The organism is Aphanothece hegewaldii CCALA 016 (genome assembly GCF_003007785.1).
Classification (GTDB): Bacteria; Cyanobacteriota; Cyanobacteriia; order Cyanobacteriales; family Microcystaceae; genus Chroococcus; species Chroococcus hegewaldii.
In genome coordinates this window covers 1-43,960 of sequence record NZ_PXOH01000037.1, presented here as the reverse complement: position 1 = coordinate 43,960, position 43,960 = coordinate 1, and the positions used below count along the sequence as shown (strand labels likewise).

Below are 43,960 nucleotides of genomic sequence, written 5' to 3'. Positions count from 1 at the left end.
ACGTAATCTTTGTCCGCAATTCATCCCATCGCTAACTAACGTATAGCGTGGGACTTCTTGCGGCGAACAAGTTAAATTGACTGATTCTTCGGCTAAAAAAAGTCAACCTAATCTAACTCAAACCCAAGAAATCGCTTTTATTGCGCCCAATATAACGGATTATTTACAATTAGCGCAAGGTGTACGCCAAGATGTTGAAGCGATCGTTTTAGATAGTCAGAGTGATGCAGTTGAACAGATTACAGAAATTCTTTCACAACGTCAAGGAATCAAAGTTATTCACCTAATTTCGCATGGGACATCGGGAAAAATTGCTTTAGGGAATAGTATTTTAAGCAAAGAAACAATATCTAGTTATGCGCCTCAACTGATGCAATGGGCAAAAACTTTAACCCCAGATGCCACCTTATTAATTTATGGTTGTGAAGTGGCACAAGGAAAAGAAGGACGCACACTAATTCATCTGTTGAGTGAGTTGACAGGATTACACATTGCTGCATCGACCACGAAAATCGGTGCAAGTGTATTAGGCGGAAATTGGCAACTAGATACGACGACTTCACCACTAACAGTACAATTAGCGTTATTGCCAGTGGTAATGGAGAATTATCAAGGTGTTTTCGTCTCTGGTGATGAATTTCTGGTCAATACTTACACCACCTCCGATCAACTATACTCATCAGTGACCGCCTTAAATGATGGAGGATTTGTCGTCACTTGGTCTTCATTGGGGCAGGACGGCGGTGGTTATGGCGTTTATGGGCAACGCTACAATGCTCTTGGAGTGGCAGTTGGTTCGGAATTTCGGGTCAATACTTTCACTAACTCCGATCAAAAATACTCATCAGTCACCACCTTAAGTGATGGAGGATTTGTCGTCACTTGGTCTTCATCGTTGCAGGAAGGCAGAAATTATGGCATTTATGGGCAACGCTACAATGCTCTTGGAGTGGCAGTTGGCAATGAATTTCGGGTCAATACTTACACGATGTCCGAGCAACTATACTCATCAGTCACCACCTTAAGTGATGGAGGATTTGTCGTCACCTGGTCATCATCCGGTCAGGACGGCAGTTTTTATGGCATTTATGGGCAACGCTACAATGCGCTTGGTGCGACAGTTGGCAATGAATTTAAGGTCAATACTTACACCATCTCCGATCAACAAAACTCATCAGTCACCGCCTTAAATGATGGAGGATTTGTCGTCACTTGGTCTTCATCTGGTCAGGACGGCAGTGGTTCTGGCATTTATGGGCAACGCTATAATGCTCTTGGATATGCAGTTGGCGATGAATTTCGGGTCAATACTTACACCACCTCCAATCAACTATACTCATCAGTGACCGCCTTGGGTGATGGAGGATTTGTCGTCACCTGGTCATCATTGGATCAGGACGGCAATGATTTTGGCATTTATGGGCAACGCTACGATGCTTCGGGTGCGACAGTTGGCTCGGAATTTCAAATCAATACTTACACCACCTCCAGTCAAATTTACTCATCAGTGACCGCCTTGGGTGATGGAGGATTTGTCGTCACTTGGTCTTCATTGGGTCAGGACGGCAATAGTTATGGCATTTATGGGCAACGTTTTAGTGCGGATGGTGCATTAAGGGGATCAGAATTCCGAATTAATCAAACAACTGCTGGATCTCAATTGTCTGATACACGGAATAACGGAACCTATACAATCGATACCCTCGCCAATGGCCAAGTAATTGCGACTTGGGAGGGAAATGGTTCGGGTGATACTTCAGGAGTCTATGCCCGTATCCTTGATTTTGATTACGATCCGACTAATATTACCCTAAGCAACAATAACATTGCTGAAAATCAAGTCAATGCTTTAATCGGCTCTCTCAGTACAAGCGATCTAAACCAAGACGATACCCACACCTATAGCATTGTTAGCGGATTTGGTAACGATACAGCTTTTAGCATCAGTGGCGATCAACTTTACACGAATGGCAGTTTCGATTACGAAACCCAGAACACATATACTGTTAGAATTCGTACCACTGATCCCACTGGCGCATCCTACGAAAAAGACTTGACAATTAATGTCACAGATGTTAATGAAAACTCAGCCCCAGTTGTCACGAATCCTGTTACAGCAACTGCCACCGAAGATGATGCCGCGTTTACTGTTAATCTTCTAACAGATGCTAGTGATCCCGATGCTGGAACGACTTTAAATGTTTCTAATCTAACTCTCACAGGTGGTAACGCCGCAGGAATTACCATTAGTGGCAATACGCTTGATGTTAATCCCAATGCCTACAATAGCTTAAATGTAGGTCAATCATCCATAATTACCTACAGCTATGATGTAACAGATGGCTCATTTTCTGTTCCTCAAACCGCAACAATTACCATTAATGGTGTAAATGATGCAGCAACGATTACAGGAACATTATCTACATCTGTTACAGAAGATGATAGTGATCCTAATTTAACAGCAACGGGAAACCTAACCATCAGTGATCCTGATACTGGAGAAGACCAATTTAGTACAAATGTAACAGGATCAGGTAACTTAGGCAGCCTCAGCATCACCAGCGACGGTGCATATACTTACACCGTTGTCAATAGTGCCGTACAATACTTGGGTGCAGGTGGAACGAAAACCGAAACCTTTACCGTATCAAGTGTCGATGGAACTACTCAAGACATCACCATTACGATTAACGGTCTTGATGATAATTTATCACCTGTTGCGCTCGATAATACAGCAACGGCGGTTGTTAATTTTCCAATAAACATTTCAGTATCTACATTACTAAGCAATGACACTGATGCCGATGGAGATGTCTTAAGCATTACCAGTATCTCTAACATCACTGGTGGTACAGCAACCCTCAACGATAACGGAACACTTCTGGATAAAACCGATGACTTTATTACCTACACGCCTTCAAGTGTGGGTAATTTCAGCTTAGACTACACCGTAGACGACGGCAATGGTGGAAATGATATCGGTACAGTTCAGATAACTGTATTAAGAGAACTCTTGGGAACTTCCAGCCGAGATACCCTGAGTGGCAGTAATAGTGATGATATCATCAAAGCCCTAGCCGGTAGAGATCTTGTCTATGGTAATAGCGGAAATGATCGCATCGAGGGCGGTCTTGGAAATGATACCATTTATGGCGGTGACGGTGATGATTTCATCCAAGCTGGTGATGGAGATGACCTGCTATATGGGAACGCGGGCAATGATACCATTTATGGCGGCAATGGTCAAGATACTTCCTATGGCGGTGACGGTAATGATCTTCTTTTTGGGCAGTTAGGTAATAATATACTGGTAGGCGGTGGTGGAAGTGATACCCTTTATGGCGGTTCACAAGTTAACCAAATAGTTTATCAGCAAATAAGCGATCGCGGCACAGCAATAACGGGTGATCAAATTAAACAGTTTGATACGAGCCAAGATAAGCTTATTCTAACGGAATTATTCGACAATATCGGCTATAGTGGCAGTAATCCCGTAGCTGACGGATATTTACGCTTGCGCCTGTCAGGAAGTAGTACCTTATTAGAGATTGACGCTGATGGTGGGGCTAATAGTTTCGTCAGAATGGCGACTCTGTACAATGTTACTGCATCTAATCTCGACATTGATACAAATGTAATTATTTAGTCTCCGTAGGGGTTTGATACAGTAATCAGTAATCAATCAAAAAAACTTTTATACTGATTACTGGTAACTGATGAATGATGACTGTAGAGACGTAATATATCACGTCTATCTTCCTACTTGTAGGATTAAGCTCGTATAATGGAATCAACGACAAGCCTAGCCGCAAGCTCAAACAATGTCTAAAACACCTAAATTATTACTGGTTGATGATGAACCTGGAGTACGAGAGTCAGTTCAAGCCTATTTAGAAGATAGCGAAGAATTCGACGTTGAGGTCGCCAGTAATGCAAATGAAGCTTGGGAATTTCTCCAAAAAAATACCCCAGAGTTAGTCATTTCTGATATCATGATGCCTCAAGTCGATGGATATCAATTCTTACAAAAACTCCGCAATGATGCGCGTTTTCAGGCGATACCCGTCGTTTTTTTAACCGCTAGAGGCATGACGAGCGATCGTATTGAGGGTTATAATGCGGGTTGTGATGCGTATTTGTCTAAACCCTTTGATCCTGATGAACTTGAAGCTATTGTCAAAAATTTATTAGAACGTCGTCGCGTCAGTGTTAATGCAAATAGTGAAAGCGCTAAACTCGAAGAAATTGCCCAAGAAATCAAAGAAATTAAACAACAACTTGGACAACAACAAACTTTTACAACGACTCCTTCTCCCATTAAAATAGATTTGACTCCCAGAGAACAAAGTGTTTTAGACTTAGTGGCTGAAGGTTTGATGAATAAAGAAATTGCGAGTCGTTTAGATACCAGTGTGAGAAATGTAGAAAAATATGTTAGCCGTCTTTTTAGTAAAACTGGAACAAATAGCCGAACTGAATTAGTTCGTTTTGCCCTAAAACATGGTTTAACCAAATAAATGTCTTATAGTGATTTCACCCTTGCCAAAATCTATCAATACTGCCAGAGAATAAATTCTCTGTCTGATAGTTCAAGTCGGTTAAAACCGACTCCCCTTAATCAGTTTTTTAGTTTGCGCACTGCCAGAGAATAAATTCTCTGTCTGATAGTTCAAGTCGGTTAAAACCGACTCCCCTTAATCAGTTTTTTAGTCCGTTTTAACGGACTTTAGCTAGTAGACAGTGAATTCATTCACTGACTTAATTCCGTCGTTTTCGTTTAACAATATAACTACCGGGGCGACGTTCCTTTGTACTAGATTTTCCCGTTCCCCCTAATTCTTGACTCACTTGCATAAAAACATCCCGACGCAAATAAGGATATTCTCCCACCCAGAGATTTTGTTGTGGTAGATAAACATCTGTTATCTTAGAAATGGTTTCTAAATCAGGTTGTTTGGATAAGACCAATAATTCGGCAACGACACCAGGACGAATTCCTTTATAGATGCGACGTAAAGGGGCTTGTACTGTAACCTTAAACCCAGATTGATCCCCTACTAATAGATTAATCCGTTTTTCCATATTTTCAATAATAACCAGATCACCGCGTTGATTAACGGTTTCCTCTTCTGAGACTAACTCGTCAGTAATAAACGCATCCAAAACCCTACCACGCCAAAAACCAGAATAAGGAATACGACGATAAATATTATTTTTGATACTGGCTAAATAAACAGGACACCATAACCAATATAAGCCCGCAATAATATCTAAAATTATTTTAATCGTAAAGCCGCCAGGCCCGAATAAATTTCCCACTAACCAAGTGATAGTTAAAGCAACCACCGAAATAAGTAAGCGTCTCAACAAATCTGACCATTTACCCCAATAATAACCGTACTGCGGTCCAGTAGCAATAATGGGGATAATTTGTTCCAAGGTTTCACGGGTGAGAGGAAACAGCATATTAGGTTTTAAGTGTTGGATATAGTAGAGACGAGTCATGGCGCGTCTTTACAAATGTTAAAGGATTTTTTCTAAACCATAAACCAGAGTTTTGAGTTGAGTCACTTTACGAATGGAGAGTAACACACCAGGCATATAACAGGACCGATCGCTGGTATCATGTCTTAGTGTGTAAATTTCCCCAGGTGCGCCAAAAATCACCTCTTGATGGGCTATTAAACCAGGTAAGCGTATACTGTGAATGTTAATATTCTCGCCAACAATACCGCCTCTAGCCCCTTGAATTGTTTCTTTTTCCTTGACTTTTTGCGGATTATATGCTTTACCGATTTCGGATAAAAGTTCAGCCGTTTTGATAGCGGTTCCACTAGGTGCGTCGGCTTTTTGGTTGTGGTGTAGTTCGATGATTTCTACGTGTTCAAAATATTGGGATGCTTGCAAGGCGGCTTGTTGTAAGAGTACCATGCCGATACTGAAATTGGGAATAATTAGACAACCTGTACTGGCTTTTTCGGCGAAGTCGGCAAGATCTTTAATTTGTTCGGGAGTTAGTCCAGTTGTACCAACTACGGGACGCACCCCATAGGCGATCGAACTCCGCACATTATCGTAAACCCCGTCAGGATGGGTAAAATCGACCATTACGCCTTGTACTTTTTCTTGGGTGGCCAGCACCAAAATACTTTGTAAATCGTCTAAAACAGGCACTTCTAACGCCCCACAGCCCGCAATTTCACCGATGTCCTCGCCGCGATATTCGGGGTTGCGATCGACTGCACCGACTAACATCAGATCATCTGCATTAGCGATCGCTTTAATTACTTCTCGTCCCATTTTACCAGCCGCGCCGTTGACTACTACAGGTATCGGTGCATTCATCGTCATTGTTGTAGATTGATTCTTCCTAGGTTCCTTTAGCAATTGTAGACGAATTAACTACCCTTTTGAGGCTTGAGGACTCCAACCTCGAATGATATTAGGATGAATAGCAGAAGTAGGAAATAAATCTTTAAAAAGAGTACGACGTTTTTCCGCAGGTTCGTCAGCCATGTTCCATAAACTTTCATAGAAGAAAAACGAAACACCAGCAAAACCATTTTCACGAGCGATTGTAACTTGTTCAGTAATATTTTTTCGATTAACAGGACGACCTTTTAAACCTGCCAGAATACCGATTCCTACAGGAATACGAGCTTTAGCAATTTGTAATTCTTTCGATTGTAATTCTCTGAGATAGTCCTCTTTTTTAGAGCGATACACTTGAATCACTAATTCATCAATTAAACCCTTTTTTTCCCATTTATGCCAATCTGCAAGATAGGATTCTAAAGAAAAAGCTTGAGGATTAGGAGAAACTGAAATAATTACCTTAGAAGTCCGAAGTCTTATCGTTTGAACTAATTGCTCCATATATTCTGTTATTTTATCTGCTCTCCATTGAATCCAATCTTTATCTAAATGATTAGTAGGTGGTAATTTTCCTTGATGTTCTTGTTGATAAAGTTGTACAGTGAGTGGATCGTAACCAAAATCAGACGGATAACCAAAATGATCATCAAATTGAATCCCATCAACATCATAATTATCGATTAATTCAAGGACTAAATCTGTAATAAATTTCTGAACATTTGAATCAAGAGGATTTAACCAAACACGCTGATGCACCTTTCCTTCTAACCAAATGGTACTTTTATCTTTACGTTGGGTTAACCATTCGGGATGACGTTTTGCTAATTCCGAGTCTGCGGGTGCCATAAACCCAAATTCAAACCAAGGAATAACCGTCATTCTTTTGCGATGTCCTTGATCTAAAATTTCTTGCAGGATATCTCTTTTTTGCAATGATTCAGTGGGATCTATTTCTATTCCAATCGCTTGTTTAGCGACTTTACTGGGATATAAAGTGTAACCCCAATTCCACACTGTCGGATAAAGGGTATTAAAATTCAGTTCTTTAAGAGTAACAATTGAGTCGGATAATTTTTGTTCGCTAAATAAAATATCACTATCAATATTCGTTAACCAAACTCCTCGCAGTTCCGATGATTGAGATACAGGGAACGATAATAGTTTTGGCGACTCCAAGCTCATTAATAAAACTAGGCTGAGGAAAAAAAGAAAAATATATCGAAATCGATGAAACATATAGATATTGAGAAAAAGATACTGATCTAGTGATTGTTAACTGAGGGTTTCTGTTCCTCCGGCTTCAGTAATTAGACTATAATACTATATGAATAAATTCTGTTAAAGAAAGATATCCTATGTTATCCACTGCAATTGATGAAGTAATCAAAATAATGGAAGTACTGCCAGTTGAGCTTCAAAATCAACTTGTAGAACATCTTAGAGAATATGTTACTGATTTACAAGATGATCAAAAATGGGATGAATCTTTTGAGAGAACACAAGATAAATTAATTATGGCTGCTAAACGCGCTAAACAAGAAATTGCCGAAGGTAAAGCAGTAGAACTAGACTATAATTTACTATGAAATCTGCTGTACTTCCTTCTTTTTGGATAGAGTATCGTCAATTAAACGAGCCAATTAGACAAAGTGCTAGAAAAGCATATCGTTTATGGTCAGAAAACCCTTTTCACCCGTCATTACATTTCAAATGTATTAACACTAAGGAGGGAATTTGGTCGGTACGAATTACTAGAGATTATCGGGCAATTGGTATATTAGAGGGTGATCTAGTTACTTGGTTTTGGCTCGGTAATCATGATGATTATGAGCAATTTTTTTCATAAATATAATTACTGATTTGATAAACTTCTGGGATCTAAGGCATCGCGTAAACCATCTCCTAATAAATTAAACGCCAAAACTGTCAGAATAATTAATATAGCTGGTGGCCAAATTAACCAAGGTTGCAAAACAATAATTGATGCTTTTGTAGCGACAGATAATAAATTTCCCCAACTCGGATCGGGTTGTTGAATTCCTAAACCAATTAGACTTAAAACAGATTCTGAGGCAATAAATCCAGGTACGGCTAAGGTTGCCGAAATAATAATATAACTGGCTGTTTGGGGCAGAATATGGCGTATAATAATATACAGTGGATTTGCTCCTATTGCTTTTGCCGCTTGAATAAATTCTTGTTCTTTGAGTGATAAAACTTGTCCGCGAATTACTCTTGCTAGTCCAGACCAACCGATAAAAGATGTGATTAAAACGATTAATAAAAATCGTTGTGCGCTACTTAATCCCTGTGGCAAAACTGCGGCTAAAGCTACTAAAAGATAAATTCCTGGAATGGTCATTAAGACTTCGACTAAGCGCATTAAAATAGCATCTAACCAGCCACCAAAATAACCAGAAATTCCGCCGATTAGCATTCCTAAAGGAAAAGATATCGCTACACCAATTAAACCGATAAATAAACTAATTCTACCCCCAAATAATAAACGACTAAATAAATCTCTACCCTGTTCATCTGTTCCCAGTACATTAATATATCCTTTTCCGATTGTTCCAAATAAATGACGGTCGAATTTAATCCCTTGAAAGAGTGTTACTTCTTCAAAACTTGGCGGTAAAGGAAGGCGAATTTGTAAGAGTTGATAGGGTGTTCCTTTAGTAAATAATCTAATGGGTGAGGGTTGCGTAAAATCTTCTAGTATTTTGCGATCGCCTGTTTTTAAATCCGTTGGACTTTGGGTAGTAGGATAAACATGAGGCCCGATCCATTGTCCCTTTTTTTCCCCTCCTTGTACCTGAAAATAGAGCCTCGTTGGCGGTAATAAAGAGCCATCAAGTTGTGATGAATAACCATCATAAGGAGCAATAAAATCAGCAGCAATTACCATTATATAGAATACTAATAATAGAATTGCACCAAAGCGAGCCAAAGGATTATTTTTAAGTTTACGCCACCAGTCCATAATAATTCATTTCTCTATAGACATTAATCGATTTTTCGGTACGGGAATAGAACGACCATTTGCTTGAGCAGTTTCAATCCATTCTTGTATAATTATTTCAGCATTTTTGACAGCTTCTTGATAAGTTTGCCCATCAGCCATACATCCCGCTAATTCTGGAACTTCAACAATAAAAGCGTTGTCTTCTTCACTCCAATAAATTACTAATTCATATTTAATCATCTTGATTTACCAACTGATACTTAATGATTAAGCTTCTAACTTGTTTAACTTGATAAGATTTAGCTTTTGCTCCTTTGGGTTGTAAGTTAATTATTTCCTCTACATTTTTTTGACTAAATATATAATGATCTCCTTTAATTCTCTCCTCAAAACCAAAGCGTAACAAAAGTTGACGCAATTCAGAAAAATCTATATTTGCATCTGATGTACCACTTAAAATCTTTTGACGTAGCTTTTCATATTTTCCCATTGATGATTAACTAATTGCGATATTAACTTTTTTTCTCAGGTTTAAAAGACTATCATACGTCATAACCAAACAAATTAGGGTTAACTTCTTTATTCAAGTCTAAATCATCGAGTCCGTATTCTTGCCAACGTCGAGACACCATTGCAGCAATACCAGAATCTGATTCTAACGGTTCTCCCCATTCGTGTTCGGTTTCGGGATACATTTTCGTCGTTGCATCTATACCCATTCTCCCACCTAAACCGAGTTTTTGACTGGCAAAATCAAGGGTATCAAAAGGAGTATCCGGAAGAATAAAAACATCTCTAGAGGGGTCAACCTTGGAACTAATAGCCCAAACCACCTGACGCGGGTCACGGATATTGATATCTTTGTCTACAACAATAACAAATTTAGTATAAGTGAACTGGGGTAAGGCACTCCAAAAGGCTAAGGCTGCGCGTCTGGCTTGTCCAGGGTATGCTTTATCTATAGAAATAATGGCTGCTTTGTAACTTAACGCTTCCATCGGTAGGAAAAAATCGGTAATTTCTGAAACCTGTTGTCTTAGTATTGGTGTATAGATGCGGTTGAGTGCGATCGCCATCATTGCTTCTTCTTTCGGGGGACGACCGCTAAAAGTAGTAAGATAAATGGGATCTTTGCGATGAGTCATGCAGTGAAAGCGAACTAAGGGCGAATCTTCCACACCGCCATAATATCCCATATGATCCCCAAATGGCCCATCGGGTAGGACTTCACCAGGGGTAATGGTTCCTTCTAAGACTATTTCTGAGTCTGCGGGAACTTCTAGATCTACGGTTTTGCATTTGGCTAATTGTACCCCAGAACCGCCATATAATCCCGCAAATAACCATTCTGAGAGATCGACGGGAATAGGTGTCGCTGCGGCCATAATAATCAGAGGATCTACACCCAATGCGATCGCTATTTCTAATTTTTTCCCTTGTTCTGCAGCTTTCCTGAGATGTCTTGCACCTCCGCGCACGGATAACCAATGAACGGTCATAGTATTGTTAGACTGGAGTTGTAAGCGATATACCCCCACATTCGGTGTACCTGTTTCGCAATCTTTGGTAATGACTAAACCCAGAGTAATAATTTTCCCTGCATCATTGGGATAGGGTCGAATCATAGGAATTGTATTTAGATCAAGATCATCCCCTTCTATAACCACTTGCTGACAGGGAGGAAAAAAACTTTTACTCGGTTTAGCTTTCAGGACATCGAACAACACTTTACCAAAATTGATCGCTTCTTTTAGTTTTTTCGGGGGTTTGGGTTGTTGCAAAAGAGCTAGTTTTCTGCCTAAATCTTCTAATTCTTCGGCTTTTTCCAGATTCATCGCCCAGCAGATGCGTTCTACTGTACCCATCAGGTTTACAGCGACGGGAAACGATGCACCTTTAACATTTTCAAATAATAACGCAGGGCCACCGACTTGTAACATTCGGTTTGAGATTTCAGCGATTTCTAAGTCTGAGTCTACCAAAGTCTTGATGCGTCTCAGTTGTCCTTTTTCTTCGAGTAGTTTGATAAATCCCCGTAAGTCTCTGGCCATTTTGATTAAGTTTTGTTTCAGGTGGTCTGTTCTTTATTTTATCTTGATTTTCTAACAGATTTTTGGTATACTCAATGTATAAACACGTTTTTTTGACTATGATTACTCAAAAAGTAAGTATGTGGGGAAACTCACTAGGTGTTAGGCTTCCACAGGCTATTATTCAACAAGTAGGCTGGAAAGAAGGAGCTTTAGTTACTATTTCTGTTGAAAACGATCAAATTATTCTATCTCCAGCGAAACCTAAATATACTCTTGAAGAATTACTTAAAAACGTAACACCCCAAATGCAGCACGACGAGGTAGATTTTGGAGATCCTGTAGGAGAAGAAATTTGGTAAAAATTGAGGGACGTATTCCTGAGAGAGGGGATATTATTCGACTGCAACTAGATCCTCGCACGGGTAGCGAACAAGCTGGTTATCGTCCTGCAATAGTGATTTCTCCATTCGCATACAATCAAGTTTCAAAACTTATCTTAATCTGTCCAATTACGAGTCGTCAGAAAAGTTGGTCTTTTGAAGTAGAGTTACCTGATCTTATGCAAACTTATGGAGTTATATTAGTCGATCAGATTAGAACCGTTGACTGTGATGCTCGAAAAGCAACTTTTATTGAAAAAGCACCTTTAGAGTTAATTAATGAAGTTTTAGGCAAATTAGGAACTCTTGTGAGTTGAATGGTATAGATTAGGATTAGTAAAAGGTGGAAATCTATGAAAGCTTCTGAATTTGATAAAAAATTTGATGATGGTGAAGATATTATCGAATATTTAGATTTATCTCAAGCGAAACGACCACAATTCAATCAAATTAACCTTGATTTACCGAATTGGATGGTAGAGAAAATCGAGCAAGAGGCAACTAGACAAGGGTTAACTCAGCAAGCTATTCTCCAAAATTGGATTGCAGAAAAATTAGAACAACTACAAGCTTAAACTCTCATCCAAACCCTTTCTTACTCTTTTTCGGTTTTTCGGAAATGATTTGTTTTTGATGGGTGGGAACTTCGGCTAAGGCTTGATCTGGCAATACATATGAACTAGCAATTAATTGTTCATCCCAATCGATTATTTCAGGAAAGCGAATACCTTGTAATATTTGTACTGCGAAGATTTCTTGTACTGCATCCTCAAACTTCAAAAACGCTAATGTTTCTCCAGTTTCGATATTTATTACCCAAACCCCGCAAGTTCTTTCGGTGAGTCTTTCAGTCAAAGGAATACCACTAAATACTACTGTTTCTCGCACTTGAGATAAACCAATAAACGCTAATTTTCCACAAAAATCGATACCCCGTGTAAATCCTGGTAAAGTTGCGATCGTTTCTAATTTCCCTGTATTGCGATCGACTTTCGCTAAACTGCCATTACCCGATTCTAATACCCACAGATGACCATTATACCATCTAGGAGAATGTGGCATTGATAAACCTTGGGTAATTAATTCTTGGGTTTCTACGTCGATTAAAACCCCTCCGTTTGCCTTCTTTTCTCGCCATCCATTTAAGATATCTGTAGTGCCTAAAGCGGTGACATATTTCGGTTGATTGTCTACCATTCCTAAACCATTCAAGTGACATCGATCTTCAGGAGAATAAGCGGTAACAAATTTTGGTCGCCAACGGGGTACAAAACTATATTCAGGATCTAGTGTACACAAACAAGAAAAACGAGTATTAACAAACCATAGTTCATCATTTGCCCAAGCCATTTCATGTATATCAATATCCCCCGTCACTTGACAACTGCGGAGTAAATAACAAGCGTCATGTTTTCCCTGTGGTTCAATTTTTGCCGCCACAGCAGGGACATTTTTAAGTTGCAAAATCTGAGAATTTGTTCCAATGGCTAAACGATTTTGATCACCCGCTAAACCCATCGGTTTATTAAAGACACGAAAGTGTGTATTAATTACATTTCCATCAGCACGCAAAGCAATCAGTTTACCCGCTTGATAAGTAGAAACTACTAAAGAAATCCCAAAATGATTCAAAATTTGAGGAAAATTAGAAGTATGAATACTCCGTAATGGTGCATTTTCGGGGTTAGACTGTGGAGATTGGGTCATTGATTTAGAAGAAAAAGTGCTTTTTTTTAGAATAGCTGACAAGAATGTTTTTTAGAAAAATTTCATTATTTAATCAAGGTCTGTAAATTTTTTTATAAAAACACTTGACAATATATATATATATATATATTATGGCTCTCAAAATCTCCCTAACCAAAACAGAATTTATTAAACTAATTATCCCCTTAAAAACATGGCACTTTTTAACGTTACCAATCTTTTTGATTCTGGTATCGGAAGCTTGCGTCAAGCAATTTTGGACGCGAATTCCACCGCAGGAGACGACGAAATTCAGTTTAGTTCGATTAGTGGTACGATTACTTTAACCAGCGGAGAATTAAATATTACTGATTCTCTAACGATTAATGGCATCGGTGCAGATTTACTAACTATCAGTGGCAATAATGCTAGTGAGGTTTTTGATATTGACGATGGAACATCTAATGTTATTAATGTTTATCTGAATGGGTTAACGATTTCCAATGGTTATGATTATGGGATTGTAAACCAAGACAGTTTAACGATTACTAACAGCCAAATATCAAATAATGATATTAACATTTCCAACTCTGGTGTTGTAACGCTCACCAACAGCCAAATATCAGATAGTTATAGAAGTGGCATTTCCAACTCTGGTATGATGACCATTACCAACAGCCAAATATCAGATAGTTATAGAAGTGGCATTTCCAACTCTGGTGTGATGACTATTACCAACAGCACGATTTCTGAAAATGGAAGCACATATACTAATGGTGGGGGCATTTATAATAGTGGTAAACTTACTATTACCAATACCAAGATTTCCCAAAATGTAGCTAGCTTTGGTGGTTCAGCCTTATCTCGTCGTGGCGGTGGCATTTTGAACGAAGGTGACACCACGATTATCAATAGTACGATTTCGGGTAATAGAGCAAATTATGGTGGCGGTATTGAGAGTTTAAATGGTACAGTTATCATAATTGACAGTACAATCTCAGGTAATGTGTCACGCTATGGCGGTGGCATAAATAACGGAAGTTCAAGTACTGCTATCATTAGCAATAGCACGGTTTCGGGTAATAGTGCAGATTATTATGGTGGTGGACTAAGAAGCACTGGTAAATTGATCATTACTAACAGCACGATTTCGGGTAATAAGGCATATTATTCCGATGGTGGCCTTCTCAACTTTAATAAATTGATCATTACTAACAGCATTATCGCTAATAACTCAGGGGGAGATTGTTTTAATAATGGGACAATTACTACCAACATCAACAACCTCATCGAAGATGGTAGCTGTAACCCTGCACTGTCAGGAGATCCTAACCTTGGCCCCTTACAGGATAATGGCGGCCCAACTTTTACTCAAGCTTTGCTATTGGGTAGTATTGCCATCGATGCGGGAGATAATGCAGCGATACCCCCAGATATCCTAACTGACCAACGTGGGGCAGGTTTCCCCCGTATTATTAATGGTACTGTCGATATCGGTGCCTATGAAGCGAGTCAGAATGTGCCTCCTTCTGTTCCTGAACCCTCATCTTTGTTTGGTATCATCACCCTTGGGTTAGCTGCAATTGGTTCATTGCGACGACGAAGAAAATAAGGTTTTTTGTGTGGGTAGAAAGACCAAACCCCTACAGGTTAAATTTAATAATGGTAGGGGTAAGGTGTAGAAATCCTTTTTTGACCAAATAATGATTTTAAAAGAATTTATACTTTTTATTATCTTTTTTTTTCTCAGTCTTATTTTTATTATAAAATGGCTTCGGCTTCCTTCTTCGACAGGAGGTAAATTGGATGAATATCTTAAAAGATGGGAAATATACGCACCAAAATCTTATGCTCAGATCCGAGAAACGGATGATATTGATCAAATTGCCCAGAATACTAAACTACCTATCCGAAAAATTCGCAAAATTAAAGAACATCTTTTTATTAATCAACATCAATTGGATGATGGAGTAAGATTATTTGATCCTGATCCTGTATTGCTGATGCTTGGTTTAGATTACAACGCGGAGATTTTGCTACTGAAGATATACAATTATTGGAGCATGAGTATTTTGAGGCTCGTTTTGAAGGAATTTTTCAAACAGATTATCGTACTGCACATAATGCAACGATTCGCTCCGGAAGGCTTTGGAATCCTCTTTAATTTGTTATAGTAGTTTTATTTAAGGCAAGAGAGAGTTAGATAGAATGGCATTTTATATAACTTTAACTAAAGAAAGTGAAGATGAGCAAGGTGTTATTTATCAATATGAAAGTGCGCCTGAGTATTTGGGTAAGATTTATTTTGATAAAAGTCATGGAACAATAAAAAAAATTCAATCGATTCCTGAGCATTTATTAGTTAGAGCCGAGATTAAACTCCGTCAGCATTGGCAAAAGGGGCATTTTCCCGATAAAACTTGTTGGGCTTCTTGATATACTGTTTAGCGATTAATATTAACAAGCTTACCGAAAAATTGGGTATAAAGCCCCTAGGTTTACCTAGGCTTTAAAATAATATATTGCTATACACAATTCAATCTGGTATAATTGATTTATTCTAAAAGCGTCAGCGTAAATGTTTGTTTTAGAATTTAAAGTCAAAGCTAAACAACAACAGTATCAAGCGATAAATGATGCCATTCGTACATCTCAATTTATCCGTAATAAATGCTTAAGGTATTGGATGGATAATCAAGGTGTAAATAAGTATGATTTATCGGCATACTGTAAAGTTTTAGCTCATGAGTTTAAATTTGCAAACGAGTTAAATTCTCAAGCTAGACAAGCAAGTGCTGAAAGAGCATGGTCTTCTATCTCTCGTTTTTTTGAGAATTGTAAAAAGAAGGTATCGGGCAAAAAAGCGGAAAATGCGGTCTTGGGGTCTCCCCAAGTAAAGCAATTTTCCAAGACGGGATACCCTAAATTTAAAAAGTTCTCTCGTTCAGTAGAATATAAAACGACTGGATGGAAGGTTTTAAGCCCTAAGACCATTAACTTTAGTGACAAAAAAGGGATTGGAACCCTTAAGTTAAAAGGTAGTTGGGATTTGGGATACTTTAATGAGTCTGACATCAAAAGAGTTAGACTTCTAAGAAAAGCTGATGGGTACTATTGTCAATTTGTTCTATCGGTTGAGGTCAAAGAAGAAGTTAAGCCGTCAGGTAAGTGTATAGGGTTAGATGTTGGATTATCCTCTTTCTATACTGATAATGAGGGAAATAAAATTGATAACCCTAAATTCTTAAGAAAGTCAGAAAAGTCCCTAAAAAAACTGGCACGGCGATTATCTAAAAAGAAAAAAGGGTCAAATAATCGCAAGAAAGCACGGGCTAGATTAGCCAAAGTTCACCTTAAAGTAAGTCGGCAGCGTAAAGACTTTGCTGTAAAATTAGCAAGGTGCGTAGTTCACTTCTCAGATGTGATAGCCTACGAGGATTTAAGAGTTAAGAACTTGGTAAAAAATCATTGTTTGGCTAAAAGTATTAACGACGCGGCATGGTATCAGTTTAGAGAATGGGTAGAGTACTTTGGGGTTAAATTTGGCAAAATAACAATTGCCGTGCCTCCACAATATACCTCTCAAAATTGTTCAAGTTGTGGGAATATCGTAAAGAAAACTCTATCTACTCGCACTCATATTTGTAAATGTAGTTGTGTATTGGATAGGGATGAAAATGCCGCTATTAATATTTTGAAAAATGGATTAAGTACCGTAGGGCATACGGGATCTAAAGCTTGGGGAGAGAATGCCTCTACTTTGATGGAAGAAATTTTGTCAAAGCAAGTAATCTTCGTGAACCAAGAATCTCCGCCGCAGATCGGCGTGAGAGTGTCAAAGATAGCTTGGCCGTGACGATCCCAAAAAATAGTACAGATACGCTTGTAATCTCCTCCTCGATCTTCACCAAAACTGTCATTTTAAGATTACACTTGTATTACTGATAGATCTAAAGGAGATTCATTCCATGCGTACATTAACACGTGCTACCACAACTGATATGGAAGTCACTAGCATTCGTCTAGAAAAAGCACTCAAAGATAAGTTAAAAGAATTATCGGGCAATCAGGGCTATCAAGCAATGATACGTGATATTCTCTGGAACTTTGTTCATCAACGATCGGGTGATTATCGACCACAATTTTGTAAAGCTGATATTCGTGCTACCATTGACGCTACAGCGAAAAAGGATGAAAGTTGCGCTTTGACGGGCAAATTAATTTTAGAAGATGAACCGATGCTGTTAGGACTGACGATACATGGTGATTTTGTCCCTTTGAGTGTGGATAGCGTAGAAAATTAACCTCACCCTAGCCCTCTCCTATGAGGAGAGGGAACTATGAGGTATAATTCAATCCACCAAAGAATATTGATCTTTTTCTCTCCCAATGGCATAACGAAGCGAAGATATTAACCCTTTATTAGAATAACCCAAAAAGATGACAAGAGCGATCGCCGCAAAACTTCCCGCAATCATAAATAATTCTTCGTATTCTATCGCAAATGCCCCCAGAATTGGTGCAGCAAGCGCACCCCCTACATCAAACCCACTGGTACAAATCGCAAAAACTCGACCTCTTTCCATAGCATAAGATCGATCAGAAATCAAGGCCAAAATCATCGGAATAATAATCCCGCCACCTGCTCCTTCTAGAATAGCCGATAACATCAGCATGGTCGGATTTTTGGCTATTGAGAGTAACAGCATTGATAACCCATAACAAATGATGCTAAATGTAATAAAAATACCCCGACCAAAACGATCTCCGGCTCTGCCTGATAAAATACGAGAGGTAAAACTTGCGATCGCTGCTGTGGTATAAAATAAACCTGCACTAAAATCGATCTGACTTTGACGCAGATACAAAGGTAGAAATGTGACTAAAACCCCAAATAATAGCCCAATTAAGAATAAAATCAGGGTAGGAACTAAAATAGCACGATCAAATAATATTGCTTTTAGACTCCGATTAATTCCTTCAAACTGACTTTTTTCTTGCTCACTGATGACAGGTGGTCGGCCTGCTGTTATACAATTGGCCAATATAAAAGATAATAATCCTGCTGTTGCTGAAAATAAAAACAACGCTTGATAGCCCAGATCTTCCTCTATAAAACTTCCTAATGCAGGGCCAATAGCCATCCCGACTGGAACGACTAAACTCATATAACCAATGATCTCGCCGCGTTGTTTAATGGGAGATAGATCGACAACTAAAGCACTATATCCTGTGGTAAATGCTGCGATCGCCACACCATGAAAAGCGCGTACACTGATTAAAGGATAGACCGATTTAATCAATAAATAACCAAAAGGTGCAATACCAGCGACAATAGTACCGATTAAAATAACTAATTTACGGCTACGTCTATCGGCTAATTTTCCTAACCAAACACGAGAAGCGAGTAACCCAATAGCAAAGCTTCCCATTACTAAACCAATTTCTTGTTTACTTCCGCCGAGATCTTCTATATAAGCGGGTAAGGTGGGCAATAAATTAGTAATACTAATCCAAAATAATAAGCCTGTAGCAAAAAGAATTAAGAGATTTTGTAAACTTTTAGAATCGATCGTTTTAAATATTTTAAGAGCTTTCATTCAAAAAAAGGTGAAAGGCATGAGGAAAAAAATCACCCTTTTCTTAGGATAGTGTTTTTCTACTTGTCTTGGGGTGATCTGCGCTTAGGTTCACACCTCTGTCTTAAACAATAAGTCTACCGTGAAATGAATTTCTTACAGCTAAAGTCCGTTAAAACGGACTAAAATCATTTAGTTAGTCGGTTTCAACCGACTTTCGCTGTAAGACAGGGAATTTATTCCTTGGCGTATTTTAAATCAGGATTTAAGGTTTTTAACCTGCAAAATCTTCTTTTTTGGTGAGATGCGCTTCTAAAAACCATAGACGCATATCGATGTTACGGGAAATCTCAGTATAAAGATCCGCCGTATCTGCATCGCCTAATTCATCAGTACTATTGATCGCTTCACGAAGATGAGCCGCATACATTGCATAGCGATCGGTGAGGGCGATCAAATGTTCCATCCCATCAACTGCATCTAAAGGATATTCAGGTAAAATAGATTTCTCAGCAGCGACGCGGGCGGTTCCTAATGCGGTTGCACCCAGTGAGGTAATACGTTCCGCTACTAAGTCGATATGTCCTTCTAATTCGGTTGCTAGTAGGTCAAAAAGTTCGTGTAATTGAAAGAAATTTAGTCCTTTAACGTTCCAGTGAGCTTGTTTTGCTTGTGTTTTGAGGTCTAAAGTCGCAGCTAAGGTTTGAGAGAGAATATCAACAACTGATTTACGGACATCTTCGCTCAAATCAAGGCGTGTTTTGCGAAATTGTACAGATGATTTAGCTTTAGCTTTCAGTGTAGTAGCCATATGTGTTTCTCCTGTGTCTATTTAAAGGTTTAACAAATTCTTAAGTTAATTAACACTAAATTTTTAGGATGACAAACCATACCATAACGCTTAGAGTACTGTATTAGCCAAGCCTCTTAAGACTGATTAGGATAAGCTTTAAGCATTGAGATAAGCTTCTAATTCTTCGGAACCACCAATATGCTTACCATCTATAAAAACTTGGGGTGTTGTAGTGCGTCCACTGACAGCGCGTAACGAGACGGTTGAGGCATCCTGACCTAAAATAATCTCTTCGTATTTTAATCCTTTTTCGGTCAACATTTTCTTGGCGCGGGTACAGTAAGGACATCCGACTTTAGAAAACATGGAAACTAAAGGGCGTGCTTTCGCTGAGGCATTAATGTACCTTAGCATGGTTTCAGCATCGGAAACTTTAAAAGGATCTCCTGGTTCTTCGGGTTCAATGAACATCTTTTCAACTACCCCATCTTTAACCAGCATAGAGTAACGCCAAGACCGTTTACCAAATCCTAAATCAGCTTTATCGACTAGCATTCCCATTCCTTCGGAAAATTCACCGTTACCATCGGGAATTAGGGTTACATTATCACATTCTTGATCTTTTGCCCATTCATTCATCACAAAAGTATCATTGACTGAAATACATACGATTTCATCAACACCATTTTCTTTGAATACGGGGGCGAGTTCGTTATACCCTGGTAAGTGAGTCGTCGAACAAGTTGGGGTGAATGCACCAGGTAGCGCAAAAACAACAACGGTTTTACCCGAAAATAATTCATCACTGGTTATTTTAATCCATTCGTTGTTCTTGCGGATGGGAAAGGTAACGCTAGGTACTTTTTGTCCTTCATGATTCGGTAACATTAGCTTAACTCCTCTTTGATTAAGTCGTACTCATTCCGAGTTTATTATTTATAGTGTAGTCATAACGAGTATGACTTGTCAAGTGACTACGAGACTTTGCTAGAAGTTTAATATATTCTGGCGATGATAGAATCGAATGAAAAAGGTAAAAAGGCAATTATGGCAGAATTAACGATACAAGTCTATGATGAAGTATTAGATTTCCTGCTTAAGAGTCCCACTCCACAAGAAATCATTACTTTTAAAGTCTCACCTCAAGCTCAAAAACGTCTACAAACTTTACTCTTAAAAAATCGAGAAGCGACACTAACAGACAATGAAAACGCTGAATTAGATGTTTATGAAAAACTTGAGCATCTTATGATTTTACTTAAAGCTCGTGCTATCAGTTTAGATTTTTAATTTGTCCGTTTGCTTAAGTCATGGGAGTAAGAATAATATTACTTTCCTTCATACTCAGGATTAAATTCTTTAATTGATTCTAATGAGTATTCGGGTTCATTTTCGTCATAAGCATTATTTAATCCCGATAAAGTAATATCATTCCATACCGTAGGGGTTTGCTTTCCAAACCCTATAGAATTTAATTTGAGAAATGCTATAACTAAATCGACTAATTCAATCTTGCTATTTTTGATAACTGCCCAAAAAGTCTGTAACATAAAAATAAATTATCATTTTTAATTATTATATACTATTTAGGTTTGGAGACCAAACCCCTACCAATTATCTGTACTTATTTCAAAAAATTGTTGACAAGTTGTTTGTTGTGGACAAATATCGCATAGATTAGATTTTATTGCTGGTGGTGGTGGTGATGATGTATTTTGTTTCCATGTTATCCAATTTTGCATCTGTTGAAGTTTATGAGGAATCAGTTGATAAACCGTATTTTCTAATTCTTCCCAAGGGTAATAATATTCTTGGAAAGTTGGTAATACTTGATGTACTGATGAATTAACAGGAGTAGAAAGATTTTTAGTTTCTTTAAGCATATAACTATAAAGCGCAACTTGGGCTAATTGTGCAGCTAAATCACTGGGTTGATAGGTTTTATATTCAACAACACAATAACGACGCTTTGGGAAATCATAAATTACACTATCGAGTCTACCAATTAGTTGAATTTTATTTCCTTTAGGTAGTGTAAATAAATGAATAAGTCTAATTTCTTCAGCAGTAAAGGTTTTTTTTAATAAAACATCAGGTTTACAGAAAGAGCGATTTTTAATTAATAGAGTAACCCAATGACGAATCAGTGGAATAATACCTTGCCAAATTTGGTAATATTTATGTATTAATTTCGAGTGGTTTTGTTGAATTTCTTTTTGAAGTATGGGAAAAAAAACAAATTGATAAAATAGCTGCTGAAATTGTGCGGTAATGTCTTCTACATCTAATTTATCGGATTCAGGTACAAAAAGTATAGCAAATTGAGAATTATGTTTTGCAGTATCGATTAATTTTTCTGCTAATTGATGAAATAAAGAACCAATTCCTTTAATATGAGCAGAAGGAACAAATAAAGTTTGTCCTCGAAAATGGTAGTTTAAATAAAACAAACGAGGACATTCAAAAGCGACTCTAACTTGTGTGACACTAAAAGTTATCATCTTTTATTTTTGGAGTAATGTTTAAACAAATCAACTGTTTTTCTATTGGTTCATCAGGGTTAGTTATTATGGCTAAGTCTTGTTGACAAATTTCTTTTGTTAATTGCTGTACTTGATCAAAATTTAGTAAAAAGTTATGAGAAAAATGCTCTAAAGCTTTTTCGATTAAAGCTGGAAGACTAATAAAGTTTTGAGTTTGAATTATCTTTAGTAAATAATTTTTAATTTTCTCATTTTCTTCTTGATTACTTTCTGTTTTTATTAAATTTTCTTCTACGGTTTTTTTAATTAAACCCAAATCTAATAAAAGCTGACAATTTTCAAAAATACGAGATTGTCGCATTAAATCTTCTAATGTTGGTAAATCTATTATTTCACCTCCAATAACTAATTCTTTCGATTTTGCATCCATCATTAATTGATGATAAGTTGTCAGATAATGAATAGATGTAAGAGTTGGTTGTATATGCTTATGAGGAGATTTAAAAATACTTTTATAAATTTGATAACCTTTATTACTTGGATTTCCTAATGTCGAGTATCGTAATAAATATAAGTGATGATAAGTTTTTGCTTCAATTTCTTTTTTACAATATTTCATTACATTACAAAAATAGTTCATGTTTTGATCTTCAGTCCATATTATACAATTTTTTTCAAAAGCTTTTAAAAAACTTAGATAACCACTATTGACATTATTTGATGAAAACTTTAATGATGCTTTTGTACATTTTAAAACTTGTAAAACTTCATCTAATATTTTTAGTAATTCTAATGCCGTTAGTTGATTAACACTAATAATTTTATTTCTAGACTTTTGAAATTCATCAGGCCAAGATAATTTAAAAAGAGATAATAAATCAGGATGCGGTGTAATAATAGATAAACCATCTTTATAAGATTGATATAACTTTCGCCCAACAATTAAAACATTTCTCGGTAAAGTTTTTCCACTCGAAAAATTAATATCTATTTGCTGTTGATTTAAGGGATAAATTGAAGAATTAGGTTTAGGTTTAGCTTGTGAGTGAAGCCCAGATACTTTTAAAGTCCAAATAGCTTCTATTTGTTTTTTATTAATTGTTTTTAAGGTAATTTTTTGATGTAATCTTCCTTCTGCTAAATCAGCAGGTTGTATTCTTTTTTCGTTATCATTCCATGTGCTTGTCGGCATTGAAATAATTATTAAAAAATTCTTAACGATTTGCGTATGTATATTAGTATTGAAATTAAAAAGAGATTGCAAATCAATAAAACCAGAGGACGATAAAGGAATATTATCTAATTGATCGAAACAAAAAATAAACGGTAAATTTTCTACAGATATTCGCCCCAGATTTTCTAAAATACCTCTGGCGTAGTCTTCATTATTAATAGATGAACTTATTCTTAAATCTTTTAAATCATCTTCCGATAAATGATCACCTTTGAGCCAATCACTAGCCAGATCTGATAAACTAGGATTTAACAAATCATACAAAATACCGAAAAACTCTCTCGCATTATTTATTCCATTAGGATAAGAGTTTTTTAACTGCACTATAAATCTTTTTCTTTCCTCATTATTAAAGGATTTTTGAAACTTACTATTTTTAACAACTGGTAAATTTTTTAGCCATAATATTAACTGAGACTCACTTTGATTTGGTGGAATATAAAGAAGACTACTAATCGTTTTTCTCAGAATATGTCGCCAAAGAAACCGACTATCTACCCAAGGATCAATATAAACAAAAAAAGCTTTATTATTTAATTCTCTCTTGAGTCTTCCTAATAAATAACTTTTGCCTGAACCTGAGTCACCTAAAAGCAAAAGAGTACGACTAGAATGATCAAAAGAAACTACATCTAAATAAGATTCGATCTTTTTTATTTCCTCTAAATGGATAGACTCAATGGTTTGTTTAGTGTCTTGTTGTTCAATCCAAAAATTACCCGCTTTTAAATCTCTTTCATCAAAAGGATTGATTGATTGACAGATTAAAGAATCAATATTTACCATATAAATACCTTAGTTAACAATAATAAAAAATAGTGGCCCACCGACAGGTTGAGGAATACCTGTATCAATTTCTTCTATACTGTATGCTTTGACTTCTGCGAGAGTACTGACTTCAATTTTATCTTTCCCCTGCAAACGATAAATTGCTTGATCTAATTCTGAGCGTGATAAAGGAGGTTGTAACGCTTTCCTCAGATGAAAAATCGGTAAATAATTATTCGTACCTAACTCTTGATCTAATTGAATAATCATTTGTAAAATAGCTTCATCAGTGGGTTTTTCTTTCGGTTTCTTAGGAACCTTAGTAAAACTATTTTCCCAATTTAAAAAATAATCATTGACTTGCTGAATACACTCTAAACCTTTTTGGGTTAACCAAACCTCACAATGATTTCTTTTCTTTTTAGTCGTTGTAGAAATTAAACCCTTTTCACAAAAACTATTAATGATAGATTGACAGTCTGCTGCTTTTAAAGACTTACCCAAAAGCTTACTCGGTGTAATCTCTGAAAACTTGGCAATTTTTTTTAAGACTTTATACTCTATTTCCGAAATCAATAAATTTACGGTATTTAACTCAAGTAACCCTTGTCCTGCGGGAGTAATCTTAACTGTAGCAATCTCTCGTGTAAAATCAACTAACCCTCGTTCTCCCAATTGTTCACAAATCTGATTTTTTCCCTTAAATTTAGACCATTTTGCCAGATAAACGCGATGATGATTCGATTCATACAGTCTCAGCAGGAAATTTAAACAATCGATATTCATAAACTAAGCGATCGTAATTCATTTTCTACACTACTGGATAACTCAGCAGTTGTACTATGGTAATTTTACGGATTTTGCGCTTCATAAAATCAATGTCAAGAAAGTTCCATCTCTTGCTATGATCACATAGACTGTTCAATTCTCATTGACTACATTTGCTTAACAATTCCGTATTACTAAGACAAGTCAGAGTCTTAAATCCTCTCAATTGCGAGGATTACATTACTGATATACTGATCCGTGAGGGTCAAATTACAGCAATCACCTCCTCACTCTCAACACCAAAAGACACCGAAATCATCGAAGCACAAGGGTTAATCCTCGCACCAGGTTTAGTAGACTTATATAGTAGAAGTGGTGAACCTGGACACGAAGAACGAGAAACCCTAAAAACACTGATTGACTCAGCAACCGCAGGAGGGTTTACCCGTGTTTCCATCCTCCCGAATACCCTTCCTCCTCTCGACACCCCAGAAGTTGTTCAATCTCTCTATCAGAAAAGTCAAGCAATAACCGATAATACATCCTCTCGTCTTTCTTTTTGGGGAAATCTTACCCTCGGAGGAAAAGGGGAACAGATGACAGAGTTGGATGATTTAGCTAATGCTGATATTGTAGGATTTACGGATGGAAAACCGCTCGAAAATTTTGCCTTACTCAGAAGACTATTAGAATATCTCCAACCAATAAATAAACCTATTGCATTATTTCCCGTCAACACACTCCTCAAAGGAAATGGTGTCATTAGAGAGGGAACAGAATCTATTTTATATGGTTTACCCGGTAATCCCACTATTTCCGAAACCACTGCGATCGCTGCTATCCTAGAAATGATCGATTCAATTAGAACACCTGTACATTTAATGGGGGTTTCGACACGTCGCGGAGTCGAACTTATTAGGGACGCGAAAGCAAAAGGAATACCTGTAACTGCGAGTACCTCGTGGATGCACTTAGTGTTTAATACGGAGGACATTAAAACCTATGATCCGAACTTACACTTAGATCCTCCTCTCGGAAATGAAAGCGATCTTCTTGCATTAGTAGAAGGAGTGAAAACTGGAATAATTGATGCAATTGCGATCAATCATAGTCCATATACCTACGAAGAAAAAACCGTCCCTTTTGCAGAAGCACCCCCAGGCGCGATCGGATTAGAATTAGCATTACCGATACTCTGGGAAAAATTCGTCAAAACCGAACAATGGACAGCATTAGAACTTATACAAGCACTTAGTATCAACCCGCTTCGGTGTCTTGGAAAACAACCCACATCTATAGAACCACAAAAAAACGCGGAAGTTATTTTATTTGATCAAGAGAAACTTTGGACAGTTGATCGCCATCATCTTAAATCACGGAGTTACAATACCCCTTGGTGGGGAAAAGAAATCAGAGGACAAGTGATCAGAATTTGGAATCATCAAAATTAATTATTATGAGAACTGCTTTTTTATTTACTAAAAAAATCGGTTGGATGTTAGCACTCCTACTAATTCTTGAAGGAACCATTAACAAAACCATCGCCCAAAGTTATCCAGCTTCACCCATCGATCAACCCGTCACTCATCCAGTTTTACCTAAAATAAACCGTCCTTTATCACCTTTAGAACGTCGTCTTTTAAGAGAATCATTAGATCAAATGAATGCTGAAGCACAAGCACAATTAAACGCGGGAAATGAACCCGAAGCATTTAACATTTGGTATAAAGAATTAGCATTAAGAAGATATCTAGGGATAGAAGAAGAAATCCCCGCATTAGGACGAGTTGGGGCGATTGCTTGGAATAGAGATCGAACCGATGATGTTCGTAGTTTTACTCAACGAATTAATACACTTCAAGTAGATACAGAAACCAAAGGACAATTAACCCCCGAAACCCTACCGATTTATGCTCAAGCGTATCAAGAATTACATAGTCTTGATGATTCTTTAGATATTTATCAAAAGATGTTAGCTAATGCTCGTCAAAGCGGTGATAAAGTAGCAGAAGAAGAATTATTAAATAAAATTGGTGAATTACATTTATCGCGTTTTGAATATCCAAAAGCTGCGCCCATTTATGAAGAATTATTAGATATTGTACAAGCGCGATCGGATTCTCTAAAAGAAGGAATTTATCTGCAAAAATTAGCCGAAATTTATCGAGAAATTCTACAGCCTGCTAATTCTGTTAAATATAAAGAAGAATTAGTAACTAATTATTTAAAAAATCAACAATTACAAGAATTACCTAACCTAAAAATCTCGATTGGGGAAGATTATGAGGCGTTAAATCAACCCGAAAAAGCCAGCCAAAGCTATCAAGAAGCTTATTCTTTGGCTTGGTCACTTTTACAATTTGGTACAGCAGGGCAAGCTTTAACTAAACTCGGAAAATTATATGAGAATAGTCAACAATATGATTTAGCTCTACAAATCTATCAAGAATTAATTAAAGTACAGCAAAGAGGTTATGATTATTATGGTTTGATGGGTACTTATGATCTAATTGGAGAAATTTATCTCATTCAAAAAAATCAACCTCAAGCCTTAAATTCATTTCAAAAAGCTTTAGAATTAGCCAAATCAATTAGCTACAAAGAAGAATATTTTACTAATAAAATTGTTCAAATCAACTCACCGCCAACACCAAGCCCTCAACCTTCGCCTTAAATTAAAAACGAATAAAGTGGGACTCGCCCACTTAAAATCCTCTTTAACTAAACTTTTCTAACACGACTTGTCCTAATTTGAATAGCTCAAATGTAATGAACAAACTCAAAATCACTGTAACTAGCTGATTTAAAATTGGGATATTATCCTTACCCAAAAGTGCCGCAGCAAATTTAATAATAACCAAAAGTGCAGCAGCGATTACCAAAATTTTTAGTACAATCATATTATTATCTCCGAAGTTTAAGAGTAACCACTTGCTTTGTGACTCGCTCAAGCAGAATAATAACTCTCGTAATGTTTTTAGAATATCACCATCTTTGAAGTGCTTGCTATTTATCCCGGTAGTTTTGATCCAATAACATTAGGACACCTAGACGTAATCGAACGAGGTGTTAAGATGTTTGAACAGGTAGTGGTCGCTGTTCTCTATAATCCTGAAAAAAAAGCCGTCTTTTCCGTCGAAAAACGAATCGAACAAATTCGCTGGTGTACCCAACATCTCCCCAACGTAGAGGTTGATAGTTTTGTCGGTCTGACGGTAGAATATGCTAAATTACGACAAGCCAATGTTTTACTCAGAGGCTTAAGAGTATTATCCGACTTTGAAAAAGAATTACAAATGGCTCATACTAATAAAACGCTTTGGAGTGGTATTGAAACGGTCTTTCTGGCAACTAACAAAGAATATAGTTTTCTCAGCAGTAGTGTCGTCAAAGAAATTGCTCGCTTTGGTGGTTCTGTTACTCATTTAGTTCCCGAAAATGTGGCATCAGACCTCCACCTATATTACAGTTAATGTACGAGATCGTTTGCTTCTCCTAATTAACAATTTACCTATGGCACGTAAAAACACATCTTCTCGCAAGGGAGCAGATTCCACCAATCATAATCATTCTGGCTATAGTCATAAGATCGAGCCAGATGTTTATCAGGAGTTAGCGCGACTCCAAGAAATGATTTATGATAGCTTTCATATTCCGATGACTCGCTGGACAGTTATTGATGAAGGAAAAATTCTTGACCAACTTGAACTTATTAGCGATAACGTGCCAGAGGCTATAAATCGCGCTATAGCTATTATCGAAAAAGAACAAGAAATCATAACCGATGCTGAAGCTTATGCTCAACAAATTGTACAATCTGCTCAACAAAAAGCTAGTTTAATATTAGATCAGACAGGGATTGTTCAACAAGCGGAGTATCAAGCAAGTCAAATTCGTGAGCAAGTTCAGCTTGAATGTGAGGCCTATCAACAACAAACTCGATCTGAAGTTGAGCAGATGCGTCGCAGTGTGACACAGGAATTAGAGCAAATTCGTCACCAAACTTTTGCTGAATGCGAAGCCATTCAAAACGACGCGGATCAATATGCGGATGCTGTTTTAATTCATCTTGAAGAACAATTAGACGATATGTTGCGAGTCGTTCGCAATGGACGCGCACAAATTCGGCAAAATTCCTTACCCGATGAACCCCCACCAAAAAACTTACCTGAAGGAAATGGACACAACTAAATAAGACAACAGCAAAACCTGTTCGTCAAGAATATTATGAGAAGCTTAATGTAACAAAATTTCTTAAAAAACTTTTTTTTGGCACGAAATGGCAAAAAATCTTTTTGTAAAAAAGGTAGAACTATTTGAATTAGTTCAAAGGAGGAGATAACTTTTATCGATAAGCTCTACTGTTTCAACCACAAAACAACTTCTTGCTATGTGGGCTTTAGTGGCATTGCAAAGTATCGACAAAATCCTTACGGATAGAAATATTAAGCAAATTTTTATGAAAGCTGCTGTATTTAATTATACACAAATATTTTTAATTAATATCTTGTTTAAGTAATGTTACTAAATAATGATTTTTATACTTCATCATATTTTAAAATTTCTTAATATAATCCTTAGTGCTTGACGTGTACTGTATACTTTATAGAAAAGTAAATTTTTTAGTTGGGTTGGTTTGGAATTAAAAAATCATACAAAAAAAAAATAATCAAGGCTATTTCTGTGAGGAAAATAAACAATTAATTCGATTAAAAATTATTGGTTTGAATAACTCCAAAACAGATAACTTAAAAGAGTTTCAAAGCTCAAAACATTGAATAAAAGCAATATTTGTGAGCTATTGTGATATTTTTCTTGATTTTTTGACAAGGCTCTATTATTCCCGTATCATTCCATCTCAATCATTAAAACTAAAACTCATTAAATAGCATTTCATGAAGAAAGTATCTAAATTAATCGGTTTAAGTTTTCTAGGAATTATTCTCTTTCAAGCAGATTTAAACCTAGCGCAAGCACCGTCGCCACCTTTCGCCTATCCAAGTCGAGGACAGAACGTGGAAGAGCAACAGCAAGATCATTTTGCTTGCTATACGTGGGCGAAACAACAAACAGGAATCGATCCTGCAGCCTTTTCGGCTCAATTCGCGGCTCAATCTGCACAATCTCCCCCTAGCCAAGGTGGAGCCGTTCGAGGAGCAGCAGGAGGGGCGGCTCTAGGTGCCGTTGGGGGTGCTATTGGCGGTAATGCGGGTGAAGGAGCAGCGATCGGAGCAGGAGTAGGAGCCTTAGCAGGATTGTTCCGCAGACATCGAGCCGAAGAACAAGCACAGCAGGCCTCTGCCCAAGCGGCTACTCAAGAACAACACGCTGTTCAACTCTATTATCAGGCTTGGACAACTTGTATGCAGGGACGGGGTTATACCGTCAATTAATTATCTGTATTTTGAGAACAAACCATGCTGAATCGAAAACATTTTATATCCTTTTTATTAACAGCCATACTAACTACAACTTTATGGGTCGGTTTTGGCTTGTGGAAAAATCAATCTTTTCTAACCATCTCAGAAACAGTGAACGCGGCTCCTGAGATGGCTAACCTGACCGAAGCGGAAGCCGTAGAAATAGCCACAGAAGCCTACATCTATGGCTACTCACTCATTACAACGGAAGTCACCCGCGTACAAATGACCAATGTTCCCAAGCTCGAAGAATTGCGTGCACCGATGGGACAATTTGTCAACGTCAAGCGCTACCCGCCTGGCGACTATCGCGGTGTGTCGGCCCCTAATGCAGACACGCTGTACTCTCTGGCTTGGCTCGACGTGGGGACTGAGCCGATGGTGTTCTCATATCCAGATATGGGCGATCCGCAAAGCGGATCTCGCCAGAGGCGAGCGCGCTATTTCCTGTTTCCGATGTATAGCCTATGGATGCCAGTGATCGAATCACCAGGCAGCCGTACTACTGGACAGAATGCGGGTACTTTCCTCGTTACTGGCCCAAACTGGAAAGGCGAAGTCCCCAAAGGCATGAAGCAAATCAAGTCACCGACACGTTATCTCGTCATCCTCGGTCGTACCTATGCGGACGGCACCGAACAAGACTACAATATCGTCAACGCGCTGCAAGCACAGTATAAGTTAACGCCCTTGAGTGCATATGGTAAGCCTTATACCTTTGTGCCGCCAAAAGTCGATCCAAATCCTGGCTTCAGCATGACAGACAAACCGCAAGATGTGATCAACGCAATGGACATCTCTACCTACTTCAACATGATGGCGAAACTGATGGGCAGTGCCGCACCGCCAGCACCAGAAGATGCGCCCATCGTAGCCAAGATGGCCAAGATCGGTCTTGTTCCAGGGAAACCTTTTGACATCACCAAACTCTCTCCAGCCGCGCAAGCCGCCCTCAAAAATGTTCCTCAGAGCAGCTTTAAGAAAATCATCGCCCTGCAAAAGACGGGAGGTAAGGTCGAAAACGGTTGGCTGATTCCAGCAGCAGCCGGAAGCTACGGTACCAACTATCTTGGGCGTGCGCTCATTGCTGCCGTTGGCTGGCCTGCTAATCTGCCAGAAGATGCCGTCTATCCTACGGCGATGGTAGATAGCAACGGCAAGACACTCAATGGTGCTAACCAATACACAATGACTTTTCCCAAGGGTCAAACCCCTCCAGTGCAAGGATTTTGGTCAATTACCATGTATTTTGACGACGGCGGCTGGTGGTTCTATCCAAACAAGCTCAACAAATTTACCGTCAGCATGAGAGACAACCCTAAGTTTAATCCCGATGGCTCCTTGACGCTATACTTCCAGAACGAGTCCCCAGGGAAAGAGAAGGAGGCGAATTGGTTGCCATCACCCCAAGGTGACTTTATTCTGACGATGCGTATGTACTGGCCAAACGAAAAGCCACCCTCAATCCTTCCTCCTGGTTCTGGCACTTGGAAGCCTCCGGCGGTACAACAGGTTAAATAAATAGTATTGAGGATTTGAATGACCGATTAAGGCGGCCTCTCCTGTAGGGTTGCCCCTCAGGTTCTAATATACATAAAACTCAACAAAACCGTTTATAAGAGCAAAAACTGAGTCAATTCTGCTTTTAATTGCAAATCTTTGCTAAAAATAGGGAATTTAACCCACAAAAATGAAACAGCTAATTTTTCTTTTTTAACCAGAAACTTTTCCCAATCATTATTTTAGGAGATTTTTTATGTTCTATCGTGTCACTATTTTTGGTCTCTTAGCTTCAATACTGAGTCTTAATTTACCCGTACAAGCTGAAACCTGTACCCCCATCCCAGTCGTGGGTAGTCAAGACAATACAGTCACTAAGAAAGTTTCTCCACCTACTATTCCGGCTGGTCCTTTAGGAATGGTGGGAGTTGATGTCACTCGCAATAACTGGAATACAGATTGGGCTATTCCAGGAGATGTCGAATTCCGTCGCTTTGTCGTCACCATTAACTCTAATGATGGAGGCCCTTTTGAGATCAGAATGTATCTCAAATACAGTGACCAAACGACAGGTGAGTTCTTTAACTCCCAGGACGTACAATTTCAAGCAGGTAAGCCTTTAAAACTTGAAGCTACACCGCGTCCTGAAGATGAACCCTATCAGGTCAATCTATTTGTTAATGGAATCGAATCCATCGGCAAAACTTACACCGCTTCAGTCGTTGGCTGTCGCTAAAATATTTATACACTGGTTAATCTTTCGAGGCCAATTTCTGACCCTGATGGGATTTTAGACAGACAGTGAGGGAAGGGGCTTGATTTATGCGGCCTCTTCACAGATAACAAGAGATTGTCAGGAATTCCCCATTATTTCCTATTTCTCTAACTTAATCTAACTGCCTAGAACAAATGCTCTATTGAGAAGAAAAATTCCTCGCCGAGTGTTACCTACGATTGAATCACACCCAATTTTTTTATCACTGTCTTGATTACTTTCGTCTGAAATATTTAGATTACAGTAGCTTTAGACAATTGATATTTTATTTTAGAGATTCTTAACTTTACTTTTATCTTAAGTTTATTTTTTTTTATAACCAAATAAAACTTTACTTTTTAATGTATTTTGGTAAAGAATATGATTTATGTTTCTTAATAATTGGATAGCTTAAATGTCTAAAAACCTTGTTTACTATACTTTTTATCTCCTTTTGTTTTTTATTAAGAAATATTTAACCAAAGGATAGCTACTATATAAGCAACAACGTTTTATAATATTTAATAACATTTAATTATTAAAGTTTGTTACATAAATAACAAAAATATTTATGTAAACATCTAAAATGTATATTGTTTAAAAAGAGAAATTAATAATAAATGTTCTAGGAGGCTCAAACTTATGGTTATCTAATAAATCTATTAAGCATTTAAACAAAAAAAGGTAGTTATTTCGCTCTGTGGGTAAGAAGTCAAAACTAAAGACTCACAACTTTTTTAAAAGAAAAAATCAACAGATTGAAAACATTACCAAAATTTTTATGCAAGATGAAGATATTTTTACAAAATAAAAATCATATTTTATGAGGTACAGTAGTTCGCAATGAACAGCCTAAAAAAATTTTTCCCTTTATTTGTATTATTGCCTCAACTTTTGATGGTGATCGCCCCCTTGAACGCATTGGCTCAACAGCCCCAACAGCCTCAAGGAAATGTTCGCAAAGAGCATCTGGAGTATTGCATAAAGCAACTTACCGTGCAAGTCGGTCAGTTAGAAGCAATCGAGAGCGTCAAGAAACAGACTAATCTCACCCCGATGCAAAAACTTGAAGCAATCAATCAAATTCTTTCACCCCAGCAAAAACAGCAGTTGAGACAGTGCATGCAGCAACCTATGCCACCACAGCAGCAACCTATGCCACCCCAATAAAGGTGATGAGTATTATGAGACTTCTAATGCTTACATTCCCGCTCTGCTCGCTCGCGTTGAGTGGACTCTTAATTTCTCTGGGCGCACGTGCCGAGAACGTTCAGCAAAAACCGCCGAGTGACAGACGGGATACGACCGAATCCCATCTAGCGCTAGAACCGAAAGCGATCGCTCTCCTGAAGGCGATGAGTAGCTGTTTGGCCACTGCCCGCACGATGACTTTTACAGCGATCACCACCTATGAGAGTCCGAGTCGAATTGGCCCTCCCCTTGTCTACACGACTCTCTCTGAAGTGACCTTACAGCGACCGAACAAGCTTCGGGTCATCGTACCTAGTGACGGTTCTGCCTCTGAGTTCTATTACGACGGCAAGACGATGATGGCCTATGCACCTGGCGAAAATCTCGTCGCTGTGGCCGACGCTCCGCCTACAATCGATGCTGTTTTGAAGGCAGTCTACGACTTAGCTGCGATCTACTTTCCCTTTACCGATGTGATCGTAGCCGATCCCTATCAAGATATTGCCGATGGTCTGAAGCAGGCTTTCTACATCGGTCAATCCCATGTAGTTGGTGGAACGACAACGGATATGATTGCGATCGCTAATGACCAGGTTTTCGCCCAGATCTGGATCGGCACAGACGACAAACTGCCTCGCAAGATCCGCGTTGTGTATCGAGATGATCCATCAAGACTGCGTCATCAGGTAGAGTTTTCCAACTGGCATTTAGATGAATCGATTTCAGCAGACACCTTCGCATCGTCTCGCGCCAGCAGTGCGCCGCGCATCCAGTTTACACGTCCCGATCCGAAGCTCCCAGGTAATTCTATGCCTCCAGCGAGGGTCAAACCGACCAAGATTCAATGATTGATAAAGAGGTAATCTATTATGAAAAAGATTTTTATGAGTTTATCAGGTCTTCTGAGTGCTGTACTCTTTTCTAGTCCAGCTACAGCATGGATGCACGCAGGAGGCGGCTCTTGGAACGCTAGCGGTTTTCGAGGCTCTGCATCGGGCGGGGGTGGCTCTTGGAGTGCCAGTGGCGATCGCGGCGGTTCAGTCTCTGGAGGTGATGGTTCTTGGAGCGGCACGGGTTTTCGTGGCAGTACTGCATCGGGCGGTGATGGCTCTTGGAGTGGCACCGGTTATCGAGGTGGGACGGCATCGGGTGGTGATGGCTCTTGGAGCGGCACCGGTTATCGAGGTGGGACGGCATCGGGCGGTGATGGCTCTTGGAGTGGCACCGGTTATCGAGGTGGGACGGCATCGGGTGGTGATGGCTCTTGGACGGCCACGAACTCTTATGGCACAACGGCTTACGGTGGATATGATCACTATTACGGTGGAACCTACGCGACATACCATCCGCCTACCGTAATCAACACCTATTCAACTGGATGTTATAACTGCGGAGGTTGGTACGCGGCGGGGGCTGCTGCTACGGGTGCCGCGATCGGTGTAGCCTCGGCTAACGCTGCTAGTACCAACGCTTACGCCGCTGGTTACACTGCGGGGAGTGCTGCTAACACTGCCTATGGTATGGGAGCGATCTATGCAGTGCTACCTACTGACTGTGTCGCCAGAAACGTCGGCAGCACGACTTACTACGAATGCAATGGAACCTGGTTTAGTCCATCCTTCGGCGCGAATGGCGTTTACTACCGCGTAGTCCCCGCTCCTTGATGCGTCATAGCTGCCCATAGAAAATACTGTATTGCAACACCAAATAAATCGCTTTTTCAAATTTTTCCTAGAGATTAATCATGTCACAAAACGATAAAATCCAACGCCATCGGCTACGAGTCTGGCACACCAGTAATTCCCGACTATACAGTCGCAAGCAGCAAGTTCACTGACAAAATCCACTGGGTACAGATTGATATAGGGTTGGATAATCACGACCACCTCATCGAGCCAGAAGAGCGATTGCGTATTGCTATGGCAAGGCAGTAAGTCCCTGTAAGGTTAACCCTGTGGTTCTAATATACATTTTCTTTCATCGGAGCGAATTTAACACTATGCAAGCTCTCAAACGTGAACTTAAAAAAATTGGCTCTCTCGCCTTGTTTTTTTTCATTGGGTTTGGTTACATCCTCCTATTGATGAAACTCTTTTTAAAAGAATATTCAATTAGTAGCTATGTATTATCAAAAGCTTTTGTTGGCTCATTAATAGCCGCTAAAGCAGTCGTTTTGATGGAGATGTCGCCTTGGATGGAGCGATTTCGAGGCTCTGCACGTTATGTCAGCGTTTTGTATAAGACGTTTGTCTATACCTTAGCCGTATTAATTATTGGACTAATTGAACGGCTTATTGATGGCTATTTGAAAACAAAATCGATTTCTGGTGCGATCGAACTGTTTATCAACAGTGAACACTTTTATCCTTTTCTGGCGACGATTCTCTGTATTGCTGTCGTTTTTCTCATTCACAATATTTTCACAGAAATCGACACCTATCTAGGCAAGGGAAATTTACTCAAATTTTTCTTTAACCGTCCGCAAACCCAGCAAAACCGTTTATAAGAGCAAAAGGTGACTTATGCAACAATTTAATTTTCGCTGTATAAAAATTACTGGAGCAATTACGGCTCTAGCATTAGGCACTGGTTTAATCGGACTCAGTTTAAAGACTCACGCACAAAATCAAGTTGATCGAGATCAAAATGCTGCACTGCAAGTCGTTGCTAAGATGACCGAAGGACAGCGCACTTACTATCAAAAAAATGGTCAGTTTCGCGCTCCGATTAACGATATTAAAAAAGATTTCGGACTCACTTTACCGAATAGCTTTGATTACGCCGTTCGTACCACATCCGAAGCCGCCTACAGTTACGTGATTCCTGCTCAATCTTCCCTGACAGGCAAACTAAAAGCTTATGTTGGGGGAGCTTTTATCACCCCGAATCAGACTCCTAAAATTACCACAATTATTTGTGAAAACACGACACCAGGACAGGTTCGTCCCGCAGATCCCCAATTAGTCAGAGGAAGTGATCCCGCAAACCCGACGAAGCTCGCCTTACAATGCGGTGATTTTTCTACCCAAGTGCCAGCTTCAGAGTTGACAGAATAAACATTTTATGCTATGGGGTCAGGCATCATGGACAAACTTCTAATTAGTAATTTTGCAGCCAGCTTATTCGCGCTCTTAAATCCGTTAGGCGTTCTTCCGATTTTTATCGGTTACAGCGCAGGAGAAAAGCGGAATGTCCAACGATGGCTGGCCTTATTTGTGGCTTTAACTGCTTTGGCTATACTGCTAGTGTTTTTCTTTGCTGGTTCATCTCTGCTCAAGTTTTTCGGCATTTCTCTAGACTCGTTTCGCATCGCAGGAGGTATTCTTTTACTGATAATCGGTATTGGGATCGTCAACGGTGATTCTAGTAAAGCTGCAAAAAATGTCGCAGCAGAAGACCAAAACAGCGATTTTAGAGCAGCACAGTTAGTCTATCGCAAGATTGTGATCCCCTTGGCTATTCCTTTGTTAGTCGGACCTGGTGTTATTGCCAATGTGGTTCTTTATGCAAGTGAAGCGGAGGCGAAAAAAGATGATGCTCTTTTTGCAGGTTTGATCGGTACGATTATCGTCATCTGTTTCTTGGTATTTGTGATTTTTTTGTCGGGTCGCTGGTTGCAAAAAGTAGTAGGGGATGTGGGATTAAACATCATTACCCGAATTCTTGGACTCTTAGTAGCAGCAATAGGGGTTCAATTTATGATTACAGGTTTATCTAACATTATTGTTGGTACACTTGTCCCTGAAATTTTAAAAGTTCGATAACTTGATTTTTATTAAATATTGATTAACAGGAAAATATTTAGAATATGATATTTTTAGAAAAACCATTTCTTTTTCTCCTAATTAGTCTAGCTTTAATTGGAATGCCGCAAAAAACGATCGCCCAAAACCAACCAGCGATCAATCCTCGTTCTGAACGCATTTTACAAGAAGCCACGAATGACTTAAAATCCGCTAAAGCTTTTATCCAAACAGATATTACTATTGCTTCTTCAAAGACGATCAACGAGATTCTTAAGCCATCGATCGCTTCTTCGTGTCCTGATTTTACCCCGATCACTAACACGATCGAGCCGAATGAGTCAAGAAAAGAATCAGAAAACCCAGTTGTACCAAATAGTGCTTGTGCTTCCGATTTAGTAAGTGGATCTGGGAATACTTTTAATAGTCAACTCACTCCAGAGGAGATGGAAACACCCAAACCAGAAGAAACCATACCTACTGAAACTTCTCCAGAAACACCTCCTAACAACGGTGAGGAAACCCAAGCAGTTGAAACTAAAGACTGGCATATTGATATTCAACCCTACGCGACTATCCCTGTTACAACTTATGGTTCGGTAACAGTCGGAAAACGAAGTGTAGATTACCATCTTAGCCTTGGTGAAGTAGTGGACGTGCTGCGAGTGGTAGCAAGTGGTCGTATTGAAGCTTGGAAGGGGAATTTCGGCTTGATATTTGATGGATATTACGTTAGCCTTCACGGAGGTGGAATTAAACAAGTAGAACGCCCTATAGTGAATGCAAGACTCGAATCAAATCTCACCTTTGATCAAGGAATTTATGATTTTGCGCTCAGTTATCACATCGGCGATCGTCCAATTCCCTATCAACCCACTAAACCATCTTCGGCCGCTTTTCCGCGAATCTGGTTTACTCCTATCCTTGGGACTCGTCTCAATGATATTAGTAGCACGATCGAAACTACATTAACTTTTGATCGTCTTGAGCAGACAGTTGAAGGCTCTGGTAGTGATGGAAGAACTTGGTTTGAACCGATGGTAGGTGGTGCGATCGGTATACAAGTTTCTGAACCGATTACCTTGTGGGTAAGGGGAGATGCTTCTGGTTTTGGACTTGCTGGCGAAACCGATCTGAGTTGGAACGCTATTTTTGGGGTAGACTGGTGGGTTAAACCCAATATTTCACTCAATTTAGCCTATCGTTTCTATCAGATCAAGTATGGGAATGGCAGTGGTGATAACGCCTTTAAGTTTGAGCAAAATTTTAATGGACCTTATCTAGCAGTAACCTTTCGTATCTAATCAGATGTTTTTGTGAAAATACAGTCATTTTTGTGTTTAATAATCGTACTTTCATGCCTAAGCTAATGCTAAATATCAAATCTAAAATTATTTCTGTATTGATGGCTACTTTATCCGCTAGTCTCATAGCAATTCCTGTAAAAGCAGCTGAAGAACTTTTTTTATCCTATGACTCTGTTTTATTATCTGTAAAAGTTGCATCTTTAGAAGCTTTTGCTAAAGAAGGGAAAATCAATACAGATTTACAGCTTTATTTGAGTCGTGCGAATGCAGCAGAAAAAGAAGAATTTCGTCAAATACTCCTAAAACGAATTGATATCAATCCCGTTTTATTATCCCGTTTTTTTAATAGCGCAATGGGAGCAGATATTCTCTACCGTCTTGGTAAAGGGATTACCCTTCAAGGCGGAACTAATGGTAAATATGCACTGCGCGGCGCGATCGTTTCAGCAGCCTTTGATCCAGATGGACTAACCTTACTCAATGTCCTAAAAAAACTGCCTGTTAATATAGAATTTCAAGGAGAAATGGTGATTGGTCTTGCCAAAGAAGCTAAAGAAGTTGTTCGCGCTACGGAATTTTTGGTCACAGAAATGCGTTCTTTGGAGCTTCAAGAAACCAATGCCGATCCTAAAGTTAATTATTCTACCCTGCCCGATCTCCGTAAACAAGGTCCATATAAAGTGAGTAAGCAGGTTTGGCATTTAACCGATCAAAGTCGTAATCGCCAGTTTTATGTAGATGTTTACATACCGCAACAGGAGAGTAAAAAGAGAATTCCTGTTATTGTTTTCTCTCACGGTTTATCCTCTCGACCCGAAGATTACACAGTAGGACTTGAACACCTAGCATCCTATGGATATATGGTAGCTGCACCCCAACATATTGGCAGTGATACCATTTATCTACAAGAAATGTTGCAAGGCTATCATCGAAATATTTTTGATCTCGATGAATTTATCAACCGTCCTAAAGACATTAGCTATGTTATTGATGAGCTAGAACGACGCAATCAAAATGAGTTTCAAGGTAGGCTCGATCTCAAAAATATCGGTGCTGCGGGTCATTCCTTTGGGGGATACACGGTGTTAGGTATTTCGGGAGCCCAAATTGATTTTGAAAATCTGCAACGGGATTGCGATCGCTTATATGCAGCTATAGATATTTCGCTTTTACTCGAATGTAGAGCCTTGGAATTACCCAGAATGGCGTATAATTTCCGAGATGAACGAGTTAAGGCGGTCTATGCGTCTAATCCTGTCAATCGCAGCATTTTTGGTCAAAAAGGAATTAGCCAAATTTCTATCCCTACTGTTTTAGGTTCGGGAAGTTACGATCCTGCTGCTCCGCCATTCTTTGAGCAAGCTGCTTCTTTTACTTGGTTAACTACGCCAGATAAATACTGGGCAATGGTTGAAGGACAAGCACACGTCGATTTTACAAACCTCGACCCTGGGATCACGAAAGCCATTAATTCTGTCTCTCATCTTACCTTACCAAGTCAAACTTTAATCGGTGATTATGACAATGCACTCAAACTCGCTTTTTTTGAAACTTATATCCAAAAAAATGAGGCTTATCGTCCCTATCTTCAGTCTTCCTACTCTGAATATCTTAGTCAAGACGAAACGTTTAAATTAGATTTTATTAGCGGGACTTCTTCCAATCAGTTAGAGGAGGCTATCAAAAAGTTTAAATGATAGCATCAAAAAACCTTTTTTCGATTAATCATTTGTTTGACTGATACAAGAGCTTCCGTTTCCTGCAAATTCTAGGTTTTTTTTGGGGAATCCACCTACTTTGGTGAGTGCCGAGACTCCTGATTCTATAGTGGGCTGGCGATTCCCTCATTATTTTTTTACATTTAATAAAAAAAAATTAACAAATCTAATTGGTCGGCAACCTTTCATTGTTAGCTAGGAGAACTATTAGGAGTGACTATAAGACTTAGTTTTTTTAGAAGAGCTTGGCTAAAATACAAAACAAGTTTTGTCATCATGTTGCTAGCTGTCTTGTTGATGGCTTGTCATCAAGTTTCAGTCGAGCAACCATCAAACCAACCTGGACAACTCGAAGGAAAACTCTTGATCTGGCATCCTTTTCAAGGAGATGTGGCCACAATTTTTCTCGATGGTCTTAAGAAATTTCAACAATTAAACCCATCGATCGCTCTGATTAGCGAATATGTTCCCCAAAATGAAATTTCTTCGCGGTTGAGCGCTCAGGCGAAAAACAGCTTAGGCGCGAGTCTCATGATTGACTTCGCTCGTCGGCAGATGCCAGAAATGATTACAGCCGGACACATTCAACCGATTAATGAGGGGACTTTTGACCTGTCTGTTTACTTTGCGCCAACGCTGACCCAAGTTCGCTATCAAGGACAAATCTACGGTGTGCCTTTAGGTTCTCAAATTGACGTGCTTTGCTATAATCAGGCTAAGATTAAGCAAGCTTCGAGTAGCGCTCAGTCCCTAAGCCAGCCCCCGACCCGATTAGAAAGACTAATAGAACGAGCGCAGAAGGGCTATTCAGTTGGTCTGGTTTCGACTTTTGAGGATACGTTTTGGGGAATGGGAATTTTTCACGCTCAATTTTTTGATAGTCAGGGATTTATCGAGCCTCAGCTTGAGGGATGGGCGCAATGGCTCGAATGGCTTAGACAAGCTAATACGCAGCCCAACTTTATTCTCACACGTAGTAGAGACATTCTGCACAAAGCTTTTGCCCAAGGAAAGCTAACTTACTACGTCTGCAATTCTAGCGAAATCGGTGACTTGAAAAACGATCTAAAAGATCACTTGCGGGTTGCACCTCTACCTGCAGAACTTGACCGAAGAGCTACTCCTATCCTTTATACCCAAGTCATGATCCTCAATCGTAGTGCTAGTCCAGATGAAACGCACTTGGCACTCAAATTAGCGAAGTTTATGACTAATCCAGAACAGCAACTCCAAGGGATTGTTCAATCTCAAAGCTTCATTCCTACCAATCAAAACGTAAAAATTGATGAGGATTTATTACCAATAGAAAAGGTTTTATTGGAGCAGGCGAAAACATCTGTCGCTATTCCCCTTGACGAACTGGAGCGAATTATGTCGGTCTTTGAGCAAGGAGATCTTTTGTATCATCAAGTCCTCGAGGGCGATCTTACCTCATCAGAAGCCGCTAGACAACTGAGCGAAATTGTTAATCAACAAATCGAGCAAAAGGAGAAGTGAAGATGCCGATTGAAGAACGCTTGCCGACTTTAATTGAAGCTGTCGTTAAACAATTTCTTTTTTTAGGACGTTCTGAGGTTCAATCTCAGTTGTTGGCGATCGCGCTTTCTCTGTCTCTTAGCTGGTTACTCTCAAAATGTCTCTGGCATTGGCTTATCAGAACCTTTCCTCAAGCAACCGTAATTATTTGGGAAGATGCTAGATTTTCTTCTCGTCAGTATCTCGCCGTACTGCTTCAACATCTCGATTTTTCTGTACTCAGTTTGATTGCACTAAATTTGAGTCTAGAGCTTTTTCGGACTCAAGATTGTAAAAGAGGTCTTCTGAATGTCGCCATAGGACTAATGTGGGTTTATTTAGGATATCGTTTCTGTCTAGCTTCTTTATATGCCGTGTTTCCTCTGGCTTCAGTTCGACGGTATCATTATCGTCTTTTTGCCCCTTTATTTATTTTATATGTTCTCGGAACCATTAGTAATCTTGCCAATAATCTCGAACTCATTGCACAAATATCACCATTTAAGCTGTTTAATAGTCCCTTTACTCTAGGCTCTATTTTTAGTCTGATTGCAGGACTCTATTTCTGGGTAGTAATCGTAATTTTTTTAGAAGATATCTTCCTAAAAATTTTGGAGACTAAAAATAAACTAGAAACCGGAGCAACACAAGCCGCTTTTTTACTAATTCGCTATTTTCTGATTGCTTTGGGAATTATTCTAATTTTAGGCTATGTTGGTGTGAATGGAACGGCGGTCGCTGCGATTACAGGAGGGCTATCGGTCGGAATTGGTTTTGGGTTACAACAGGTTGTTAGCAACTTTGTGAGTGGCATTTTATTATTGTTTGAAGGCGTGTTAAGACCAGGAGATATTATCGATGTTGAAGGGCAAACTAGCGAGGTTACTAAACTAGGCATTCGGGCAACTACTGTAAGAATATTAAAAAATAATTCGGAAAAAATAATTCCCAATCAGACTTTTTTTACCAAGGATGTGACCACTTATACATCTAGCGATCGCTTAGTTCAATGTTCAATCAAAGTTGGCGTTGGCTATGAATATGATGTCCATCAAATAACGACTCTCTTCTTACAAATTGCTAACGAGCATCCAAGAATTCTCAAAAAGCCGGCTCCTTTAGTCTTTTTGCTTGATTTCGGGGATGCCCATTTTAATTTTGAACTCAAGTTTTGGTTAAATGATATTAATCTTCAAACCGAAGTCATTAGCGATCTCAATTATACGATTTTAGAGAATTTTACTAAATCTCTTATTGAAGCCCCTTTTTTTCAAAGAGAAATTCATATTCGTACTGGAGGATAATAGGGTAGAGTAGCATAGCAAATTCATGTGATGAAAGAAAGGCGTTTGACTTTCTTTGCTCCTGACTTGTCATACCAAATCCGTAGTTATTAGCCATTGTATACAAAGAGGTTTTAACCAGCCTTGAAAACTTCTGGATCTGGCCACCAATGATAGTTAGTCAAAGCTTGAATTTGAGGTTGCATTTGTGCAAGAACATGACAGCGTTGAGCGAGAACCACTTCCAAAGCATCAAGAGTTTCAAAGCTCTTGTTGACCAAAGGCTCATCAGCCAAAGCCCAAAGTCTCTCGGCTGGTTGTAATTCGGGAGAGTAAGGAGGTAAAGGCTCAAAAAAGATGCCTAATGGTAACTCAACTTTCTCGCTCATATGCCATCCAGCGCGGTCAAGAACCAAAAGGATAATTTTGTCTTGTCCTGCTCCTACAGCTGCGGCAAAGGATTTT

General features: G+C 38.9%; 48 protein-coding genes. 30 read left to right on the top strand and 18 right to left on the bottom strand.

The window, feature by feature from the left end:
- Window positions 1-76: 76 nt before the first annotated feature.
- Window positions 77-3,646 carry a DUF4347 domain-containing protein gene (locus C7H19_RS21630; RefSeq protein WP_106458994.1) on the top strand — a complete coding sequence of 1,190 codons (3,570 nt, stop codon included), beginning with the start codon at window positions 77-79 and terminating at the stop codon, window positions 3,644-3,646.
- Window positions 3,647-3,821: 175 nt separating this feature from the next.
- Window positions 3,822-4,517: a response regulator transcription factor gene (locus tag C7H19_RS21625; RefSeq protein ID WP_106458993.1), complete on the top strand. Its 696-nt coding sequence runs from the start codon at window positions 3,822-3,824 to the stop codon at window positions 4,515-4,517.
- Window positions 4,518-4,758: 241 nt separating this feature from the next.
- Here the strand turns inward: C7H19_RS21625 and C7H19_RS21620 are convergent, their stop codons facing one another.
- Genes C7H19_RS21620 through C7H19_RS21610 form a run of 3 tightly spaced genes read right to left on the bottom strand, consistent with a single transcriptional unit; the run spans window position 4,759 to window position 7,611 of the window.
- The gene (locus C7H19_RS21620) at window positions 4,759-5,466 is read right to left on the bottom strand and encodes a phosphate ABC transporter permease (RefSeq protein ID WP_106458998.1); all 708 of its coding nucleotides are present in this window, start codon (window positions 5,464-5,466) and stop codon (window positions 4,759-4,761) included.
- Between the two features lie 57 nt (window positions 5,467-5,523).
- Window positions 5,524-6,351: a 4-hydroxy-tetrahydrodipicolinate reductase gene (gene dapB / locus C7H19_RS21615; protein WP_106458992.1), complete on the bottom strand. Its 828-nt coding sequence runs from the start codon at window positions 6,349-6,351 to the stop codon at window positions 5,524-5,526.
- 51 nt (window positions 6,352-6,402) lie between these two features.
- Entirely contained in the window at window positions 6,403-7,611 is a 1,209-nt protein-coding gene (locus C7H19_RS21610) for a glycoside hydrolase family 10-like protein (protein ID WP_106458991.1), read from the bottom strand.
- Between the two features lie 119 nt (window positions 7,612-7,730).
- On the opposite strand from C7H19_RS21610, the gene C7H19_RS21605 reads away from it, so the two are divergent.
- Window positions 7,731-7,961, top strand: coding sequence for a hypothetical protein (locus C7H19_RS21605; RefSeq protein ID WP_106458990.1), 231 nt, complete (start codon window positions 7,731-7,733; stop codon window positions 7,959-7,961).
- Window positions 7,958-8,221, top strand: a complete 264-nt coding sequence (locus C7H19_RS21600) for a ParE family toxin-like protein (RefSeq protein ID WP_106458989.1) — start codon at window positions 7,958-7,960, stop codon at window positions 8,219-8,221. The genes C7H19_RS21605 and C7H19_RS21600 overlap by 4 nt, the downstream gene beginning before the upstream one ends.
- A 6-nt stretch (window positions 8,222-8,227) precedes the next feature.
- On the opposite strand, the gene C7H19_RS21595 is transcribed toward C7H19_RS21600, so the two are convergent.
- From C7H19_RS21595 to C7H19_RS21580, 4 genes are read right to left on the bottom strand one after another with little or no spacing between them, the layout of a single operon-like run.
- Window positions 8,228-9,358, bottom strand: a complete 1,131-nt coding sequence (locus tag C7H19_RS21595; RefSeq protein ID WP_106458988.1) for an ABC transporter permease — start codon at window positions 9,356-9,358, stop codon at window positions 8,228-8,230.
- 6 nt (window positions 9,359-9,364) lie between these two features.
- On the bottom strand, window positions 9,365-9,580 hold the full coding sequence (locus C7H19_RS21590; protein ID WP_106458987.1) for a type II toxin-antitoxin system HicB family antitoxin: 216 nt from the start codon (window positions 9,578-9,580) through the stop codon (window positions 9,365-9,367).
- The gene (locus tag C7H19_RS21585) at window positions 9,573-9,830 is read right to left on the bottom strand and encodes a toxin HicA (RefSeq protein ID WP_106458986.1); all 258 of its coding nucleotides are present in this window, start codon (window positions 9,828-9,830) and stop codon (window positions 9,573-9,575) included. Before C7H19_RS21585 ends, C7H19_RS21590 begins: the two co-directional genes overlap by 8 nt.
- 52 nt (window positions 9,831-9,882) lie before the next feature.
- Window positions 9,883-11,391 (bottom strand): UbiD family decarboxylase, encoded by a 1,509-nt coding sequence (locus tag C7H19_RS21580; RefSeq protein WP_106458985.1) that lies wholly within the window; start codon window positions 11,389-11,391, stop codon window positions 9,883-9,885.
- Window positions 11,392-11,489: 98 nt separating this feature from the next.
- On the opposite strand from C7H19_RS21580, the gene C7H19_RS21575 reads away from it, so the two are divergent.
- Genes C7H19_RS21575 through brnA form a run of 3 tightly spaced genes read left to right on the top strand, consistent with a single transcriptional unit; the run spans window position 11,490 to window position 12,328 of the window.
- Window positions 11,490-11,732, top strand: a complete 243-nt coding sequence (locus tag C7H19_RS21575) for an AbrB/MazE/SpoVT family DNA-binding domain-containing protein (protein WP_106458997.1) — start codon at window positions 11,490-11,492, stop codon at window positions 11,730-11,732.
- Window positions 11,726-12,070 (top strand): type II toxin-antitoxin system PemK/MazF family toxin, encoded by a 345-nt coding sequence (locus C7H19_RS21570; protein ID WP_106458984.1) that lies wholly within the window; start codon window positions 11,726-11,728, stop codon window positions 12,068-12,070. Before C7H19_RS21575 ends, C7H19_RS21570 begins: the two co-directional genes overlap by 7 nt.
- Before the next feature lie 36 nt (window positions 12,071-12,106).
- On the top strand, window positions 12,107-12,328 hold the full coding sequence (gene brnA, locus C7H19_RS21565) for a type II toxin-antitoxin system BrnA family antitoxin (RefSeq protein WP_106458983.1): 222 nt from the start codon (window positions 12,107-12,109) through the stop codon (window positions 12,326-12,328).
- A 4-nt stretch (window positions 12,329-12,332) separates the two neighbouring features.
- Here brnA and C7H19_RS21560 read toward each other — a convergent pair whose 3' ends face one another.
- Window positions 12,333-13,460, bottom strand: a complete 1,128-nt coding sequence (locus C7H19_RS21560; RefSeq protein WP_106458982.1) for a TIGR03032 family protein — start codon at window positions 13,458-13,460, stop codon at window positions 12,333-12,335.
- Between the two features lie 193 nt (window positions 13,461-13,653).
- On the opposite strand from C7H19_RS21560, the gene C7H19_RS21555 reads away from it, so the two are divergent.
- The 5 genes from C7H19_RS21555 to C7H19_RS21535 all read left to right on the top strand — a co-directional run bounded on the left by C7H19_RS21555 (window position 13,654) and on the right by C7H19_RS21535 (window position 17,743).
- Window positions 13,654-15,051 carry a choice-of-anchor Q domain-containing protein gene (locus tag C7H19_RS21555; RefSeq protein ID WP_106458981.1) on the top strand — a complete coding sequence of 466 codons (1,398 nt, stop codon included), beginning with the start codon at window positions 13,654-13,656 and terminating at the stop codon, window positions 15,049-15,051.
- Window positions 15,052-15,241: 190 nt separating this feature from the next.
- Window positions 15,242-15,613 (top strand): hypothetical protein, encoded by a 372-nt coding sequence (locus C7H19_RS21550; protein ID WP_219907713.1) that lies wholly within the window; start codon window positions 15,242-15,244, stop codon window positions 15,611-15,613.
- Between the two features lie 34 nt (window positions 15,614-15,647).
- A complete protein-coding gene (locus C7H19_RS21545; RefSeq protein WP_106458980.1) occupies window positions 15,648-15,875 on the top strand; it encodes a hypothetical protein in 228 nt (75 codons plus the stop codon).
- 142 nt (window positions 15,876-16,017) lie between these two features.
- Entirely contained in the window at window positions 16,018-17,295 is a 1,278-nt protein-coding gene (locus C7H19_RS21540) for an RNA-guided endonuclease InsQ/TnpB family protein (protein WP_106458979.1), read from the top strand.
- Window positions 17,296-17,407: 112 nt separating this feature from the next.
- Complete coding sequence (locus tag C7H19_RS21535) at window positions 17,408-17,743, top strand: hypothetical protein (RefSeq protein ID WP_106458978.1); 336 nt, start codon at window positions 17,408-17,410, stop codon at window positions 17,741-17,743.
- A gap of 48 nt (window positions 17,744-17,791) precedes the next feature.
- Here C7H19_RS21535 and C7H19_RS21530 read toward each other — a convergent pair whose 3' ends face one another.
- The 3 genes from C7H19_RS21530 to C7H19_RS21520 form a co-directional block, all read right to left on the bottom strand.
- Window positions 17,792-19,039 carry an MFS transporter gene (locus tag C7H19_RS21530; protein ID WP_106458977.1) on the bottom strand — a complete coding sequence of 416 codons (1,248 nt, stop codon included), beginning with the start codon at window positions 19,037-19,039 and terminating at the stop codon, window positions 17,792-17,794.
- A 253-nt stretch (window positions 19,040-19,292) separates the two neighbouring features.
- Window positions 19,293-19,829 carry a DNA starvation/stationary phase protection protein Dps gene (gene dps, locus C7H19_RS21525; protein WP_106458976.1) on the bottom strand — a complete coding sequence of 179 codons (537 nt, stop codon included), beginning with the start codon at window positions 19,827-19,829 and terminating at the stop codon, window positions 19,293-19,295.
- Window positions 19,830-19,967: 138 nt separating this feature from the next.
- Window positions 19,968-20,699, bottom strand: a complete 732-nt coding sequence (locus C7H19_RS21520; protein WP_106458975.1) for a glutathione peroxidase — start codon at window positions 20,697-20,699, stop codon at window positions 19,968-19,970.
- 123 nt (window positions 20,700-20,822) lie between these two features.
- Between C7H19_RS21520 and C7H19_RS21515 the strand changes: the two genes are divergently transcribed.
- Entirely contained in the window at window positions 20,823-21,101 is a 279-nt protein-coding gene (locus C7H19_RS21515; RefSeq protein ID WP_219907712.1) for a hypothetical protein, read from the top strand.
- A 38-nt stretch (window positions 21,102-21,139) separates the two neighbouring features.
- Here the strand turns inward: C7H19_RS21515 and C7H19_RS21510 are convergent, their stop codons facing one another.
- Genes C7H19_RS21510 through C7H19_RS21495 form a run of 4 tightly spaced genes read right to left on the bottom strand, consistent with a single transcriptional unit; the run spans window position 21,140 to window position 25,082 of the window.
- Window positions 21,140-21,361 (bottom strand): glycosyl hydrolase family 31, encoded by a 222-nt coding sequence (locus C7H19_RS21510; RefSeq protein WP_106458974.1) that lies wholly within the window; start codon window positions 21,359-21,361, stop codon window positions 21,140-21,142.
- Between the two features lie 57 nt (window positions 21,362-21,418).
- Window positions 21,419-22,312, bottom strand: a complete 894-nt coding sequence (locus tag C7H19_RS21505; protein ID WP_106458973.1) for a PD-(D/E)XK nuclease family protein — start codon at window positions 22,310-22,312, stop codon at window positions 21,419-21,421.
- On the bottom strand, window positions 22,299-24,314 hold the full coding sequence (locus C7H19_RS21500; RefSeq protein WP_106458972.1) for an ATP-binding protein: 2,016 nt from the start codon (window positions 24,312-24,314) through the stop codon (window positions 22,299-22,301). Before C7H19_RS21500 ends, C7H19_RS21505 begins: the two co-directional genes overlap by 14 nt.
- A gap of 9 nt (window positions 24,315-24,323) precedes the next feature.
- A complete protein-coding gene (locus tag C7H19_RS21495; RefSeq protein ID WP_106458971.1) occupies window positions 24,324-25,082 on the bottom strand; it encodes a transcription factor RcaD in 759 nt (252 codons plus the stop codon).
- A gap of 155 nt (window positions 25,083-25,237) precedes the next feature.
- Here C7H19_RS21495 and C7H19_RS21490 point away from each other — a divergent pair, with 155 nt between their 5' ends.
- On the top strand, window positions 25,238-26,515 hold the full coding sequence (locus C7H19_RS21490; protein ID WP_106458970.1) for a dihydroorotase: 1,278 nt from the start codon (window positions 25,238-25,240) through the stop codon (window positions 26,513-26,515).
- Window positions 26,516-26,520: 5 nt separating this feature from the next.
- A complete protein-coding gene (locus tag C7H19_RS21485) occupies window positions 26,521-27,738 on the top strand; it encodes a tetratricopeptide repeat protein (protein WP_181280703.1) in 1,218 nt (405 codons plus the stop codon).
- Between the two features lie 43 nt (window positions 27,739-27,781).
- Here C7H19_RS21485 and C7H19_RS21480 read toward each other — a convergent pair whose 3' ends face one another.
- Window positions 27,782-27,964, bottom strand: a complete 183-nt coding sequence (locus C7H19_RS21480; protein WP_106458969.1) for a hypothetical protein — start codon at window positions 27,962-27,964, stop codon at window positions 27,782-27,784.
- Window positions 27,965-28,063: 99 nt separating this feature from the next.
- Between C7H19_RS21480 and coaD the strand changes: the two genes are divergently transcribed.
- The 8 genes from coaD (at window position 28,064) to C7H19_RS27065 (ending at window position 35,593) form a co-directional block, all read left to right on the top strand.
- A complete protein-coding gene (gene coaD / locus C7H19_RS21475) occupies window positions 28,064-28,537 on the top strand; it encodes a pantetheine-phosphate adenylyltransferase (RefSeq protein WP_106458968.1) in 474 nt (157 codons plus the stop codon).
- Window positions 28,538-28,577: 40 nt separating this feature from the next.
- Window positions 28,578-29,255 (top strand): ATP synthase subunit B family protein, encoded by a 678-nt coding sequence (locus C7H19_RS21470; protein WP_106458967.1) that lies wholly within the window; start codon window positions 28,578-28,580, stop codon window positions 29,253-29,255.
- A gap of 704 nt (window positions 29,256-29,959) precedes the next feature.
- Window positions 29,960-30,457, top strand: coding sequence for a glycine zipper family protein (locus C7H19_RS21465; RefSeq protein WP_106458966.1), 498 nt, complete (start codon window positions 29,960-29,962; stop codon window positions 30,455-30,457).
- Window positions 30,458-30,481: 24 nt separating this feature from the next.
- Complete coding sequence (locus tag C7H19_RS21460; RefSeq protein WP_219907711.1) at window positions 30,482-32,005, top strand: DUF1254 domain-containing protein; 1,524 nt, start codon at window positions 30,482-30,484, stop codon at window positions 32,003-32,005.
- A 235-nt stretch (window positions 32,006-32,240) separates the two neighbouring features.
- Window positions 32,241-32,720, top strand: a complete 480-nt coding sequence (locus C7H19_RS21455) for a hypothetical protein (protein WP_106458965.1) — start codon at window positions 32,241-32,243, stop codon at window positions 32,718-32,720.
- Between the two features lie 861 nt (window positions 32,721-33,581).
- Window positions 33,582-33,908, top strand: a complete 327-nt coding sequence (locus C7H19_RS21450; RefSeq protein WP_106458964.1) for a hypothetical protein — start codon at window positions 33,582-33,584, stop codon at window positions 33,906-33,908.
- Between the two features lie 5 nt (window positions 33,909-33,913).
- Complete coding sequence (locus tag C7H19_RS21445) at window positions 33,914-34,777, top strand: DUF2092 domain-containing protein (RefSeq protein ID WP_342752315.1); 864 nt, start codon at window positions 33,914-33,916, stop codon at window positions 34,775-34,777.
- Window positions 34,778-34,798: 21 nt separating this feature from the next.
- The gene (locus C7H19_RS27065; RefSeq protein ID WP_106458962.1) at window positions 34,799-35,593 is read left to right on the top strand and encodes an RNA-binding protein; all 795 of its coding nucleotides are present in this window, start codon (window positions 34,799-34,801) and stop codon (window positions 35,591-35,593) included.
- 78 nt (window positions 35,594-35,671) lie between these two features.
- Here C7H19_RS27065 and C7H19_RS26555 read toward each other — a convergent pair whose 3' ends face one another.
- On the bottom strand, window positions 35,672-35,809 hold the full coding sequence (locus C7H19_RS26555; protein WP_219907710.1) for a hypothetical protein: 138 nt from the start codon (window positions 35,807-35,809) through the stop codon (window positions 35,672-35,674).
- A 119-nt stretch (window positions 35,810-35,928) separates the two neighbouring features.
- Here C7H19_RS26555 and C7H19_RS21435 point away from each other — a divergent pair, with 119 nt between their 5' ends.
- From C7H19_RS21435 to C7H19_RS21405, 7 genes are all read left to right on the top strand, one after another.
- Window positions 35,929-36,435: a hypothetical protein gene (locus C7H19_RS21435; RefSeq protein ID WP_106458961.1), complete on the top strand. Its 507-nt coding sequence runs from the start codon at window positions 35,929-35,931 to the stop codon at window positions 36,433-36,435.
- Between the two features lie 16 nt (window positions 36,436-36,451).
- Window positions 36,452-36,985 (top strand): type IV pilin-like G/H family protein, encoded by a 534-nt coding sequence (locus C7H19_RS21430; protein ID WP_106458960.1) that lies wholly within the window; start codon window positions 36,452-36,454, stop codon window positions 36,983-36,985.
- A 27-nt stretch (window positions 36,986-37,012) separates the two neighbouring features.
- The gene (locus tag C7H19_RS21425) at window positions 37,013-37,693 is read left to right on the top strand and encodes a MarC family protein (protein WP_106458959.1); all 681 of its coding nucleotides are present in this window, start codon (window positions 37,013-37,015) and stop codon (window positions 37,691-37,693) included.
- A gap of 44 nt (window positions 37,694-37,737) precedes the next feature.
- Complete coding sequence (locus C7H19_RS21420; protein ID WP_106458958.1) at window positions 37,738-38,976, top strand: outer membrane protein; 1,239 nt, start codon at window positions 37,738-37,740, stop codon at window positions 38,974-38,976.
- A gap of 53 nt (window positions 38,977-39,029) precedes the next feature.
- Window positions 39,030-40,676 carry an alpha/beta hydrolase gene (locus C7H19_RS21415; protein WP_425428922.1) on the top strand — a complete coding sequence of 549 codons (1,647 nt, stop codon included), beginning with the start codon at window positions 39,030-39,032 and terminating at the stop codon, window positions 40,674-40,676.
- A 297-nt stretch (window positions 40,677-40,973) separates the two neighbouring features.
- Complete coding sequence (locus C7H19_RS21410) at window positions 40,974-42,194, top strand: sugar ABC transporter substrate-binding protein (RefSeq protein WP_106458956.1); 1,221 nt, start codon at window positions 40,974-40,976, stop codon at window positions 42,192-42,194.
- 8 nt (window positions 42,195-42,202) lie between these two features.
- A complete protein-coding gene (locus C7H19_RS21405; protein ID WP_181280704.1) occupies window positions 42,203-43,516 on the top strand; it encodes a mechanosensitive ion channel domain-containing protein in 1,314 nt (437 codons plus the stop codon).
- Window positions 43,517-43,629: 113 nt separating this feature from the next.
- Here C7H19_RS21405 and C7H19_RS21400 read toward each other — a convergent pair.
- Window positions 43,630-43,960, bottom strand: a 331-nt coding sequence (locus C7H19_RS21400; protein WP_181280643.1) for a transposase, incomplete at its 5' end; no start/stop codon positions are given.

Bases quoted from the DNA above. Each gene is read 5' to 3' on its own strand.
- C7H19_RS21455 (WP_106458965.1), top strand. From the start codon at position 32,241: ATGTTCTATCGTGTCACTATTTTTGGTCTCTTAGCTTCAATACTGAGT.
- C7H19_RS21425 (WP_106458959.1), top strand. From the start codon at position 37,013: ATGGACAAACTTCTAATTAGTAATTTTGCAGCCAGCTTATTCGCGCTC.
- C7H19_RS21515 (WP_219907712.1), top strand. From the start codon at position 20,823: ATGATAGAATCGAATGAAAAAGGTAAAAAGGCAATTATGGCAGAATTA.
- C7H19_RS21495 (WP_106458971.1), bottom strand. From the start codon at position 25,082: ATGAATATCGATTGTTTAAATTTCCTGCTGAGACTGTATGAATCGAAT.
- C7H19_RS21420 (WP_106458958.1), top strand. From the start codon at position 37,738: ATGATATTTTTAGAAAAACCATTTCTTTTTCTCCTAATTAGTCTAGCT.
- C7H19_RS21610 (WP_106458991.1), bottom strand. From the start codon at position 7,611: ATGTTTCATCGATTTCGATATATTTTTCTTTTTTTCCTCAGCCTAGTT.
- C7H19_RS21415 (WP_425428922.1), top strand. From the start codon at position 39,030: ATGCCTAAGCTAATGCTAAATATCAAATCTAAAATTATTTCTGTATTG.
- C7H19_RS21465 (WP_106458966.1), top strand. From the start codon at position 29,960: ATGAAGAAAGTATCTAAATTAATCGGTTTAAGTTTTCTAGGAATTATT.
- C7H19_RS21580 (WP_106458985.1), bottom strand. From the start codon at position 11,391: ATGGCCAGAGACTTACGGGGATTTATCAAACTACTCGAAGAAAAAGGA.
- brnA (WP_106458983.1), top strand. From the start codon at position 12,107: ATGAAAGCTTCTGAATTTGATAAAAAATTTGATGATGGTGAAGATATT.
- C7H19_RS21600 (WP_106458989.1), top strand. From the start codon at position 7,958: ATGAAATCTGCTGTACTTCCTTCTTTTTGGATAGAGTATCGTCAATTA.
- C7H19_RS21500 (WP_106458972.1), bottom strand. From the start codon at position 24,314: ATGGTAAATATTGATTCTTTAATCTGTCAATCAATCAATCCTTTTGAT.
- C7H19_RS21510 (WP_106458974.1), bottom strand. From the start codon at position 21,361: ATGTTACAGACTTTTTGGGCAGTTATCAAAAATAGCAAGATTGAATTA.
- C7H19_RS21555 (WP_106458981.1), top strand. From the start codon at position 13,654: ATGGCACTTTTTAACGTTACCAATCTTTTTGATTCTGGTATCGGAAGC.
- C7H19_RS21540 (WP_106458979.1), top strand. From the start codon at position 16,018: ATGTTTGTTTTAGAATTTAAAGTCAAAGCTAAACAACAACAGTATCAA.
- C7H19_RS21410 (WP_106458956.1), top strand. From the start codon at position 40,974: ATGTTGCTAGCTGTCTTGTTGATGGCTTGTCATCAAGTTTCAGTCGAG.
- C7H19_RS21450 (WP_106458964.1), top strand. From the start codon at position 33,582: ATGAACAGCCTAAAAAAATTTTTCCCTTTATTTGTATTATTGCCTCAA.
- C7H19_RS21520 (WP_106458975.1), bottom strand. From the start codon at position 20,699: ATGTTACCGAATCATGAAGGACAAAAAGTACCTAGCGTTACCTTTCCC.
- dps (WP_106458976.1), bottom strand. From the start codon at position 19,829: ATGGCTACTACACTGAAAGCTAAAGCTAAATCATCTGTACAATTTCGC.
- dapB (WP_106458992.1), bottom strand. From the start codon at position 6,351: ATGACGATGAATGCACCGATACCTGTAGTAGTCAACGGCGCGGCTGGT.
- C7H19_RS21445 (WP_342752315.1), top strand. From the start codon at position 33,914: ATGAGTATTATGAGACTTCTAATGCTTACATTCCCGCTCTGCTCGCTC.
- C7H19_RS21585 (WP_106458986.1), bottom strand. From the start codon at position 9,830: ATGGGAAAATATGAAAAGCTACGTCAAAAGATTTTAAGTGGTACATCA.
- C7H19_RS21505 (WP_106458973.1), bottom strand. From the start codon at position 22,312: ATGATAACTTTTAGTGTCACACAAGTTAGAGTCGCTTTTGAATGTCCT.
- C7H19_RS21620 (WP_106458998.1), bottom strand. From the start codon at position 5,466: ATGCTGTTTCCTCTCACCCGTGAAACCTTGGAACAAATTATCCCCATT.
- C7H19_RS21545 (WP_106458980.1), top strand. From the start codon at position 15,648: ATGGCATTTTATATAACTTTAACTAAAGAAAGTGAAGATGAGCAAGGT.
- C7H19_RS21430 (WP_106458960.1), top strand. From the start codon at position 36,452: ATGCAACAATTTAATTTTCGCTGTATAAAAATTACTGGAGCAATTACG.
- C7H19_RS21460 (WP_219907711.1), top strand. From the start codon at position 30,482: ATGCTGAATCGAAAACATTTTATATCCTTTTTATTAACAGCCATACTA.
- C7H19_RS21595 (WP_106458988.1), bottom strand. From the start codon at position 9,358: ATGGACTGGTGGCGTAAACTTAAAAATAATCCTTTGGCTCGCTTTGGT.
- C7H19_RS21470 (WP_106458967.1), top strand. From the start codon at position 28,578: ATGGCACGTAAAAACACATCTTCTCGCAAGGGAGCAGATTCCACCAAT.
- C7H19_RS21530 (WP_106458977.1), bottom strand. From the start codon at position 19,039: ATGAAAGCTCTTAAAATATTTAAAACGATCGATTCTAAAAGTTTACAA.
- C7H19_RS21435 (WP_106458961.1), top strand. From the start codon at position 35,929: ATGCAAGCTCTCAAACGTGAACTTAAAAAAATTGGCTCTCTCGCCTTG.
- C7H19_RS21560 (WP_106458982.1), bottom strand. From the start codon at position 13,460: ATGACCCAATCTCCACAGTCTAACCCCGAAAATGCACCATTACGGAGT.
- C7H19_RS21480 (WP_106458969.1), bottom strand. From the start codon at position 27,964: ATGATTGTACTAAAAATTTTGGTAATCGCTGCTGCACTTTTGGTTATT.
- C7H19_RS21625 (WP_106458993.1), top strand. From the start codon at position 3,822: ATGTCTAAAACACCTAAATTATTACTGGTTGATGATGAACCTGGAGTA.
- C7H19_RS21535 (WP_106458978.1), top strand. From the start codon at position 17,408: ATGCGTACATTAACACGTGCTACCACAACTGATATGGAAGTCACTAGC.
- C7H19_RS21485 (WP_181280703.1), top strand. From the start codon at position 26,521: ATGAGAACTGCTTTTTTATTTACTAAAAAAATCGGTTGGATGTTAGCA.
- C7H19_RS21575 (WP_106458997.1), top strand. From the start codon at position 11,490: ATGATTACTCAAAAAGTAAGTATGTGGGGAAACTCACTAGGTGTTAGG.
- C7H19_RS21605 (WP_106458990.1), top strand. From the start codon at position 7,731: ATGTTATCCACTGCAATTGATGAAGTAATCAAAATAATGGAAGTACTG.
- C7H19_RS27065 (WP_106458962.1), top strand. From the start codon at position 34,799: ATGAAAAAGATTTTTATGAGTTTATCAGGTCTTCTGAGTGCTGTACTC.
- C7H19_RS21590 (WP_106458987.1), bottom strand. From the start codon at position 9,580: ATGATTAAATATGAATTAGTAATTTATTGGAGTGAAGAAGACAACGCT.